Source organism: Acidicapsa acidisoli (genome assembly GCF_025685625.1).
In the GTDB taxonomy this organism is placed as follows: domain Bacteria; phylum Acidobacteriota; class Terriglobia; order Terriglobales; family Acidobacteriaceae; genus Acidicapsa; species Acidicapsa acidisoli.
The window spans coordinates 863,442-920,382 of the sequence record NZ_JAGSYI010000003.1; the positions used below are offsets into that span (position 1 = coordinate 863,442).

At 58.1% G+C, this 56,941-nt stretch carries 55 protein-coding genes and 1 pseudogene (2 of these 56 only partly in view); 14 read left to right on the top strand and 42 right to left on the bottom strand.

The genetic code is table 11. The features are described from left to right. Positions 1-975, bottom strand: the 5' end (the start) of a protein-coding gene (locus OHL23_RS21440) for a TonB-dependent receptor (protein ID WP_263354008.1). The gene continues 1,794 nt to the left of window position 1, outside the view; only the first 975 of its 2,769 coding nucleotides appear in the window; its start codon is at positions 973-975; the stop codon falls past the left edge of the window. Positions 976-1,188: 213 nt separating this feature from the next. Continuing rightward, positions 1,189-1,482, bottom strand: a complete 294-nt coding sequence (locus tag OHL23_RS21445; protein ID WP_263354009.1) for a hypothetical protein — start codon at positions 1,480-1,482, stop codon at positions 1,189-1,191. A 227-nt stretch (positions 1,483-1,709) separates the two neighbouring features. On the opposite strand from OHL23_RS21445, the gene OHL23_RS21450 reads away from it, so the two are divergent. Then, positions 1,710-2,768, top strand: a complete 1,059-nt coding sequence (locus tag OHL23_RS21450; protein WP_263354010.1) for a hypothetical protein — start codon at positions 1,710-1,712, stop codon at positions 2,766-2,768. A 30-nt stretch (positions 2,769-2,798) separates the two neighbouring features. Here the strand turns inward: OHL23_RS21450 and OHL23_RS21455 are convergent, their stop codons facing one another. Beyond that, positions 2,799-6,008 (bottom strand): FG-GAP-like repeat-containing protein, encoded by a 3,210-nt coding sequence (locus tag OHL23_RS21455; protein ID WP_263354011.1) that lies wholly within the window; start codon positions 6,006-6,008, stop codon positions 2,799-2,801. A 422-nt stretch (positions 6,009-6,430) separates the two neighbouring features. Between OHL23_RS21455 and OHL23_RS21460 the strand changes: the two genes are divergently transcribed. Both OHL23_RS21460 and OHL23_RS21465 read left to right on the top strand, forming a co-directional pair. Beyond that, positions 6,431-9,148, top strand: coding sequence for a glycoside hydrolase family 3 C-terminal domain-containing protein (locus OHL23_RS21460; protein ID WP_263354012.1), 2,718 nt, complete (start codon positions 6,431-6,433; stop codon positions 9,146-9,148). A gap of 155 nt (positions 9,149-9,303) precedes the next feature. Continuing rightward, positions 9,304-9,936 carry a toxin-antitoxin system YwqK family antitoxin gene (locus OHL23_RS21465; protein ID WP_263354013.1) on the top strand — a complete coding sequence of 211 codons (633 nt, stop codon included), beginning with the start codon at positions 9,304-9,306 and terminating at the stop codon, positions 9,934-9,936. 3 nt (positions 9,937-9,939) lie between these two features. On the opposite strand, the gene OHL23_RS21470 is transcribed toward OHL23_RS21465, so the two are convergent. After that, positions 9,940-11,331, bottom strand: coding sequence for a sigma-54-dependent transcriptional regulator (locus OHL23_RS21470; protein WP_263354014.1), 1,392 nt, complete (start codon positions 11,329-11,331; stop codon positions 9,940-9,942). Positions 11,332-11,474: 143 nt separating this feature from the next. Between OHL23_RS21470 and OHL23_RS21475 the strand changes: the two genes are divergently transcribed. Next, positions 11,475-12,440 (top strand): MBL fold metallo-hydrolase, encoded by a 966-nt coding sequence (locus OHL23_RS21475; RefSeq protein WP_263354015.1) that lies wholly within the window; start codon positions 11,475-11,477, stop codon positions 12,438-12,440. 26 nt (positions 12,441-12,466) lie between these two features. Here OHL23_RS21475 and OHL23_RS21480 read toward each other — a convergent pair whose 3' ends face one another. After that, a complete protein-coding gene (locus OHL23_RS21480) occupies positions 12,467-14,785 on the bottom strand; it encodes a sensor histidine kinase (RefSeq protein WP_263354016.1) in 2,319 nt (772 codons plus the stop codon). Positions 14,786-14,946: 161 nt separating this feature from the next. On the opposite strand from OHL23_RS21480, the gene OHL23_RS21485 reads away from it, so the two are divergent. Further along, positions 14,947-15,447 (top strand): DinB family protein, encoded by a 501-nt coding sequence (locus OHL23_RS21485; RefSeq protein WP_263354017.1) that lies wholly within the window; start codon positions 14,947-14,949, stop codon positions 15,445-15,447. Positions 15,448-15,460: 13 nt separating this feature from the next. Here OHL23_RS21485 and OHL23_RS21490 read toward each other — a convergent pair whose 3' ends face one another. The 4 genes from OHL23_RS21490 to OHL23_RS21505 all read right to left on the bottom strand — a co-directional run bounded on the left by OHL23_RS21490 (position 15,461) and on the right by OHL23_RS21505 (position 20,052). Beyond that, the gene (locus OHL23_RS21490; RefSeq protein ID WP_263354018.1) at positions 15,461-16,255 is read right to left on the bottom strand and encodes an NIPSNAP family protein; all 795 of its coding nucleotides are present in this window, start codon (positions 16,253-16,255) and stop codon (positions 15,461-15,463) included. 44 nt (positions 16,256-16,299) lie between these two features. Further along, on the bottom strand, positions 16,300-17,415 hold the full coding sequence (gene ald / locus OHL23_RS21495) for an alanine dehydrogenase (RefSeq protein WP_263354019.1): 1,116 nt from the start codon (positions 17,413-17,415) through the stop codon (positions 16,300-16,302). Between the two features lie 216 nt (positions 17,416-17,631). After that, positions 17,632-18,027 carry a hypothetical protein gene (locus OHL23_RS21500; protein ID WP_263354020.1) on the bottom strand — a complete coding sequence of 132 codons (396 nt, stop codon included), beginning with the start codon at positions 18,025-18,027 and terminating at the stop codon, positions 17,632-17,634. Positions 18,028-18,315: 288 nt separating this feature from the next. Beyond that, complete coding sequence (locus OHL23_RS21505) at positions 18,316-20,052, bottom strand: peptide-N4-asparagine amidase (protein ID WP_263354021.1); 1,737 nt, start codon at positions 20,050-20,052, stop codon at positions 18,316-18,318. 213 nt (positions 20,053-20,265) lie between these two features. Between OHL23_RS21505 and OHL23_RS21510 the strand changes: the two genes are divergently transcribed. Continuing rightward, a complete protein-coding gene (locus OHL23_RS21510) occupies positions 20,266-21,609 on the top strand; it encodes an Hsp70 family protein (RefSeq protein ID WP_263354022.1) in 1,344 nt (447 codons plus the stop codon). Here the strand turns inward: OHL23_RS21510 and OHL23_RS21515 are convergent. Next, positions 21,606-23,111: a glucuronyl esterase domain-containing protein gene (locus OHL23_RS21515; RefSeq protein WP_263354023.1), complete on the bottom strand. Its 1,506-nt coding sequence runs from the start codon at positions 23,109-23,111 to the stop codon at positions 21,606-21,608. The genes OHL23_RS21510 and OHL23_RS21515 overlap by 4 nt on opposite strands. 281 nt (positions 23,112-23,392) lie before the next feature. Here OHL23_RS21515 and OHL23_RS21520 point away from each other — a divergent pair, with 281 nt between their 5' ends. Further along, on the top strand, positions 23,393-23,914 hold the full coding sequence (locus tag OHL23_RS21520; protein WP_263354024.1) for a hypothetical protein: 522 nt from the start codon (positions 23,393-23,395) through the stop codon (positions 23,912-23,914). Positions 23,915-23,949: 35 nt separating this feature from the next. Here the strand turns inward: OHL23_RS21520 and OHL23_RS21525 are convergent, their stop codons facing one another. The 5 genes from OHL23_RS21525 to OHL23_RS21545 all read right to left on the bottom strand — a co-directional run bounded on the left by OHL23_RS21525 (position 23,950) and on the right by OHL23_RS21545 (position 31,806). Further along, on the bottom strand, positions 23,950-24,840 hold the full coding sequence (locus tag OHL23_RS21525) for an aldo/keto reductase (RefSeq protein WP_263354025.1): 891 nt from the start codon (positions 24,838-24,840) through the stop codon (positions 23,950-23,952). Between the two features lie 137 nt (positions 24,841-24,977). Beyond that, entirely contained in the window at positions 24,978-28,487 is a 3,510-nt protein-coding gene (gene infB, locus OHL23_RS21530; RefSeq protein ID WP_263354026.1) for a translation initiation factor IF-2, read from the bottom strand. Positions 28,488-28,604: 117 nt separating this feature from the next. Then, positions 28,605-30,197, bottom strand: a complete 1,593-nt coding sequence (gene nusA, locus OHL23_RS21535; protein WP_263354027.1) for a transcription termination factor NusA — start codon at positions 30,195-30,197, stop codon at positions 28,605-28,607. Between the two features lie 142 nt (positions 30,198-30,339). Further along, positions 30,340-30,960 carry a ribosome maturation factor RimP gene (locus OHL23_RS21540; RefSeq protein ID WP_263354028.1) on the bottom strand — a complete coding sequence of 207 codons (621 nt, stop codon included), beginning with the start codon at positions 30,958-30,960 and terminating at the stop codon, positions 30,340-30,342. A gap of 231 nt (positions 30,961-31,191) precedes the next feature. Next, positions 31,192-31,806, bottom strand: a complete 615-nt coding sequence (locus OHL23_RS21545; protein ID WP_263354029.1) for a hypothetical protein — start codon at positions 31,804-31,806, stop codon at positions 31,192-31,194. A 120-nt stretch (positions 31,807-31,926) separates the two neighbouring features. Here OHL23_RS21545 and guaB point away from each other — a divergent pair, with 120 nt between their 5' ends. The 7 genes and pseudogenes from guaB to OHL23_RS21580 all read left to right on the top strand — a co-directional run bounded on the left by guaB (position 31,927) and on the right by OHL23_RS21580 (position 42,063). Further along, positions 31,927-33,450, top strand: coding sequence for an IMP dehydrogenase (gene guaB / locus OHL23_RS21550; RefSeq protein WP_263354030.1), 1,524 nt, complete (start codon positions 31,927-31,929; stop codon positions 33,448-33,450). A 5-nt stretch (positions 33,451-33,455) separates the two neighbouring features. Beyond that, on the top strand, positions 33,456-33,977 hold the full coding sequence (locus tag OHL23_RS21555; RefSeq protein WP_263354031.1) for a VanZ family protein: 522 nt from the start codon (positions 33,456-33,458) through the stop codon (positions 33,975-33,977). A gap of 185 nt (positions 33,978-34,162) precedes the next feature. Continuing rightward, positions 34,163-35,869, top strand: coding sequence for a DHA2 family efflux MFS transporter permease subunit (locus tag OHL23_RS21560; protein WP_263354032.1), 1,707 nt, complete (start codon positions 34,163-34,165; stop codon positions 35,867-35,869). 66 nt (positions 35,870-35,935) lie between these two features. Next, positions 35,936-36,946 (top strand): glycosyltransferase family 47 protein, encoded by a 1,011-nt coding sequence (locus OHL23_RS21565; RefSeq protein WP_263354033.1) that lies wholly within the window; start codon positions 35,936-35,938, stop codon positions 36,944-36,946. 150 nt (positions 36,947-37,096) lie between these two features. Next, positions 37,097-37,291: a hypothetical protein gene (locus OHL23_RS21570; protein WP_263354034.1), complete on the top strand. Its 195-nt coding sequence runs from the start codon at positions 37,097-37,099 to the stop codon at positions 37,289-37,291. Between the two features lie 15 nt (positions 37,292-37,306). Beyond that, a pseudogene (locus OHL23_RS21575) lies at positions 37,307-38,272 on the top strand (hypothetical protein); the annotation flags it as partial. Positions 38,273-38,778: 506 nt separating this feature from the next. Beyond that, the gene (locus OHL23_RS21580) at positions 38,779-42,063 is read left to right on the top strand and encodes a chitobiase/beta-hexosaminidase C-terminal domain-containing protein (RefSeq protein ID WP_263354035.1); all 3,285 of its coding nucleotides are present in this window, start codon (positions 38,779-38,781) and stop codon (positions 42,061-42,063) included. A 76-nt stretch (positions 42,064-42,139) separates the two neighbouring features. On the opposite strand, the gene rplQ is transcribed toward OHL23_RS21580, so the two are convergent. From rplQ to rpsS, 27 genes are all read right to left on the bottom strand, one after another. Beyond that, complete coding sequence (gene rplQ, locus OHL23_RS21585) at positions 42,140-42,613, bottom strand: 50S ribosomal protein L17 (protein ID WP_317891714.1); 474 nt, start codon at positions 42,611-42,613, stop codon at positions 42,140-42,142. Positions 42,614-42,699: 86 nt separating this feature from the next. Then, on the bottom strand, positions 42,700-43,794 hold the full coding sequence (locus OHL23_RS21590; protein ID WP_263354036.1) for a DNA-directed RNA polymerase subunit alpha: 1,095 nt from the start codon (positions 43,792-43,794) through the stop codon (positions 42,700-42,702). 177 nt (positions 43,795-43,971) lie between these two features. Next, a complete protein-coding gene (gene rpsD / locus OHL23_RS21595; protein ID WP_263354037.1) occupies positions 43,972-44,601 on the bottom strand; it encodes a 30S ribosomal protein S4 in 630 nt (209 codons plus the stop codon). Between the two features lie 73 nt (positions 44,602-44,674). Next, positions 44,675-44,854, bottom strand: a complete 180-nt coding sequence (locus tag OHL23_RS28975; protein WP_396127393.1) for a DUF1272 domain-containing protein — start codon at positions 44,852-44,854, stop codon at positions 44,675-44,677. After that, positions 44,854-45,270: a 30S ribosomal protein S11 gene (rpsK, locus tag OHL23_RS21600; protein ID WP_263354038.1), complete on the bottom strand. Its 417-nt coding sequence runs from the start codon at positions 45,268-45,270 to the stop codon at positions 44,854-44,856. The genes OHL23_RS28975 and rpsK overlap by 1 nt, the downstream gene beginning before the upstream one ends. After that, on the bottom strand, positions 45,270-45,653 hold the full coding sequence (gene rpsM / locus OHL23_RS21605) for a 30S ribosomal protein S13 (RefSeq protein ID WP_263354039.1): 384 nt from the start codon (positions 45,651-45,653) through the stop codon (positions 45,270-45,272). Before rpsM ends, rpsK begins: the two co-directional genes overlap by 1 nt. A 169-nt stretch (positions 45,654-45,822) precedes the next feature. Beyond that, positions 45,823-45,936: a 50S ribosomal protein L36 gene (rpmJ, locus tag OHL23_RS21610; protein ID WP_013581269.1), complete on the bottom strand. Its 114-nt coding sequence runs from the start codon at positions 45,934-45,936 to the stop codon at positions 45,823-45,825. Positions 45,937-46,004: 68 nt separating this feature from the next. After that, on the bottom strand, positions 46,005-46,223 hold the full coding sequence (gene infA, locus OHL23_RS21615) for a translation initiation factor IF-1 (protein ID WP_263354040.1): 219 nt from the start codon (positions 46,221-46,223) through the stop codon (positions 46,005-46,007). A 100-nt stretch (positions 46,224-46,323) separates the two neighbouring features. Next, positions 46,324-47,076, bottom strand: coding sequence for a type I methionyl aminopeptidase (gene map / locus OHL23_RS21620; protein ID WP_263354041.1), 753 nt, complete (start codon positions 47,074-47,076; stop codon positions 46,324-46,326). 83 nt (positions 47,077-47,159) lie between these two features. Further along, positions 47,160-47,897, bottom strand: a complete 738-nt coding sequence (locus OHL23_RS21625) for an adenylate kinase (RefSeq protein WP_263354042.1) — start codon at positions 47,895-47,897, stop codon at positions 47,160-47,162. Next, entirely contained in the window at positions 47,897-49,282 is a 1,386-nt protein-coding gene (gene secY, locus OHL23_RS21630; RefSeq protein WP_263354043.1) for a preprotein translocase subunit SecY, read from the bottom strand. The genes OHL23_RS21625 and secY overlap by 1 nt, the downstream gene beginning before the upstream one ends. 160 nt (positions 49,283-49,442) lie before the next feature. Then, a complete protein-coding gene (gene rplO, locus OHL23_RS21635; protein WP_263354044.1) occupies positions 49,443-49,922 on the bottom strand; it encodes a 50S ribosomal protein L15 in 480 nt (159 codons plus the stop codon). A gap of 125 nt (positions 49,923-50,047) precedes the next feature. Beyond that, positions 50,048-50,233: a 50S ribosomal protein L30 gene (gene rpmD, locus OHL23_RS21640; protein ID WP_263354045.1), complete on the bottom strand. Its 186-nt coding sequence runs from the start codon at positions 50,231-50,233 to the stop codon at positions 50,048-50,050. A 2-nt stretch (positions 50,234-50,235) separates the two neighbouring features. Further along, on the bottom strand, positions 50,236-50,742 hold the full coding sequence (gene rpsE / locus OHL23_RS21645) for a 30S ribosomal protein S5 (protein ID WP_263354046.1): 507 nt from the start codon (positions 50,740-50,742) through the stop codon (positions 50,236-50,238). A 71-nt stretch (positions 50,743-50,813) separates the two neighbouring features. Further along, positions 50,814-51,170, bottom strand: a complete 357-nt coding sequence (gene rplR, locus OHL23_RS21650; protein WP_263354047.1) for a 50S ribosomal protein L18 — start codon at positions 51,168-51,170, stop codon at positions 50,814-50,816. A 100-nt stretch (positions 51,171-51,270) separates the two neighbouring features. Continuing rightward, positions 51,271-51,810: a 50S ribosomal protein L6 gene (gene rplF, locus OHL23_RS21655; RefSeq protein ID WP_263354048.1), complete on the bottom strand. Its 540-nt coding sequence runs from the start codon at positions 51,808-51,810 to the stop codon at positions 51,271-51,273. A gap of 137 nt (positions 51,811-51,947) precedes the next feature. Next, positions 51,948-52,346, bottom strand: coding sequence for a 30S ribosomal protein S8 (rpsH, locus tag OHL23_RS21660; RefSeq protein WP_263354049.1), 399 nt, complete (start codon positions 52,344-52,346; stop codon positions 51,948-51,950). 102 nt (positions 52,347-52,448) lie between these two features. Next, a complete protein-coding gene (locus tag OHL23_RS21665) occupies positions 52,449-52,634 on the bottom strand; it encodes a type Z 30S ribosomal protein S14 (protein ID WP_263354050.1) in 186 nt (61 codons plus the stop codon). A gap of 21 nt (positions 52,635-52,655) precedes the next feature. Continuing rightward, a complete protein-coding gene (gene rplE / locus OHL23_RS21670; RefSeq protein ID WP_263354051.1) occupies positions 52,656-53,204 on the bottom strand; it encodes a 50S ribosomal protein L5 in 549 nt (182 codons plus the stop codon). 124 nt (positions 53,205-53,328) lie between these two features. After that, positions 53,329-53,661 carry a 50S ribosomal protein L24 gene (gene rplX, locus OHL23_RS21675; protein WP_263354052.1) on the bottom strand — a complete coding sequence of 111 codons (333 nt, stop codon included), beginning with the start codon at positions 53,659-53,661 and terminating at the stop codon, positions 53,329-53,331. Between the two features lie 75 nt (positions 53,662-53,736). Next, positions 53,737-54,108, bottom strand: a complete 372-nt coding sequence (rplN, locus tag OHL23_RS21680) for a 50S ribosomal protein L14 (RefSeq protein ID WP_263354053.1) — start codon at positions 54,106-54,108, stop codon at positions 53,737-53,739. Positions 54,109-54,176: 68 nt separating this feature from the next. Continuing rightward, positions 54,177-54,524: a 30S ribosomal protein S17 gene (gene rpsQ / locus OHL23_RS21685; protein WP_263354054.1), complete on the bottom strand. Its 348-nt coding sequence runs from the start codon at positions 54,522-54,524 to the stop codon at positions 54,177-54,179. A 2-nt stretch (positions 54,525-54,526) separates the two neighbouring features. Next, a complete protein-coding gene (rpmC, locus tag OHL23_RS21690; RefSeq protein WP_263354055.1) occupies positions 54,527-54,790 on the bottom strand; it encodes a 50S ribosomal protein L29 in 264 nt (87 codons plus the stop codon). Positions 54,791-54,838: 48 nt separating this feature from the next. Next, positions 54,839-55,288 carry a 50S ribosomal protein L16 gene (rplP, locus tag OHL23_RS21695; RefSeq protein ID WP_263354056.1) on the bottom strand — a complete coding sequence of 150 codons (450 nt, stop codon included), beginning with the start codon at positions 55,286-55,288 and terminating at the stop codon, positions 54,839-54,841. 63 nt (positions 55,289-55,351) lie between these two features. Further along, positions 55,352-56,026: a 30S ribosomal protein S3 gene (rpsC, locus tag OHL23_RS21700; RefSeq protein WP_263354057.1), complete on the bottom strand. Its 675-nt coding sequence runs from the start codon at positions 56,024-56,026 to the stop codon at positions 55,352-55,354. Positions 56,027-56,106: 80 nt separating this feature from the next. Then, complete coding sequence (rplV, locus tag OHL23_RS21705) at positions 56,107-56,601, bottom strand: 50S ribosomal protein L22 (protein WP_263354058.1); 495 nt, start codon at positions 56,599-56,601, stop codon at positions 56,107-56,109. Between the two features lie 79 nt (positions 56,602-56,680). After that, positions 56,681-56,941 carry the 3' portion of a 30S ribosomal protein S19 gene (gene rpsS, locus OHL23_RS21710; RefSeq protein WP_263354059.1) on the bottom strand. 27 nt of this gene lie beyond the right edge of the window, so 261 of the gene's 288 nt are visible here — the last part of the coding sequence; its start codon lies beyond the right edge, outside the window; its stop codon occupies positions 56,681-56,683.

Here is a 56,941-nt window from a genome sequence, read left to right on the forward strand (position 1 = left end):
GTAATTAAAGTTCAGATGGATTGAATCCTTCTGGTTAAAGTTCCAATCAATGCGGTCAAATGCGTTTTGTTCGTTGCCCTTGTCATGAAACACCTTGAACTCGGGGGGATCAAGGAATCGCCCCGTGTTCAGGCCATCGATTTCGATAAAATTGCCCCAGTTCTTGCCTCCGTAACCCAGGTCAATTCCACCGCTCGCCGACCCGAAAGACCCGTACGACGTGGTGACGCTACCTGTCGGCTTTGTCTCGCCCTGGCCCGAACGCGTTGTCACCTGGATAACAAGGCTGGTTTTGCCGCCAAACTCAGCGGGCGGCGCTCCCGAAATTACCTCGATCGACTGCACTGAGTTCGACGGAATCTGGTTGGAGAAGACTTTGCTCTGCTGATCGGTGATCGGCTGGCCATCGATCGAGAATGAATTGGAGGCATGATCGCCAAGCCCGTGGAAAAGGCCGTTGGAGTCAGCCGCAACGCCGGGAGACGAAAGCGTCACGAGAGAACTCAGAGAAGAGGACTGGCTTTCCAGTGGCAGTTTGTCAAAGAGTCCCCGATCCAGATCGGTATGAAAGGTCGCATCAGGCGAAAGAAGATCGCCGGCATCTACAGTCACGGAGGTCGTCGCCGTTCCGATCTTGAGTGAATCCGTGAGGCTCACGGCAACTGTCGAGCGCACATCCACATCGCGGGTGTACGCGTTGAACCCCGGAGCGGAAATGACCATGTGATAGGAGTCAAATGGGACGTTGGCGAATCTGTATACACCGGTCGTATCGGTAACGGCTTCCCTGTTGTAGCCGCTGACCGGATTCATCATGGAGACCTTTGCACCAGTCACCACAGCTCCAGTCCCATCGGTCACAGTTCCAGACACAGTTCCGGAACGGCCTCCGGACTGGGACAACAAAGGCAAAGCGGCGGCAAAAATAAGGAATAAGGCGAAGAGTCGAAATAGGGAGCCGCGAGTGTACGGCATAGGAATTACCTCCACATGAGTAGGAATGCGTCGTGCTGGTTTGTTTCCTGAATGGCTGCGGGCGTCTTGTTCTACCTGTACGACCCATCCTCAACCCCGATTCGCTGTACGCGTTTCAGATTGGCTGTGGTGGGTTTGGCCGGCGCCTTCTTCAGGAAACGCGATCGCCGCAGTTATAAGTTGCTAAAACTGCGTACGCGTCGTCCTGGCATCTTAGGCTTCCGTGGGAGGGGGGCGATTGAACAACGTGTAGTGCCATCGCCTAACGACTACGTGCTCTACCGGCACTGGAACCGGCGAAGAGCTTCGTACGAAAACAATGACGGCCGCAACGGCCACAACTGGCGCGGCCGAATGCATCACCACGCAGATTGGGCAACGATCGGCATCCGAGGTTGTGGGATGGAAGTGAGTCGCCTGAACAAAAGTCAGGAGGGTCAGCAGCACCAGGCAGATAAGAGAAGTTGCGCGCACAGTCCAGGGACTGCGATCGCCAGTTCTGCTCACTTGTCGCTCGACGCCGGTTTCCATTAGAGTGGGCCTACTCTACTAAGGATACACAGATTTGAGGCGCACGGAGTGGAATTGGCTGTACGAAAATGACCCGGTTTTGTCTAAATAAAATCGCAAAGACCAACTTAGCGCGGTTTCGTCTAAACTTGCGTTCAATGGTTCGCCCTATGCTTCGCGACTCCGGATCTCGCGTTTCAGGAACAACGTTCACGGGCGTGGTCGTGTCTTTTTGCCTTGGCGGAGTACTGTGCGGGACATTCCTGGCTGTGTTCGGCGGTTCGGCGGCGATGGCTCAGAGCAGTGACGCCAAGCAGAACAAGACGCCTCTTCCACTAAAGCCGGAGGTTCCGGGAGTGCAGGTCAACCACCGGCTCATTCTCAAGGATGGAACCTATCAGATCGTTCGCAAATACGAGGTAATCGGAGACCGCGTCCGGTATATCTCCGTCGAGCGCGGCGGAGACTGGGAGGAGCTTCCGAATGATCTCGTCGACTGGCCGGCCACGCACAAATGGGAACAGCAAGCCGAGCAGGCTGCGACTGAGGCCCAATCGCCTGCCATGGAGGAAGCCGCGGCGATTGACAAGGAAGAGGCTGCCGAGCGGCTGGCGCAGAAAGACCGCATGCCCGAGGTCGCGCGCGGCCTCACTCTGCCGGATCAGGACGGCGTCTTTATCCTCGACGAGTTCCAGGGCACTCCGCAATTGATTGAACTGGTTCCTTCCACCGGCGATTTGCAAATGGCCCGCCAGCACGGCATCCGGTCGGTTCTGCCGCTCCAGGGCCAAACCGCGCATGTCGAACTCGAAGGCCCGGCGGCAAAGGTACATCTGCACGTCAACGAACCGACTCTCTACTTGTCTCTGGATTCGCCGGACGACGCCCGGGTGGCGGGAGATCAGGTCACCGCACACTCGCTGACAGTCGATACACACGGCGCGTCGTCGGTGGCGCATCCCAAGCGCGGAGCAACCTCGGCCAAATCCGGCTTCGCCATCGTCCGCGTCGACATGCGCAAGTCCGTCCGCATTGTCGGTACGGTCCACGTCAGTCCAACTGGCGACGTCACCCAGGACGAGAACGTGATTCCTGCGACCGCCGAAGTCCTGCCCGGCAAACACTGGCTCAAACTCACGCCGAAAGAACCGTTGCTCATCGGCGAATACGCGCTGGTCGAGATACTCTCCTCGAAAGATATGAACGCCAGTGTGTGGGATTTTCAGGTCAATCCGCGCGCCGGGTTGAATGAATCCGCCATCGGGCCTATCGATGCGAAGTAACTGGGATTTCCGACTATCTATCCGCTGAATTCACTGAATCATGACGGTAAAGGTCAGTATTTGCGATGGGCCACCGGCAGAGTCTTTTGCTGACACAGTGATGGTTTGCGTGCCTGTAGGTGTGCCGGGAATCGTGGTCGGAGGCGGCGATGATGAACCGGAACCACACGCTGAGAACGAAATGAAGCAGCCGGCGATGAGCAGCAACATCGTCCCGCACATCATCCGACGGTGTATCGTCCAGATGCGTCTCGGAGAGAATGCAAGGCCGAGGATACCGGCGAGGGCAATGCCCTGCAGCGGTCCGGCGATTCTCCGCATCATGGAAGTTGAAGTTGTGGAGGCTGTCGTGGAAACTGTCAGCAGAGTCGCGGCTGTGGCTCCGCCAGTGGGAGTGGCAGAAACTGGCGCAAAGGTGCAGGAGGCTTTAGCCGGTAGTGTGCCGCATGAAAAGTCGACTGTTCCGCTGTAGCCGCCCGTGGGAGTAATGGTGATAGTGGTGGTTGCAGACTGCCCGTCCGTAATGGTGGCTGAAGTGGGCGAGGCTGATGCGGTGAAGCCTGGCGGAATGATTGTGACCGTAACCGGGCCTGAGGAACTGGCTGAGTTATTGGCGTCGCCCGAATAACTCGCGATTACGGGGTAACTTCCCGCAGTGGAAAACGAAGCGGAAAGCGTCGCGACTCCGTTGCTGAGGTTCGCGGTTCCGAGTGTGGTGCTTCCTGAAGCGAACGTGACAGTACCGGTCGGATTGTAGGCCATGACGGCCGCAGTTAATGTGAGCGATTGCCCCTCGTCGTCGGCGCTGGTTGGCGAGACCGTGAGATTAGTCGAGGAAGGCAGGAGAGTTGGGCCAGTGGGCGCTGAATTTGTCTGGTTAAGGAGGACTGTTGACCCCCCGTTTGTGAATGCCACAAAATCCAGTGCCGGGTCACCTGGCAGAACGGGCGCCTTGCTGTTAAATCGCCCCAGGGCCGCAGTCGTAAATTGAATGGAATCCGTGAGAAAGCCGATGTAGTAGGTATTGCTGTCAGCGGTAAAGTTACCCTTACCGTCTCCCAACAATACGAATACGCTCGAAGGCCCGACTCCGCCGTTGGAAATCACAGTCAAAAGATCCGGATGTCCATCCCCGTTGACGTCCCCGATAAGTACGGGATCGGCTCCGGATACAGGAATTGTGTAGAACGGGGTGGCCGAAAACGTCCCGTCCCCCTTCCCCGCATAGACGCCAGATGCGTCAACCAGGTCCGGGATCCCGTCGCCATTCAGGTCCCCAATAGCCAATACGGGGTTCGGCCCAATCGAGCTATTGAGTGGCACAACGTTAAATATCCCGTCGCCGTTACTCAGGTAGGCATTCCCATTCCAGACCAGGTCCGTTTTGCCGTCCATATTGAGATCCGCGGCATTGAGATCAGCGGCGTAAACCGGAGTTCCAGCTGTAACCGAGAATGCATTAACGGTGATGGGCGAACCAAACGTTCCGTCTCCGTTTCCGAGGAGGATAACGAGACCGTAACTGAGAGCTGCATCGACTTCAGCCGACCAGGAAAAGGCAAAATCGAGCTTTCCGTCTCCATTGAAATCGCCAGTGACCGCGTTTGAAACGAGAAACTCAACTTCCGAAGACCCTAGGTCAAATGCCGGTCCGGGCGGCTGAAACGTACCATTGCCGTTCCCTTGAAGGAAGTAGGCCAGTGCGCCTTCCAGAGGGGCCGGGTTGCTGTTGATTACCACAGCATCAATCTTCCCGTCCCCATTGAAATCTCCAGCCAACACGATATTCGCGCCGTTTGGGATCGCAGTTCCCGGTTCCAGAGCCAAGAACGTTCCATCGCCTCGGCTTATGGCCCCAATCAGGATGGTTCCATCGAACTCAAGTGGATCCGTATTGAGTTCAAGCACATCTGTGAGACCATCTCCGTTTAAGTCCGCTGTTACCGTAGAACCGCCAGGCAGAGTCGGAAGCGCGTTGAAAGTGCCATCTCCATTCCCGGTCACTATCGTCATGAAAGAAGAGCCTGCCATCCAATCGCCGCCGGAGAAGAGGAGATTCGTCTTACCGCCAGCGGCAGGAACAGGAGACACGGGGCCGCTTAGAGCGTAGGAGGGGCCGAAAGTGAAACCGCCGTTACCGTCTCCGAGCAGAATTGTGGCCTGATCGTTCGTTACCACCAGGTCGAGGTCATTACCACTGCCTGTTGCGCCGGCAAATGCAAGCCCTGTGCCACCAGCCCCGAAATCATACCAACTCAATGGAATGTTGGCGCCCAAATCAAATTGTCCACTCGAATTACCCAACAGAACCTGCACTGCCGCCGGACCGGGCGTTGTCGAAAACGCAGGCGAAGTCACGTACACCAGGTCGGTTATGCCGTCGTGATTCAAGTCGGCTGCGAGCATGGGAGAGCCAAAGCCAAGCGCTACCGGAGCACTAACCGCTACCGGGACTGCATTCTGGAGTGTTCCGTCTCCGTTGCCGATGTAGAGGAAAAATGAAGACAGCACAGGCTCCTCATCTACGGGATCTATGGAAATGAGGACGTCCTGCTTGCCGTCTCCATTGAAGTCTCCGATAACCACAGAATCGGTGACCAAAGGAGCACTATAGGTCGCTGGAGGCAGAAGCGCTCCACCACTCCCGCTGCCCTTGTTCAGGAAAACAGCAACCACGCTCTCCGTAGGTGAGGGTATCGGTCCCCCTATTAATTCGTTTGCGACAAGATCTGGGTATCCGTCTCCATTCAGATCCACCGGCTGCGCGATTTGGATTATTCCAATTGCTGCAGTAATCGTTGGGGCGCCAAAGCTGCCATCGCCCTTGCCGAGCATCACTGCTACGTTTCCGTTACATGCGAAAACGACATCGAGAATCTTGTCGTTATTCATGTCAACGGCATAGAGAGAGGCGACGGAAGTACAATTCAAGCCGTTAGTGGTAACAGTCTTTGGCGGGTTCCCATCCCCCTGATTCAGCAGAACCGTGATCCCTTGCACCAGGTTTGCCGTGCCAGTTGTCAGGGTCCCAAGATAGGCAATATCCGGTAACCCATCGCCGTTGAAATCTCCTGTCACAGTTTGCCGCGGCGCAACATTGGCGGGGAATGGCACCGTGGGTAAAACAGGAAATAACGGCTTTGAAGCTGCGGCAATGGCGACGGGAGTCAGCGAGAAGGCAACGAAGGAAAGAGTCAGGAGATACTCAAAGCCGATCAATGCTCTCAGTTTGGTCTTCATATAAAGGCGCACTCCTATCGACGCCCGTTACATTAGCCCGTGCCGGAGTATAGCATTGGTTTTGGATAGGGAAACATAAATCGCAAATTTAGCTCAGATAACATATATCTGCTTCTTATGATTCAAGGATTACTTTGACTCGTGGCCTGGTCAAATATCCGACGTATAAAAAGTACTCGATAGGCTTCGACTTCGGTTATAAATTCGCCCGTGATGTCGTGGTATCAATCCCATAACCAAATCCGTGTGAGATACCCGGTCTCGCAGCGAAATCCCCAGCATCTTCGTCTCCCCGCAGAAGTGACTGCGTTCCGCTCGATTACAAATCTTTACAGGATTACCATTTACAACCGATAGCCGCGACGCGTAGCTTTGAGCCCATTCGCATTTCAGTTCGATAAATCGATTTAAGCGGAGGGAACATGTCGATCGGTCCTTCAAGGAAAAGACTGCTCTGGCTGGCAGCGGCTCTTACAGTTTCGGGATTCCTGGCCACTCCGAAAGCGAGGACGCAACAGCCTGCTGCCTCCGCATCGCAGCCCATGGAGGACGCATCCAATCTGCCCTACATGAATCCCGCGCTGCCCATCGAGCAGCGTGTTGACGACCTGATTCATCGCATGACCCTCGAAGAAAAAGCGACCCAGTTGGTAAACCAGGCGCGCGCCGTTCCGCGGCTCGGCGTGCCCGCTTATGACTGGTGGAGCGAAAGCCTGCACGGCGTTGCGGTCAATGGCACGACGGAGTTTCCGGAGCCGATCGGCCTTGGCGCGACCTTCGATCCAGAGACGATCCACCAGATGGCCATCGCCATCAGCACCGAGGGCCGCATCAAGCATGCGCAGGATGTGCGCGCCGGGCACAGCAATATCTTTGAAGGGCTCGATTTCTGGGCTCCGAACATCAACATCTTTCGCGATCCGCGCTGGGGCCGAGGCCAGGAAACCTATGGCGAAGATCCATTCCTGACAGGCCGCATGGGCGTCGCCTTTGTAACGGGAATGCAGGGTGATGATCCGAAGTACTATCGCGTCATTTCAACGCCCAAGCACTTTGCAGTGCATAGCGGACCGGAGCCGACGCGGCACTTTGCCGATGTGGATGTGAGCAAGCACGACGAGGTGGATACTTATCTGCCGGCCTTCCGCGCCGCGGTAACCGAGGGCAAGGCGGGTTCCGTCATGTGCTCCTATAACTCGATCAACGGCCAGCCCGGATGCGCCAACGAGTTCCTGCTTCAGCGCGAGTTGCGAGGCTTTTGGGGCTTTAACGGATATGTCGTTTCGGACTGCGGCGCGGTAATAGACATCTTCAACGGACACCACTTCCGGCCTACTCAGGCGCAGGCCTCTGCTATCTCGTTGCGAAGAGGCATGGACAACGAGTGCGCCGACTTCTTCGCCAAGGTAACAGACGACCATGATTACAAACCCTACGTGGACGCGGTGAAGCAGGGCTATTTGAACGAAAGCGAGATCGATACCACGCTGCGACGGCTCTTCACGGCGCGCATCAGGCTGGGCATGTTCGATCCACCTGACATGGTGCCGTACACGAAGATCGATGAGAAGGAGATGGACTCGGCGGAGCATCGTGCGCTGGCGCGCAAGCTGGCTAACGAGTCCATGGTGTTGCTCAAGAACGATGGCGTGCTGCCGCTGAAGACAGGGGCTCTGAAAATTGCCGTTGTTGGACCGCTGGCCGACCAGACCAAAGTGCTGCTTGGCAACTACAACGGCGTGCCAACGCATACCGTAAGCGTGATGGAAGGGCTCAAAGCCGAGTTCCCTTCCGCCACCATCAACTACGTCCCAGGAACGCAGTTTCTGCGCGCCGAGGGTGTTCCTGTACCTGCCGCGCTGCTGACCACCCCTGACGGCAAGCCTGGTCTAAAGGAGGATTTCTCGACAGGGGACTTGATGGGCGGCAAACCAACGCCTCTCGCCAGCCGCGTGATCGCAAAGGCCGATTACACGGGCGAGTCTCTTCCCAAAGAAACCGACGGTAAGGTGCCCCTGCTAGTCGGCTGGTCCGGCTTTCTCACTCCCAGCGAAACCGGTGAATACAATCTCGGGTTCCTCGCCGACGGCTTTGCCTCGCTGACCGCCGACGGCAAGCAGGTCGCGCAGGAATATCAGACCGCAGGTGCCGAAGCCAAGACGGGCCGTATCCATCTGGAAAAGGGCAAGAAGGTTGAAATCAAGGTTCAATATGCGGCGATGAGCTTTGGAGGCGGAGCGGCGTCCAAGCCCAAACTCCAACTCATCTGGTCCCCGGTCGACATGAAGCCCTCACCGGCTGCGGCCGCGGCGGCTAAGAACGCGGATGTGGTCGTAGCCGTTGTCGGAATTACAAGCCAGCTTGAGGGCGAAGAGATGCCCGTCAGCGAGGAGGGATTTCTGGGCGGCGACCGCACTAGCCTCGATCTTCCGCATCCGGAGGAAGAACTGCTCGAATCAGTCGCTGCCACGGGCAAGCCGCTTGTCGTGGTGCTGATGAATGGCAGCGCGCTCGGCGTCAACTGGGCCAATCAACATGCGAACGCGATCCTTGAAGCCTGGTACTCCGGCGAAGAAGGCGGCGGTGCGGTTGCGGAAACGTTGAGCGGCAAGAACAATCCAGCGGGAAGGCTGCCGCTAACCTTCTACAAGGATGTAAGTCAACTGCCGCATTTCGAAGACTACTCGATGCATGGGCGAACTTATCGCTACTTCGAGGGCACGCCGCTTTATCCCTTCGGATATGGGCTGAGTTATTCGACCTTCAGTTATAGCAACCTGAAGCTGCCTACAACGCCTCTGAAGGCTGGCGACCCGCTTACTGCGGAGGTTACGGTCACCAACTCCGGCTCGAAGGCCGGCGACGAGGTGGCGCAGCTTTATCTCAGCTTCCCGGATGTCAAAGGCGCGCCAATCCGGGCCTTGCGCGGATTCAAGCGAGTGCATCTGGACGCAGGCGCGAGCCAGACTGTCAAGTTCGAACTGCGTCCGCGCGAGTTGAACATGGTCACGGAGGACGGCGATCCGATCATCGCCGCCGGTAAATACACCGTGTCGGTCGGCGGAGGCCAGCCGAAGACCAGTGCTGCAACTGTAAGTGGAGAGTTTTCGGTGGACGGAACTTTGAAGCTTTCGGAATAACTCAGTAAGGATCATGGGTTGAAGGTGCTCGCCTGATTTGAGATCGATGGGGTCGGCAATAAATGAAGCACTATCGTTCCTCAATTCCGAAAGCAGCCCTGGAGCGCGTAGTTTCCACTCATCAATCTACTGGGAAGAAGCAAAAGGTAGAGTATGTGCTCGGCGATGAAGTGGTTGGCGTTCGTTGGTTCGCTCAAGATGGCTTAATGGGCTCCGAGACCCCGTGGAAGAATGGCGTGCCTCACGGGACCATGTATTACTTCGACGACAGGTTCGACGGATTATTGAGAGTCACCTTCGCTGAGCCCTATCGAAACGGCCTTTCTCATGGCGTCGCGAAGCAATGGTCTGGGTACAATGGAAGACTGATTGGCACCTATTCCATGAAACGCGGTACCGGAATCGACCTTTGGCGGTGTGAAACCTATTCCGGTAAGTCTGTATATCTCCACGAGGCCCGATACATCCAAGGCGGCAAGTGGCATGGCTTTGAATGGTGGCTTGAAGATGACCAGAAATCCGTTCATCAGGAAGCACACTTCTGGGACAACCTTCAGCACGGCATTCGGCGACTGTGGAATAGCGAAGGCAGGCTGAGACGCGGCTATCCCCAATATTGGGTCAAGAACGAACGCGTTTCCAAGCGGCAATACCTCCGCGCCTGTACCCAAGACCCTAATCTGCCGTTGTTCCGTGAGATCGACAACCTTCCGCAAAGAAAATTCCCGTCAGAAGTTCGAGTCGCAATCAAACAAACCGCCAGCCTCCAGCTAGCGGCTAGGGGCTGAAAGCTACTCTCTAACTGAGATTCCCAGTGCTTTCATCTTGCGGTAGAGATGGCTGCGCTCCAGGCCGAGCAGCTCTGCCGCGCGGCTCACGTTGCTTTTGGCCTCTTCCATTTTTTTTAGGATGTAATCGCGCTCGTAGGCGTCCCGCGCCTGTTGCAGCGTCGAGAACTCCTCGCTGATGCGCGCGCTGGATCGCTGCGTCAGCGGCGGCAGGTGCTTTCGTTCTATGCGCAAAGCTCGCGGATTGAGGATCAGCACCCGCTCGACCAGATTTTTGAGCTCCCGCACGTTGCCGGGCCAGCTATGCTGCGCCAGCACCTCCAGCGCTTCTTCGCTGACCTCCATGCGTGGGCGGCCGTATTGCCGACCGAACTCGCGCAGAAACTCGCGCACGAGCGGCGGAATATCCTGCTTACGCTCGCGAAGCGGAGGAACGGAGAACGGGACAACATTGAGCCGGTAAAAAAGGTCTTCGCGGAAGTTTCCCTTGAGGATTTCTTCTTCCAAATTCTTATTGGTCGCTGCGATCACGCGTACATCCACGCGAATCGGCTGCGTTCCGCCAACTGGCGTAAAAAGCTGCTCGTCTAAGGCTGACAGAACCTTGGCCTGCGTCTTGAGACTCATGTCGCCGACTTCATCGAGAAACAGCGTGCCCCCATCGGCGCGCTCCAGCGTTCCGCGCTTCTCGGGACTCGCCGTTGGCGGACCCAGGTTGCTGCCCGATCCCGCCGCCAGCGGATAAGCGCCATGCCGCACGCCAAACAACTCGGCCTCGATGTGCGCCTCCGGAATTGCCGCGCAGTTCAACTCGACGAAGACGCTGTCCCGGCGCAGGCTTTCGGCGTGAATGGCGCGCGCAATCAGCTCCTTGCCGGTTCCCGATTCGCCGTAGATCAGCACTCGCCCATTGGTAGGAGCCATGAGCCGGATCTGCTGGCGCAGGGCCTTCGACGGAACGCTTTCTCCGGTTAAAACGCTTTGCACGGAAAACTGCCGCTTGAACTCCTGATTGTCCCGCCGAAGTCGCCGGGCCTCGACTGCGTTCTTGAGCACGATCAGCGTCCGCTCCAGCGACAGCGGCTTTTCGAGGAAGTCGTAGGCCCCGAGCTTGGTTGCTCTTACCGCCGTCTCAATCGTTCCGTGGCCCGAGATGATGACGACTTCTGGGCGCGCCTCGATTGCCAATGCGTGGACATCGCCGAGGACGTCGAGGCCGTCCCGATCTGGGAGCCAGATATCGAGCAGCACAACGTCATAGGGAGCATCCTGCAGCAGCGTGATCGCTTCCGCCGCAGTGGCCGCCGTTGCAACGCCATATCCCTCTTCGCGAAGGATTTCTTCGAGCGAGGTACGAATCTCCGTCTCGTCATCGACGATCAGAATGTGGTTCATTTCCGTCCGGTCTCACAGGATTTCCGGTGCACTTCGATTGTATTCTGGAGCGTTGCCGCAGAGCGACGAGTGGCGGAATCACCCGGACGTGGGAAAATAGGGTTTGTGCGTGGTTTCCGCATTCCTAACTCAATGGGCCGATCATGTTGAAACGAACCAGGCGAACGAAATTTCACAATCTTCATCCTCACTCCGCCCATGACTTCGCCGGGATTGTACGATGGAAGCTCGGTTTGGCCTCCGAAAACTCTGAAACACCCGCAATCAAGGCTCCCGGCAAGAGTTGGGCGCTCCACACGCCTCCGCAAAAGCCGGCTGCCGGGTCGCCAGAGAAGACGCAGATTCGCCTTACATGGATCGGTCACTCCAGCTTTCTGATCCAGCATCAGGGCCTCAATATCCTGACGGACCCGATCTTCGGAGACTGCCAGCCGATTCCGGTCGGGCGCATGCGCCGCTCAACGCCACCCGGAATTCGGTTTGCCGATCTGCCTCCGATCGACCACGTGCTGATCAGCCACTCTCATTACGACCATCTTGATCTGCCTACGATTCGCAAGCTGGGCAACGGGGTTCGCTACTGGACGCCCGAAGGGCTTTCCCGCTGGTTTCGCAGGCGCGGCATTACTTCCTGCCGCGAGCTTGCCTGGGGCCAGTCCGCGCAGCTTTCCGAGGAGCTTACGATTCATTGCGTCCCGGCGCAGCACGGCTCCGCCCGCACGCTATTTGATCGAAATCGCACCCACTGGTGCGGCTGGGTGATCAAGAGCGCCGATCGGACGGCTTATTTTGCAGGGGACACGGGCTACTCGCCGATCTTTCGCGAAATAGGGGAAGAGTTTGGCGGCTTCGATCTGGCCATGATCCCGATTGGGGCCTACACCCCTCGATGGCTGATGCACCCGGTGCATCTCAACCCCGCGGACGCGGTTCAGGTGCATCTCGATGTCCGGTCCCGGCTGTCGATTGCGTGTCACTGGGGCACATTTCGCCTGGCGGATGAACCACCTGAGGAGCCGCCGGCTCTGCTGGCGCACGAACTGGCGGAGGCTCATGTCGATCCGAGCAAGTTTCTCGCGATTCAGCCGGGGGATGCTGTCGAGGTTTGAGATCGGCTCGATCCAAGTAGCAAATGTTATCCCAAACCATCGGCGGCCAATGCTGACGTTTCAACTTCGGAGTTGCCGTCGATGGTGGCGGAAACGGAGTTCTCCATCACGGGCAGACACAGCAGGAAGCGGGCGCCCTTTGGCGTATTCGCCTCGGCGCGGATCGATCCGTGATGCTCCTGCGCAATCTTCGCGGCAATGGACAGACCCAGTCCCGTGCCCCGCTGCTTGGTGGAGTAGAACGGCAGAAACAGGCGCTCGCGAATGTCATCCGTAAGCCCGTGACCGGTGTCGCAGACGGCGACCTCGACCGACATTCCGTCTTCGCTCAATCCTGTCGTCACGGTCAATTCGCGCAGCAGGCTGGTCTGCATCGCTTCGGCTGCGTTGTCTATGAGGTTGGCGAGCGCACGCTTGACGGCGTCTGGATCGGCCATTACCTGCGGCAGGGCAGGTTCCATCCTCTTGCGGGTTGTAATTCCGTCGAGACGCCCGGAAAACAGCAGCAGTGCGTCGTCGACAATCTGATTCATGTCGCAAGGGCGCGGCTGCGGCGCCGGAAACTGGGCCAAGGCGGCGAACTGATCCACCAGCGAACGCAGTGTGCCGACACAGCCGAGAATCACCTCGCTGCACTTGCGAATCACGCTCGGCGACTCTTCCGTGGCGCGATCGAGATGCCTGCGAATCCGCTCGGCGGAGAGCGCAATCGGCGTCAACGGATTCTTGATCTCATGTGCGACGCGTTGCGCCACTTCCTTCCAGGCCAATTGCCGCTGCGCGCGCAACAGTTCGGTGGTGTCTTCCACGACCAGCACCGAACCTTGTTTATCCTGGCCGAGTTCGAGGCGCGCGCTGGTGACTGCCAGATGCATCACGCGCCCGAGGGCACGCGTTTCCACTTCGATGGACGCTGCGCCCATGCGGTGGCTGCGGCGAATGACCCGGGACAGGTCGTCGCTGCAATCGGCGGGAAAAAGCGTCTCAATCTGCCGACCGCTCAGGTCGCTCTCTTCGCGATGCCCGGTGAGCGCAGAAAATGCCCGGTTGGCGAGCAGAATCGCTCCGGTTCGATCCAACGTGACGACGCCGCTGGGAATCGTCTCAAGAATCGTCTCCAGTTCCCGGCGGCGCTCTTCAAGAGCCTGATTGGCAGCGGAAAGCTGCTCCCGCGAACTCTCGGCCATGTGCCGGCTGCTCTCCAGATCCTGAGCCATGTGGTTGAAGGCACGGACCAGTTCGGCCATTTCGCCGCCTGACTCGACGGCGACCCGCCGGCCGAGCTTGCCATCGGCGATCTCGTCCATGGCATCGGCCAGTGCTTCGACGGGCCGCGTGATCTGTTTCGACAAGAACAGCGCCAGCCACATGCTGCTGAAAAAGACAAGCGTGGTGATCAGGAGCAGCATGAAGATGTAGGTCCAGCGAATGCTGTTGCGGGAGCGAAACAAAGCCCAGTACTGGCTGGCTCCGATACGGATCTGGCTGGCCGTCTCGCTGAGCCCCTGCGGCATCGGCAACCCGACCACCACCAGCCTTCCGCCGGGGGTGACGGCGATGCCGGAGGCGAACTCCCGCTTTTGCTGCCCGTCGTCGACGATCAAAATCGGCTCGTCGCTGCGCTGCGCCACGGCCAGGAGATCGGAGTAAACGGGCCCTTGCAGCGGGGTTGCGTCCGATTTGCCATCATCGAGCCAGGGCAACAGGCTGCGCTTGCTGCTCTCGGCGGGCAGTTGGTAGCCGAGCACTCCCTGCCGAACTCCCTGCAAGCCCTGCCCATAGACGGCGACATAACCGCCCTCAAGCGTAATCCGGCGGGAGTGAATCTCGGCGTTGGCGGCTTCGACGTCTTTGTCCAGCGCTCCTGAGGTTGCAATTGCCTCGGCCTCCAACCGTGCATTCGAAGAGGCATAATGCGCTAATTCCAATACGACGCGCGTCGAGTCCTCGCGCAGCTCCGAGGTAGGCTGCGAGAACCACCGGTCTACCGAGCGATTCAGCAATTGAAAGCTGAAGAGATACATGAAGGCCGCCGGAGCCAGCGCAATGAGCGCCGCGCCCAGAACCATGCGGGTGCGCAGGCGCGAGCCGAGCGCACGGCTTCGCTGATCGACAAAGAGCTTGAGGATGTTGCGGATGAGGAGAACCAGAAGCAACAGCAGCAGCAGAAAGACGATCACCGACATTGCGGTGAAGACGAGAATATCGCTTGTGGTCTGCGGAGTCAGAAAGGGATATTTGCTTGTGTTGAAGGCTTGCAGAGCCACCAGAGCCGCGAAAATGACAAATGCCCCCGCCGCCAGCCAGGCGATTGTTCTACGACGTGAGCTGCCGAAAAGGGACATGGCGAGATTATAGGCTGACGGGCGTCGTAAACGTCCGGAATCGATGCGAGTCAGATCGTGTCGATTTTAGTCTGCCGCACTTATTCGACGCTGGCGCGATCCTAAAGTCTCTCCGGTACAATCGGCGGGAGAGACTCCAGGAGCCAGCGAGGAAATTTCCCGTGAACGAATTAGCCCGAGCACTCATCGGAAGCAGCGCATTTGCCCCGGCCGCAAACATTCTTCAGGCAATTCCCGAAAGCGCAGCACAGGAAAAGCCTGGCGCCGCGCTCGGCGCCTCTCCGCGATCCATCTACGAAGAGGTCTGGCATATGGCTTTCTGGCAAGAGATCAGTTTGGATTGGGTACAAGGAAAGCCCACGCCCTACCCGGCCCACGCTACTGAGGGATTTCCGGCGAATTTCGATGAGCCGTGGGAAAGTCTTCGCGGACGGTTTCTTGCCGGGACACAAAACGCCGCCGCGATCGCCAACGACACGGATAGGCTGGAAATTCTTGTCGCCTGTCCCACCAATCCGGAGCGCAACCGGCCCACGGACATGACGGTTCGTGAGCAACTGGAAAGCCTCGCCGCTCACAACGCCTATCACCTGGGCCGCGTCGTGCTGTTGCGCCAGTTGCTTGGAAGCTGGCCCCCGCCTGACGGCGGGGACTCGTGGTAGCTAGATTGGCAAACTAGATCTGTGACGATCCCATCGGGGTCAGGATTAGGTTGGTGATGTTACTTACCGTTGGTTCGAAGCCATAACGCGGATCGGCCGAGAGTTTCTTCCACTCCGGATTGCTCCCGAAGGCTTCCCACTTGGTATTCAGCTCTTCGAGGTTATCGAGGCCAAGCATGTAGGTCAGCGCAGGCAGCCGCGAACCGATGAGCGCGTCGCCGTAAAATACCGAGTGCAAACCGGCGGATTTGAAGAAATCGAACTCGCCGTGGTGGAACATCTCCACCTTGCGGACATGATCGCGATAGCTCGGGCTCTCGTAGGTTCGCAGTTGGAATATTCGCTTGGCCTTGGTCGTCGAGCTGGCTGGCAGGGTCAGCTTTGGCCAGCCCTCAAAAGCGATATAGAGCGAGCTTTCGACGCGGATAAATGCAGGATCGCTTGCCGGTGCATTCCAGAATGGGTCAGCAGCCTTCTGGAATTCCGCGTCTTCCGCCAGATGCAGATCGGCGGTCACGAGCGCTTCTACCGATGAGCCTGGAATCAGCAGATAATACGTCGGAGTTTCCGGCCCGATGTTTACCGAAAACGCGCCAATCGGCCCGAATCCCATCCGGCCCAGCGCCGGAATCAGAGCTTGGGAAAAGTAATTTCCAGTCAGCTTCGTCTGCGGACCGTTTTGCATCTTGTATTGCCGAATCTGGTAGAACTCACGAGCGGTAGAGGCGGAACTCTGCGCCTTGGCGTCACGCGCCAAGGCCAGAGCTGAGGTTGCAAGAGAAGCAGCTAGAAACTGACGACGTTGCACAGAAACCCCCGTAGATAATTTTTAAGAACAGGGATAATTATGCACTACGCCAGCACCTCCGCGGGCGCGGTCCATGCGCGGCCCTGTGACTCGGCAACTCCGCGATGAGTCAGAGTTCCCTTCCAGACATTCAACCCTTCGGCGAGGCCCGCATCGGCGCGCAGCGCCTCGGCTGCACCCTGGTTGGCAAGGCGCAACAGATAGGGGAAGGTAGCGTTGGTCAGCGCCAGCGTCGAGGTATGCGGCACCGCTCCCGGCATATTGGTCACGCAGTAATGAACCACGCCGTCCACAACATACGACGGATCGGAGTGAGACGTTGGACGCGCCGTTTCCACGCAGCCGCCCTGGTCGATAGCCACGTCCACAATGACTGCGCCCTTCTTCATCTTGCTCACCATTGCCTTGGTCACGATTTTTGGAGCTGTAGCGCCCGGAATGAGCACTCCGCCGATCACCAGATCCGCTTCGCGGGTTGCGCGGCCGACGTTATAGCTGTTCGAAGCGAGCGTGTGCAGCCGCCCGACAAAAATATCATCCAGCTCGCGCAGGCGGTTCAGGCTGACATCCACCAGCGTCACATGCGCGCCCATGCCCACTGCAATTTTAGCCGCATTGGTGCCGACGATTCCGCCGCCGATGATGCAGACGTTCGCGGGAGGCACACCCGGTACGCCGCCGAGCAGAATACCGCGTCCGCCCTTTTCTTTTTCGAGATAGGATGCGCCTACCTGCACACTCATCCGGCCAGCGACTTCGCTCATGGGAGTCAGCAATGGCAGCGTGTTCGCGCGGTCTCGCACTGTTTCATAGGCAATTCCGATCACCTTGGACGCAAGTAGAGCATCGGTGAGGCCAGGCAGCGGAGCAAGGTGGAGATAGGTGAACAGCACGAGCCCTTCGCGGAAGAAGACGTATTCGCTTTCGACCGGCTCCTTCACCTTTACGATCGTCTCGGCATTGGCCCAGACGTGCCCGGCTTCGCCTACGATCTCCGCCCCGGCTTCCTGATATTCATGGTCCGGAAAACCCGATTGCGCACCCGCATGTGTCTCGACCAGCACAGTATGCCCCGCTTCGACAAGCGCCTTTGCGCCTGCCGGAGTTACGCCTACGCGTGCTTCGTGATCCTTAATTTCTTTCGGTACTCCAATAATCATCCAACAATCTCCATATTCCAGGTCCTGCGTTTTTCTCGCACTGGCTACCATTGTAGATGCCGGACCACTCTTCTAGGTGCGACTCCAACCCCACCATCGGTTTGCCGCTGCCTCCGACAAAAAATCGGGCAGTAGGTCAGTTTAGAATTCACAGACCGAACCAGCGTTGAAGTAACGCGTCAATTTCGGTGAAACCGACCACACGACCGCGAGTCGCTATGTTTCGAGACGTTCAGCGCATTCGAGTAGCTGCTCAGGAAGACAGCCGAAGTTGCTGGCAACGTCAGGGCTGGTAACCGTATCGTGCAAAGCCTCGCCCATCTTCGCCAGTACGTCATGGAAATCATCAGGCAAGTCTTGATCTGACCAATGATGCTCCCCGTCGTCGGAACAGAAGAATAGGTCAGCCGCCCAACAGTTTGCGCTCGTCCGCCCTTCGCCGCTGAGGTATTGAAGCAGTTCCACAAGGCTGTTCTTCAAGGCTAGCAAGTTGACAGGACTCGTGCCCACGTCGTTGTGGACGCGGAGCACGAGGGGCTTCAACTCTTGCAACACTGCTTCCCCACCACGAGTCCTAGCGACGGAACTCCAAACCTGCTCAAAGTCCTTCATCTTCTCTCTCTGGAGCTATCTGAAACATATCAAGAAAAGAGTTCTGAGAGGATGACCGGCTATCCGAAAGCTACTGATCCAACCGTGTGGATTCAAACTGCCCCATGACCGAAAATCGCGGAAGGGCGATGCCGATCCTCAACCCGAGAAATACTGGGAAAAACGGCAATCGACCAAATCCCTGCATTCGTAAGCCATAGCATCCGCGATCAGGATCGACTTCGGCACCGCCAACGAATCTGTCGCGCTGGCCGATCGCGGCCAGCGCGAGCTGGTTTCTTTCACCCTCTAGAAGAAATGCGGCTTGCACTCCTTCTGGTCGGCGACTCCGGTAAGTTCATTGTTGGCCGCGGTAAGTGTACGGCTGTAGCACCCGCCCAGCGAGTCCTGATAGATATACGTCTGCTTGCTGGTTTGGCCGGAGTTAGGCCCGAGCGAGAAGCCGGTAGGCGAGGCCACGAACGTAGCCGTATCGCCCGAAGTCAGCACATTGCTGACATTCGAATGGAAGATAGGAAATCCCTCCAGTGTCTCGGTCTCATCCCGCAGAAAATTCTGCCCGACGGTAGTGACCTGGCCGATATTGCCATTCGACTCCACTGTCTCGAGAAAGTTGATGTTGAAGGGATACGAGACATGCGTCTCCTTGGCCGTAACCAGGAAACCTGCCTGCGTCGTTGTCTTCGCATTCACGGTCGAGGTTTGCACCACGCCCTGACCGAATGTCGTGGCGGAGGAGGTGACGGTCTGCGCATTGCTGAAGTTCACCTTCTCATCGATCTTCGTGCTCACCCGTCCATGCGAAGTATTCACCCAGCCGGAGATGGTAAAGTCTTGTGCGCTGGTCACAGTCACTTCGCCCCCGCCATTGCCGCTGGCATCGAAGACAACGTTATTCACCACCACCGGATTCGGGGCGGTCAGCGTGTTTTCCGTCACCTCGCCCGTTACCTTCTTGCTTCCGTGATCCTCATACAACACCAAGGTAGCCACGGTGCTGAAGAATTGGAAAGCGTTGTAGACGGTTACGCCGATCGTATGCGGTTGCCCATTGCTCAAGAGACCCGCGAAAGGCGTCAGATCCACGCGATAGGGCAGCAGGTTGAGCGTCTGCACGCCGGGAATCGGAATCCACAGGCCTGGGTCCACTCCGCCGGTGTAGATCCAGGGAAAGACCGGCGCAACTCCAGCGGGCGTGCCGTCGATGCTTATATTCACCTGGCGAAAATCCGTGTTGCCGCAGTCGCCCACATCGCTCGCAACACTGTTCGGCAAGCAGAGAAACCACTGCTCTTCCTGATTCTGGCTCTGCGCGATCACGTCAAGATAGGCGCTCTCAACATTGGTCGGCAGGGTAAAGGTCTCGGTGTACTCGGGGTTCGCGTTGTTGAGGATGACGCTGTCATTTCCATCCTGCGTCACAGGTAGCACCACGTCGGCTGTGCGCGGCACCGGGTTGATAAAGTTTGCCGGGTAGAACTCCAGCTTGAAGGTGCCGAAGATAATCGAGTTCAGCCCATCTTCCCCGATGATGTTGCCCAGGCTCGCGAAGCCGGCTTGCGGAGTCTTGAAGAGTGCGCTGTAGTCTGTCAGATCGCGCTCGACGTGCCAGGTATCCGTTAACTTCGCAAGGGGCTCGGCGGTTGTTCCGAAGTAGATATTCACATTGCCAAGGAAAAGCTGCCCGGTGCGGTCAAATTGCACGCCAGGCTGAATGGAAAAGTCTCCTGTGAAGACAACCTTCGCCCAGGGACCGGGGCATGCGGCCGGCGGCGTGTATGTGTAGGTTGGGTTATTGAAATTCTCGAAAGCCTGGTTGGCCAGCAGAGTCACGACACAAGGCTTGGTGTTGGGCCGGGGCACGGCCGGATCGGCTGTGGCCTCAAGCGACGAGCCTAGCTGGAACTGGCTCGACGAGCTGGCTGCATTGTTGGTTTGAGAGTGAAGCGTGCTGGCCACAGCAAGGACTGAGATTGCAACAAGCAGGCGTCTCCGGGAGGGAGCCGTCTGGAGTCTTGATCGCATAGTGATTTCCCTTCTGGTTGAATTTCGAGTGAGCCCCTTCGAACGTCGGGAAGAATAACTCGCCGCACGGAGCGCAGTCTATCTTTTTGAAAAAAACGCGCAACTCTGAATGCACAGATTGAAGTTCATCGTCATAATTCCGCGAGAAACGATCAAACATTGTCAGAATCGATTCGCGCGACAGTCGATCACAAATTGGGAAATAATGGGGAAATGCGGCAATCGACCAAATCCCTCCATGCTCAAGCCATCGCATCGCCTATCGGGATCGACTTCGGCACCACGAACAGCTCCGTGGCGCTCGCCCGTGGCGGCCAGATTGAGCTTGTCCGCTTCGCTCGGCGGAGTGGTGAAACCGAGTCCTTCCGCTCCGTCCTTTACCTCGAACGCGTCCGCCAGGACGGCCATTTGCGCATCGGGAGCTGGACAGGACCCACGGCAATCGAACACTACCTGGATGCCGAGAAAAAGGGCCGGCTGATCCAGTCGCTGAAGAGCTACCTGAGCAGCAGCAACCTCACCGGCACCGAAATTCTTGGCCGGCACTTCAGCTTTGAGAACCTGATCTCGCGCATCCTGACAGATCTTCGCTTGAACGCGGAGCGCCAATTCGGAAGGGATATTCGTTACGCCATGGTCGGCCGCCCCGTGCGCTTCGTTGGCGCGGAATCCGCAGAGGACGATGCCTTTGCCGTCGGACGCCTGCAACGCGCTTTTGAGTTTGCTGGTTTCGAAAAGGTCGAGTTCGCCATGGAGCCGGTCGCGGCGGCTTATGCCTACGAGTCGACGCTGGACCACGATGAGCTGATCCTGATTGGCGACTTCGGCGGTGGTACGAGTGACTTTTCGCTGCTTCGTGTCGGCCCCGGAATTCGCAAGCGTGGCCGCAGTCCGCAGGATCTGCTGGGCAACAGCGGACTCGGACTCGCTGGAGACGCCTTTGATGCGCGTATCGTACGCAAGCTGGTTTCTCCGGCGCTTGGCGCGGGAACGCTGCTGCATCCGGCGAGCAAGATGCTCCCCGCTGTTCCGGCGTGGATTTACCTGAATCTGGAGCGATGGCACTATCTGTCCTTCCTGCGCACGCGCAATGTCACCGAGATCCTGAAGAGCGCCCGCGTCCGGGCGATGGAGCCGGATAAGATCGAGGCGCTGATTACGCTGGTGGATGAGGATCTTGGATTTCAGTTGCATCAGGCTGTGCAGCGACTCAAGTTCGAATTATCGAGCGCAGAGACGGCGGAGTTTCGGTTTGTCGACGGCACGCTGGAGTTGCGCAAGGCAGTGACTCGCGCCGAGTTTGAAAGCTGGATAGCCGATGACCTGGCTGCGATTGAAGGCTGCGTGGATTCGCTCTTCGACAGCTCCAGCGTTGGTTATGCGGACGTCGACCGAGTCTTTCTTACCGGCGGGACTTCGTTTGTGCCTGCTGTGCGCGGTATCTTTGAGCGGCGGTTTGGCGTGGACCGCGTTCGCAGCGGGAATGAGTTTACGTCTGTAGCTCGCGGACTGGCTTTGCGGGCGGAAGAGTCTCTGTCCGACGCACGCCATAGTTAGTGACGCATGCTATTGCCCGCTGAATGCTGAGTGCCCGGGGCGGTCAGGTAGCGGCTCGCGAAAGTGATGAACGTCGGCCAGTTCGGCGCGGGCGTGTGACCGCCGGAGTGCTGGCGAAAGGCCAGGTCTCCATCAATGAGCGGGGTTTCGATAGGTGGGAAGGTCGTCGTGCCCATATCTTTTTTGCCGAGAAGTTTGTAGACAGGGCCCGCCGCCGCAGCAGCCATGAACATGCCTCTAGCGTCGATCCAGCCGTCGCCATCGCTGGGATGACCGCTCACGCCATTCGTCGCTCCGCCGCTGATAAAGACAGGACGCGGTGCGCAGAGAGCGATCAGTTCATGAGAATCGACGGGCAGATCGTTGGGGTGGAGCGGACCGGCGTATTTGAGAAAGTTACCCGCCATCCAGTGATATTCCTGCGTTCCGGCTACGTTTTCCAGCATCTCGCCCCAGTGCCTGCGATAGAGCGCTGCTCCACCTGCGCCGGACGAGCTGATGTAGCCGATGGCGAAGCGCTGGTCGTAGGCCATGGTGACTAGGGCAGCCTTGCCGTAGCGCGAATGACCCGTGATTCCAACCTCCTTGGCGTTTACGGCTTTGTCGGTTTCGAGGTAATCGAGAGCACGGCTGGCTCCCCACGCCCAGGCTCGCAGCGCGCCCCAGTCGTCGGGCTTGCGGTACTGGCCTTTGTTGCACAACCCGATGATTCCCTCCCGCAGACCAGCGCCGTTGTCAGCCTGGATTGTCGTGGGAATCAATTCCGCGTAGCCCCATCCCTTGGCCAGAACCTGCTGCTGCCACGTTGGGCCAACCTGCGACGGTAGGGCGAAGTTGGGGAAACGCTTGCGCATGGCCGCCAGGAAGGCTGGATCGAGGCCAAATTCAATAATGACCGGCACCGGACCTTTCGCATCGGCCGGCGTAGAGACAGAGAAGTCGATATTGACGGTGATCGCGGGGTCCGCCGAGTTGTCGACGTGGCCGATCAGCTTCTTCGTTACGACGCTGAAGTCGCCGTTCTTTTCGGTGGTTGTGCTCACCATCTCCCACGTAACCTTCGGAGTGTGCGCGGGAACGCGGCCGTAGATTTCGCGGTCGAAATCCTCAACGATCTCGGGACGGCGCTGCTTCCACCACTCCTTCGCGGATGTTACTTTCTTGCCGTCCTTGAGGGTCAGCAGATCCGGCAGATCAGGAAAGGGATTAGCCTTCGATTCGTCGTAATTGGCGAAGTTGGGGGCACTGGGGTCAGTTCCGTTCGCGCCGCCGCGAAGTGAGGCGATATGGAGCTGATCCATCATTTGCTGATGATCGGCTTCCGAGGCTGCCTGCTGTGCGAGTTGTTCTGGAGTGGGCGCGAGACGGGTGGGCGGAGTTGCAGGAGCGGCTGGCGTCGCAGATGCAGCCTGTCCAATTGCCTGGGACACAAATGGCGCTGCGTAGGCGAAAAGAGCGGAGAGGAACAGCAGGCGGGACAGCTTCCATTTCGGAGTGGGCACGTGATCGCTCCTTGGGATTTACTACGGGACGCGAAGGAATGACGCACGAAGGATATCGATTCTGTAGGGCTTTGACAAACTTTGACAAATTGGGCCGAAAACCAACACGGCAGACTCTCAAGTCAGGAATGAAAGCCGCGACTTCGACATTCGCTGCGAACTCATTTATTTCCATTGATACCTGCGAAGTTCCGGGAACAACTGGCATGTTCGCGGCGTAGAAGAGATTGACGTGATCAAGCTTCCATATCGTCGCCCCACTGATTTCAAAGGAGAATCCGATGCGTAAGCCCTTCGGCGTTATCGCTCTGTTCATCCTGCTTTGTCTCGCGGTTCCCGGCAGTTTTGCAAAGACTCCGTCGACTCCCAAGAGCGGAACAGGCACGATCGTCATTGTCTTCAAGGATGGCCACCGGCAGAGCTTCAATCTGGGCGATATTGAGCGGGTGGAGTTTCCGGTCGGCTCAGATGCGACCGGTTCGACTGGTAGCACTAGTTCCGTGACGCCGACCCGCGAGCATTTCCTGGGCAAGTGGGAGGTCGGTGAGGGCAACGGCAGCGGCAACTACTTCTTCATCACGCTCAAGGAAAGCGGAGATGCGGAGCGATCCCTGGGCGACATTCATGGAAAGTGGGTCTATGTGGATGGCGAAGCACGCGTGACCTGGGACGACGGCGCGCAGGACGCAATCCGCAAGGTCGGGACAAAGCATGAGAAATTCGCCTACAGAGCCGGCAAATCCTTCACGGATACACCGGATAACGTAACCGCTGCGCGCAATACAACTCCGCATCCCATTTAGGGAGTTCTCTTCCTTCCGCTGACAGCTCGATCCGATCAGGCGAGGGCCAGATTCAGGTTATCGATGGCTTCGTCGACCTCTGCCGTGCTCTTGTAACCAACGGTAACGCAGTCGACGCCGGCAGTTTTGAACGCGAAGCGCATGGCCTTCTGTCGGTCTTCGTGATTGAAGACACCTTCGCCGACAAGCTTCATGCTGATGACGCCCATGCCTTCTTTGCGCGCCTGATGGACGTGGGTGACGACTTCGCTGACATTGCCGAGCATCGGGGCGTCGGGAACCTCGGCATCCATGCGGGTGCCGTTGTGATTGACGCGAATCATGGCGACCTTGAGCCACTCGTTGCCGGGAACGAGGCGCAGCGCCGGAAGCCCGTGAACCGATGCGCCATGGCTGACGATGACTTTTCTGGATTCCGCTTCGAGGATTGCGTCCTGCCACTTGCGTGTGTCAGTGGGCCAGGTGGGCGTGTGCTGGTAGTGCAGCAGCATGATATCGAAGTAGTCGGTCTTGGCTAGGGTGCGGAGTTCGTCGAATTTCTGCTGCGGATCGACCTCGTGATACGTCGTGACCTTGGACATGATGCGATAGCTCTCGCGGGGCAGTCCCTGAAGGGCGATGCCGAGCATCTTGTGCATTTCGCCGTAGGACTCAGAGGTTTCGAAGAATCGGATGCCGCGATCATAGGCGTGGCGCACCAGCCGCGTGAACTGCTCCTGGCCGAGATCCCGCTGAACCTGTCCGCTCATGCTGCCGGTGCCGAAGGCGAGGCGCGTTACTTTCACATCAGACCGGCCAAGCGTAACCCAGTCCGTCGCCGTCTGCCGTTCCGCATTCAGAGAAAGGCTGCCTGCGCCTGCAATGGCGCCGGCTGCGAGCGAAGTTTTGAGGAAATCACGCCGGGAGAATTGGGAAGTTTGAGCCATGGGAACGAGCCTCCGATGGGCCGAATCTTACCACAGCTTATGAATCCCATGGATAAACCTTTGAAATCGTAGAAAATCGATTGGCCCGCCTCCCATAATGAGAGGCGGGCCATTTTGTTGCTGTTGGATTGTGGCTGTTAGCTGCGGTTTGCGGTTTCGGCGGCTGCGGCCTGTTCCTTGGCTTCTTTGGCTTCCTTGGCGGCAGCCGCTACGGTTGTAGCCAACTGGCCGAGGTCGCTGGCCATGCGCTCTGTGGTGAAGGCTTCGATCACGTCGCCTTCCTTCAGATCGTTGAAGCTGCCTGCGATACCGACGCCGCACTCCATGCCGTTGGTGACTTCCTTGACGTCGTCCTTGAAACGGCGCAGGGAGCCGATCTTGCCCTTGTGCACCATTTCGGCTCCACGCAGGATGCGAACTTCTGCATCGCGGCGGAGGATTCCGTCGGTCACGCGGCAACCGGCAATGGTGCCCACCTTGGGAATGCGGATGACGTTGATGATCTCCGCACGGCCAATGTAGTTTTCGCGGAAGGTCGGGTCGAGCAGGCCAAGCATGGCTTTGCGGATCTCATCCTGCAACTCGTAAATGATCGAGTGCAGGCGGATTTCCACGTTTTCCTGCTGGGCGAGTTCGGCAGACTTCCTTTCTGGCCGGACATTGAAGCCGATGATGATGGCGTTCGAAGCCGAGGCGAGGAGAATGTCGCTTTCGGTGATCGCGCCGACACCGGAGTGGATGACCTTGATGCGCACCTTCTCGGTCGACATACGGACCAGCGAGTCGGCAATGACCTCGACGGAGCCGGTGACGTCGCCCTTGATGATGAGCGGCAGATCTTTGACGCCTGCGGTGCGGATCTGCTCGGCCAGGCCTTCCAGAGACACGCGGCTGCTCTTAGCGAGCTGCGCCTCGCGTTCCTTCATCTTGCGGTACTGGGCGATGCCCTTAGCCTTATCGCGATCCGCCACGACCAGGAAGGTATCGCCGGAATCCGGCATGCCTTCGAGGCCGAGAACTTCGACTGGAGTGGACGGGCCGGCTTCAGTGATGGCCCGGCCGCGGTCATCGAACATCGCACGGACCTTGCCGAAGGTGTTGCCGACGATGTAGCTCTCGTTGACGCGCAGGGTTCCGTTCTGGACGAGAACCGTTGCGACTGCGCCGCGGCCGCGGTCCAGCTTGGCCTCAAGCACCGTTCCCACAGCCTTGCGGCCGGGGGTGGACTTGAGGTTTTGCACGTCGGAGACGAGGCAGATCATTTCAAGCAGCGCATCGAGACCGATTCGCTTCTTGGCTGAAACCGGAACGTAGACAGTGTCGCCGCCCCACTCTTCGGGGACGAGACCACGATCCGCAAGCTGCTTTTGCACTTTTTCCGGGTTGGCTTCGGGACGGTCGATCTTGTTGATGGCCACAATCATCGGGACACCCGCTGCCTTGGCGTGGTCGATGGCTTCGAGCGTCTGAGGCATCGGACCATCGTCTGCGGCTACCACGATCACGACGAGATCGGTGACCTTGGCTCCGCGGGCTCTCATGCGGGTGAAGGCTTCATGGCCCGGGGTGTCGAGGAAGACGATCTCGCGGCCTGAGGCCGGAGAGCCTTCCTTGGTGAACTTCACCTTGTAGGCGCCTATGTGCTGGGTGATGCCGCCGGCTTCGCCGGAAGCGACGTCGGTTTCGCGGATGGCGTCGAGCAGCGAGGTCTTGCCGTGATCGACGTGGCCCATGACGGTAACGACGGGCGAACGCGACACTTCGAGCTCGTCGATGTTGTTGCTCTCCAGGATCTCTTCGATGGCCTGGTTGGCGATTTCATCTTCATAGCTGATAACGGTCGCGCCAGCGCCAAAGCGCGCGGCTACGTCCTTCACCATTTCGGCGTCGAGCGACTGGTTCACGGTGACGAAAACGCCACGCATAAGCAGGGTCGCGATCAGGTCTTTGGCGCGGATTTCGAGCTTCTCGGCCAGATCCTTGACGCTGATGCCTTCGGTTACGGTGATTTCACGGGTGATCGGCGGCGGCTCATTGCCCATGTACGCGCCACCAAAACGCGGCGGCGGCACAAAGCCCTTCATCGGGCCTTCTTTGGTCTTCGGATACTGCTGACGGCCACGGCCTCTTGGCGGTCCCGAAGGACGCGGAGCACGCGGAGCTTCACCAGGAGGTGGTGGACCGCCCGGAGCCGCGCCAAAGCCACCGGGACGCGGAGCGCCGAATCCAGGACGTGGGCCGCCGAATCCAGGACGCCCGCCTGGGCCACCCGGACCACCGGGGCCGGAACCGGCGAAACCGGGGCGAGTGGGATGCTTGGGACGCGGCCCGCCGGGGAATTGTCCCGGTGCGCCCTGATTCTGGAATCCGCCGGGGCCACCACCCTGAGGACGAGGCGTAAAGCTGCCGGGTCCGCTCTGCGGACGGCGGTCGAAGATTGGCTTGCCGCGTTGAATGCCTGCAGCATTGGCGTTGGCGGCAGGAGCTGCCGACGGCGGTGGCGGCGGCGGAGCCTTGTAGACGGGACGAGGTCCGGTCTGGGGCATAACCACCTTGCGCACCTGAACGACAGGAGCTGGCGGAGGAGTTGCGACAGGTGCTTCCGGGGCCGGGCTGCTGGCTGCGACCGGAGCCGGCTCACTGGCGGGGGCTGATCCGTTGTTCGCCGGAAGAGAGGGAGCGGAAATAACCGGGGCGTCCACCGAGGACGCAGCCAGTGGGGTCGTCGCCGGAGCGGAGATTGGCGCTACCTCCGAAGTCGTTGCTGCGGTAGCCTGAGGCGCGGGAGGAGTCGAGACTGGTTCCTGGATGGTCACGGACGGCGTAACCGCCGCTTCGGGCTCCTGAACTGCGGTTGCCGTTTTCGTGGGCGGAGGCGCAACCACAACGACTGGAGGCGCCGGCGTTGCCGAAGGAACGCTTGCCGAGGCCGTCGGCGACGTTGGCGGTTTGACGACGACCGCAACCGGCGGAGGCACAACCGCGACTGCCGGGCGCGACGCTGAAGTTCCCGATACAGGGCCAGCCTGCGGACGGGCTACAACCGGTCCACTCGGCGGGCGCGTTCCAATTGCCCCGGAAGCGGGAGTCTGCGGTGGATGAATGATTGGCGGGGCCTGACGCGGCTGCGGAACGATCTTGCGCGGCTCCGGCCTGGCTGCAACGGGAGGCACCGTTACGGGGCGAGCCGGTGGCGGAACAGGAGGACGGACATTTCCCGAATGGACCGCGCTGGTGCCGGTTGCAGTGGAGGCTTGCACGCCGGAACCCGTCACGCCAGACCCGGAACCAGCCCCGGAGGCAGGAGGACGCACCACCACCGCCGGAGCACCAGTCCGCTGCGGATACTGAGCTTGCCGTTCGGCTTCCTGCTTCCGCGCCAGAATCGCCTTCATCACATCGCCGGGCTTGGAGATGTTGGAAAGATCAATCTTGGGACGATTGTCCTGCTCGCTTCTTGCGCTCGCCGAAGGCGCTGGCCGCGAACCGCGTTCAAAATGAACGCGAACCTTCTCAGCCTCATGCGCTTCAATGGAACTCGAGTGAGTCTTGCCCTCAGCCAGACCCATAAATTCCAGAGCATCGAGAATCTGCTTACTCTTGACTTCCAGCTCACGCGCCAGATCGTTAATTCGAACCTTACTCATCCGCCTCTTTTCGTGGTGTTACCCAATGCCGGTTAACCGTTCATAGCAACCTCGTGGCAACAAAAACTCTGCCAATTGCTATTATCCTCTGAAACTATCTTTGCGGGGCGGCACATACTACTCGCCGCCCTGCCTTTCCCCGGAATCAATCACTGCTTCTTCTGCCTTTTCTGTCTCTTCCAGCACTGCTTCCGCTGAAACATGCACGACATCTCCGCTTGCAACCGGATGCGTGCGCTCAGGATCGGCAGCATTTTCGACTTCCATGATCTCGGTGGCTGCGTCTTCCTGATTGGAATCAGGCGTCAGCTCCGCGGTTGCTTCCTCAACTGGCTCATCCGGGGTTCCGGGCTCATCAACTTCCTCCGCGGCGTCTTCGTTGGCCTTGGCTGCTCCTGCGGCTGCGGCATTCGGATTCGACTCGCCCGATTCGTACTCGCCGAAGTAGTGCCGAACGGCGACACTGATGCGTTCCAGCGTCTTTTCGCCGATGCCGGGGATTTCTTCAAGCTGCTCCGGCGTCATATCCGCCAGACCTTCGACGGTCGTGATGCCAGCAGCAACCAGCTTCTGGATAATGGTCTCGCCCAGCTCGGCAACCTGCTCGATCGGTGTCGAAGGACCGCTGGAGAAGCCGGTCATCTGCTGCTCGACTTCCTGGCGCTTCTCTTCCTCGCTCTTGATGTCGATCTTCCAGCCGAGAAGCTTGGCCGCGAGGCGAACATTCTGCCCTTTTTTGCCGATTGCGAGCGACAGTTGCGTGTCGTCTACGATGACCTCAAGCTGCTTATCGGCCAGGTCCACAATCGACACCCGGCTGACCTTGGCCGGCTGCAATGCCTTTTCGGCAAAGGTCGTAATTTCCTCGTTGTACTCGATGATGTCGATCTTCTCGCCGCGCAGTTCGCGAATGATCGACTGCACGCGCATCCCCTTCATGCCAACGCACGCGCCGACCGGGTCAACGTCCTTGTCGCGGGACATAACAGCGATTTTGGTGCGCTCGCCGGCTTCGCGCGCGATGGCGCGGATCACAACCGTGTTGTCGTAAATCTCGGGAACCTCGGACTGGAAGAGGTTCGAGACCAGCTCCGGAGCCGCGCGCGAGACGACGACCTGAGGGCCCTTGGCGGCGCGATCCACCTTCAGCAGAACCACGCGAATCCGCTCGCCCACGCTGAACTGCTCCAGCCGCGACTGCTCGCGCTTGGGCATGCGGGCTTCCGCCTTGCCCAGATCGATAATGATGTCCTGGCCCTCAATGCGCTTGACGGCGGCCGACAGGACTTCCTTCTCGCGATGAGCATACTCGTTGAAAACCGTGTCGCGCTCGGCTTCGCGCACCTTCTGAAAGATGACCTGCTTGGCCAATTGCGCGGCAATGCGGCCGAGTGGGCGCGTGTCCTTGTAGAGGCGAATCTCACTGCCCGGCTCAAGCTCGGCTCCGGCCGCCATGGCCTGCGCCTCTTCCAGCGTGATTTGATTGACGGGATCTTCAATCTCGTCCTCGCCGTTCATGACTGTCTTGTAGGCGTAAACCGTGATCTCGCCGGTCTCCTTGTTCAGCTCACCGCGCATGTTTTCCTGGGTTTTGTAATACTTGCGGGTGGCGAGGGCAATAGCCTCCTCGACGGCGGAAACGACAATCCCCGGGTCAATGCTCTTTTCGCGGCTGAGTGCCTCAATGCTTTGATACAACGCGCTGGACATAGCTTGTGCTTTCCTGCCTTGTCTTACTGAGAATCTCCCGGACAGGCCCTGATTCATGGCCGCCAGGGGAGTGGCTTGCTGAGCTTCGCGTCAATTTCGACAGCCGCAAGCGAGGTGAACGACTTCCGGAAAAATCCGGCGATCAAAATTCCGGGACAAGTTGCGCCTTCTCGATGTTGCCGAGGGCGATTTCGACCGTGCTAACGCCTGTCTTGCGGGACTTGCTGTTTTGCCGCGTTGCAGTCAGGTCGACCGTAATCGACTCTGCTGAACATTGTGTCAACCTCCCCTGCCAATGGCGGTTGTTGGCGATCGGTTCCTGGGTCTGGAGCTTCAACAGACACCCTTGAAACCTTTCAAAATCTTCCCGCCGGGTCAGCTTGCGATCAAGCCCTGGAGAACTCGCTTCCAGAGTGTACTCCCCGTCAGGAATCAAATCTTCCACGTCGAGCAGCGTTCCAAAATCGCGGCTGAACTCGGCGCAATCTTCGTGCGTCAGCCAGGAAAGCTGGTCTGGATTCAACTCGCCCTTGGCAAGCCGCTCGGGAACAACGACTTCGGCATCAGCGCCTGCTTCCGGATCGGCAACAGCCGCAGCGGCGATGGCAGCCTGCGCCGCGCGCCCCTCGGCATTCTTCTCCAGATAGATGCACAAAATGCGGCTTTTCGCTGTACCGGTAAACTCAACATCCACCACGTCCAGCCCAAGCGACGCCGCCACCCGATCTGCGGCTTTGCGAATTTCGTCCAGCTTTACCGCCATCTTCTCCAGCTTTTGCGGCCTAAACTCCAGCCAATTCCGCCCAAATTCAATCCCAGCGCCGGCGAATATTTGCACCAAAGAAAAAGTGGGCTGTGAGCCCACTCCTCTCTCCGCCACCCGGATTGCACACAGCGCGGCGGACAAATTCGTCTGCACATATAGAATACGGCCAAACTGCGGGAAATTCAATGTGTAATGGCTGCGTTCGGGGAGTAGGCTTCATTGAAGCCGCTATTTCTCTGGTCTACGGAGAACATCTCCCGGTTGAGTGGTGTATACGCCGAGGTTGCCATCAATGGACTTGAGGAGATTGTCGAATATTTCTTGCATGCCCGAATCGTATTGAGGCGAATTTTTCGACAAATGGGGCCACGCAACTCTAACCGCTACAATCACATCCGCAATGCTTTTCTTGGCATCCAGAACCGCGTACTCTGTTTCCTTCTGATGGGCCTTCTGAGAGTACAAGTCCCATCCCAGGCGCGAACTCGCAGTAACTGAGCCCTCGTAGCTCTTACCAATCTTGATTAGAGCGCGCTCCCCTTCTTCGGTACCGGGCTGAATCAGACTGATGACAACATTCGTTGCATCGGACGTGTGCTTATCTGCCTGATTCACCAGTTGAAATCCAGCTACTGCAACCGGAGGTTTACTCTGCATCGTGATTACTCTCCAATCCTTGGAGACTGAAAAGCTGACATAGCCATTGGCAGTAAGGACTGTGAATCGAAAGCTTGGAACGTTACTCGGCTGGGACACGATGACATCCCCGACAGTGGGGGTGGTATATCCAAGGGAGGGCAAACTGGCAAGAAACAGGGCCGCCACGATCAGGAGTTTTCGCATTTAAATAGCCTCGAAGGGATCGCACCATCTTAAGGTTCAGCATGGCTCCGCTACAATACACAGAAGCTCCTGCGCCGCCCGAGCTTGAAGCGCGCGTCGCGCCAGGAGCATCTAAGCCCTATGTTGACCCATCCACTGCCCGAAGCTTTGACCTTTGACGATGTCCTGCTGGTGCCTGCCTTGTCCGATGTGGTGCCAACGCTGGTGAGTACGCAGACGCAGCTCACCAAGGACATCACCCTGAATACGCCACTGATCTCCGCCGCCATGGACACCGTGACCGAATCGCGCATGGCCATCGCCATGGCGCAGCAAGGCGGAATCGGCATCGTTCACCGCAATCTGCCGATTCAGGATCAGGCTGGCGAAATAGACAAGGTCAAGCGATCCGAGAGCGGCATGATCGTCGATCCGGTGACGATTGAGCCGGATCAGCCGATCTCCGCCGCGCTGGACGTGATGCGGCGCTATAAGATTTCCGGCGTCCCGGTCACGCGCGGCAAGCGACTGGTGGGCATTCTCACCAATCGCGATCTGCGTTTCGAGACCCGCTCAGACATTCCAATCGGCGATGTGATGACCAAGAACGACCTGATCACGGTGCCGGTCGGGACGACGCTGGAAGAGGCAGAGCTGATTCTGCACAAGCACCGCGTCGAAAAGCTGCTCGTGGTCGACGACCAGTACCAGCTCAAGGGCCTGATTACGGTCAAGGACATCCAGAAAAAACTGAAATATCCCAATGCCTCGAAGGATTCGAAGGGCCGGCTGCGCGTGGGCGGAGCGATTGGCGCTACCGGCGATTTTCTGGAGCGCGCTGCTGAAATGGTGCGCGCACGGGCCGATGTGCTGGCCATTGATTCGGCGCATGGGCACTCCACGCGTGTTCTTGAAGCTGTTCGCGAGGTGAAAAAAGCCTTCCCAAATGTCGGCTTGCTGGCCGGAAACGTGGCCACGTACGAGGGCGCGTTGGCGCTGATCGACGCGGGCGCGGACGCGATCAAGGTCGGTTTTGGACCGGGCTCGATCTGCACTACGCGCATGGTCACGGGCGCGGGAATGCCACAGATTACAGCGGTCGCCGAAGCCTACAGGGCCGCGAAAGAACGCAATATCCCGGTGATCGCCGACGGCGGCATCAAGTACTCCGGCGAAGTGACGAAGGCAATAGCGGCGGGAGCCAGTTCGGTAATGATCGGATCGCTCTTTGCGGGCGTGGATGAGAGCCCCGGCGAGACGATCCTCTATCAAGGCCGGTCTTTCAAATCGTATCGAGGCATGGGATCTCTGACCGCCATGGCGCTCGGTTCGAGCGAACGCTACTTCCAAAGCAGCGATGACGCCGGGGCAGCCTCGGAGAGCGTGGAAAATGTTGTGCAGCGGGAACGGTCCAGCCAGAACCGGCTGGCAAAGTTCGTCCCCGAGGGCATCGAAGGGCGTGTCCCATATCGTGGACCGCTCGAAGGCATGGTCTTGCAACTGGTCGGCGGACTTCGCTCCGGCATGGGCTACCTGGGCTGTGGGACGATTGCCGAGCTTCAGGAAAATGCGAAATTCGTCCGCATTACCGGAGCCGGGTTGCGCGAGAGCCACGTTCATGACGTGATCATCACCCGCGAGGCGCCAAATTATCATGTCGAGTAAAGCGCATGCCGAGTAGCGTAGCCTCACCACCGGTTTCCCCCGACCGCGGCAGTCTGCGCCACCAGGTGAGCGCCTGGACTCCGGTGGTTTTGTGTGTCCTGGTCATTGCGATGGAGTCGACCGTTTACTTCGGAGCGGACCACACGACCGGCCCGCTCCAGCGGTTTTGCGAATTCCTCCTGCACCGGCATTTCTCTCAGCCCCAGTGGTGGCGGCTTCACATCATCATTCGCAAATGCGGGCATTTCACGGGATACGGCATTCTCTCGCTCGCATGGTTTCGCGCCTTCTGGATGACGCTGCCCCAGCCTCTGGAACGGAATCGCCTGCGAATCACCGCACACGCTCTTGCCATGCTCGGAACGCTCCTGGTCGCGTCTTGCGACGAAACGCATCAGCTATTCCTGCCCAACCGCAGCGGTTCCTTCCGGGACGTCATGATCGACTGCACCGGCGGTCTGATTATGCAGATGCTGGTATGGTTCTGGATGCGCTTCGGTCACTCGAAACAGTCCAAAATCGCCTAGCCGCCTGTCCCTGCTTCGGGTAGATTTGCTGGTACGGTTCCGATTTGTGCATCCCCGAAGGGTTTGCCGCCATCTGCATAGGGAACACTCGTTGCCTGTCCAAATGTCGTTTACTCAAGTCTGAGCCTCACAGAGATTCTTGGTCAATCTCGTTCAAAAGGCTCAGCTCGAAAAGGGGAAAGCCGATGGGAAGTACAGCTGGGGCTCTAACTGGCGGCGAAGCATTTCCCGATTCCCCCGCGCAAAGCAAGCCCGCTGAGCCGGCTACGGCTCCCTCCAGCGGAGAAAAGACCATCAAGAACCCGTCCATCTCGGCCAATGATCATGCGCATTGGAAGCCGCGCGTCAATCCCTGGCTGATCGCCATGACGGTGGCGCTCGCCGCCTTTATGGAGGTGCTCGACACCTCCATCGCCAACGTTGCCCTGCCCCACATCGCCGGAGACCTCGGCGTCAGCACCGACGAGGGAACATGGGTACTGACCAGCTACCTGGTCGCCAACGCTATTGTGCTGCCGTTGGGCGGCTGGGCCTCGAACCTCATTGGCCGCAAGAACTTCTTCCTTCTCTGCATCACCATCTTCACCGTCTCCAGCTTTGCCTGCGGGATCGCTCCCTCCCTCCCGATTCTGCTGCTCTGCCGGGTGCTTCAGGGCGCGGGCGGCGGCGGATTGCAACCGATGGCTCAGGCAATCATGGCGGACAGTTTTGACGAGCGCAAACGCGGTCAGGCCTTTGCGCTGTACGGCCTGGTCGCCGTGCTCGCCCCCTCGATTGGACCGTCGCTGGGCGGCTGGATCACGGACAGCTACTCCTGGCGTTGGATCTTCTACATCAATATCCCGGTCGGCATCCTTGCCTACGTTCTGGTGACGCGCATGGTCGAAGATCCACCATGGATCAAGCCGGACCGCTCCAAACTCTTCAACATGGACTTCATGGGCCTGACCTTCCTCACCCTGGCCATGGGCGGCTTGCAGATCATGCTGGACAAGGGCGAAGAAAACGACTGGTTCGCTTCCAATTTCATCCGCTTCTTCGCCGTCACATTCGTGGTAGGAATCGTCGGGCTGATCGTCTGGGAACTGCGTCAGAAAGATCCTCTGATCAATCTGCGGCTCTTCAAGTTCAAAAACTTCGCCATCTGCTGTTTTCTGATGATGCTGGTCGGCGGAGTTCTCAACGCGAGCACCGTTTTGCAGCCGCAGTTCCTGCAGCAACTGCTCGGCTATACCGCGACCAACGCCGGACTGGCCCTGACCGCCGGCGGTGTCTCGCTGCTGGTCGTCATGCCATTTGCCGGTTGGGCGACCGGCAAGTTCCCTGCCCGCAACGTCGCTGCCTGCGGATTCATCATCTTCGCATTCTCGTTCTGGTATTCGACCACTCAGCTCAGCCTCGACATGAGCTTCGCCAACGCATCCTGGCTGCGCGTCATCCAACTCGCACCGATTCCGTTTGCCTTCATCTCGATCACGACAGCGGCTTACGTAGGCATGCCCAAGGAAGCCAGCAACCAGGTCGCGGGATTGATCAATTTCGTCCGCAACATCGGCGGCAGCGTATTCATCGCAATCACAGGCGCGGAAGTCACCAATCGGTCGCTCTACCACGAGGCGCACCTGCAGCAGAACATGACCTCGTTGAATATTCCCTACAAGCAGTACTCCCAAGGCTTGGGAGCTGTCATGGGGCAGGATTTTGGAAGTGCGAACAGTCAGGCCAAAGCTTCCGGCAACATCTACCAGATGTTGCAGCAGCAGGCTGCCATGTTGGGCTATCAGGATGTGTACAAGATGCTCTTCTGGATGGCCCTGGGGATGGTCTTCCTGGCCTTCATGCTGAACAAGAACCGCCCCGGCGGCGGAAGCAGCGACATCGCGATGCACTAGGGCCAATCACAGCGATGAAACGCGGTCCCTCGATGCTATGATTGGGAAAAGATTGAGGAGGATTGGTTGGCGAAGGTCTTGCTGCATTCAGTTGCGCTCACGGACGCAAAAATCGATCCATGGTACCAAGGCGGATACAAACTATTTCGAAAGAGCGCTGAAGAGGATGTATTCGGCGTTCATCAGCTCACAGACAATCCCTCGGAAGCTGATGTTATTCTGTTTGCCGAGTTAGGCGGGCACGGGCTGTTTTCCGAGTTAGTTCGCCGTGATCCTTATGTAAAACAATACCGCGAGAAATGCTTCCTGTTCGATCCGGGAGATTACGCACTCCCATTCCTTCCGGGCATTTATGCATCCCTGCGGAAGCAGTACCACGATCCCACCCGTACACGCACCGGCTACTATCTCCGGCTCGACGAGAATCCTTATATTGAGTTCCGCGCACCGCATACCAATCCCAAGTATCTCGGGTGCTTCATCGGTTCCCTGGAAAATCACCCCGTTCGGGCTGCGTTAGGCAATTTGCCTGCTGACCGCTTCCTCATCGAAGACACATCCAAGTTCGCGTTGAAGATGCTCGTCGGAGGCGAAGAGCAGGACCGCCATCAGTTCTGGTCTCACTACGCCGACGCCATCGATATAGGAGCATTCTCTCTGTGTCCGCGCGGCCGTGGGCCCGGAAGCATTCGATTATTCGAATCGATGCGCATGGGACGATGCCCTGTCATCCTGGCCGATGAATGGGTCTATCCCGAGCGCGTTGACTGGCCGAGTTGCAGCATCATCGTCGCGGAAAAGGACGTTGCAAACCTGCCTCAGATCCTGGAAGCGAATCTGCACCGAGCGACCGAAATGGGGCTGCGCGCCCGGCAGGAATGGGAGCGCATCTATGCCTCCAATGTCCGCTTTCACTGGCTGGCCGAGGACTGCCTTGCGATGTTGCACGCACGGAGCACAAGCGAAGCTATCGCCGGGCGTCGGGTCTGGCGTCATCTCTTCGATGACGGAAATCTTCGCCGATATCTGACCTCGAAGAAGCATCTGTACAAGCAGTTCGGACGCATCCTCCTTTAGAGCGTCGTATCTTTCCGCTGAACGTTGGCCAGATCCGCCTCGGCCCGAAATGCGAAGTATCTCCGCGACAAACTGCTCGCTTACTCCCTGCAACGCAGCGTAGGATGGCGTCCAGGTTTGTAGAGTCTCAGGATCGGCTGCGGAGTGCGGATGAAAGCAGGAAGGCCAGGTTGCCCGGTCCAGGTATTCGGCTTGTGGCTGCTGCTCTCTTGCTTCCGTTCCGCAGCGCCGCAAGAGAGCCCATCTCAGGACACCCCATTCAAGATCGAGGTAAACGTCAACCGGGTATTGGTCCAGGTAGTGGCCCGTGATGCGCAAGGCCAGGTCGTTCGCGACTTGAAGTAGGGAGACTTTCAGGTCTTCGATAACGACAAGCCGCGCCCTGTGTCTGGATTTGTAATCGAAAGCCACGGCATCAGCGAAGAGGTGGCAGCGAGCACCGGTCCCGCCTTATCCGGCGCCATCACAACCACTCAGCCTCCTGTCGTGGCCCAGCGTTTCATTATTTTCCTGTTTGATGACCTGCACTTGAGCAACGAAGACCTCGCACACGCACAGAAGGCAAGCGCCAAGGTAATCGATGCGGCATTGACAGGCTCGAATATGGCCGCTGTCGTCTCTATTTCCGGAACCACGAATACCGGACTGATCCGTGACCGCGCCAAGTTACGGGACGCAATCATGAGCCTGCGATCCCGCAGCCTCTACCGCTCCGACAACGCCGAGTGTCCGAAGCTCGATTACTACCAGGCTGATCAAATCGAAAACAAACATGACGAAACGGCGCTTCAGGACGCGATGCGGCAGTTGTTCGACTGTTCGCCAGGCCTGAATCCCCAGCGCGACGCGAACATGGCCGAAAGGATTGCGGATTCAACGGCAATGCGTGTCCTGAATCTGAACCATCAGGATATTCAAGCGACCTATAAGTCGATGGCTGAATACATCCGTCGCGTTGCGACCCTGCCCGGAGAACGCATCATGATCCTTGTATCGCCAGGCTTCCTATCCTATGAAGCAGAAGCCCTGACGATGGAATCCCGGCTGATCGACATGGCCGCGCAATCGAATGTCACGATCAGCGCCCTCGATGCGCGCGGGGTGTTTACGACAGAACTCAACGCCAGCGAGCGCAGTCCAGGGTTCAGCGCGGGGGGGAAGCTTGCAGTCGCAGGGCGAGTATCGCCGGACAAGCATGACACTTGCCGAAAACGTGATGGCCGAGTTAGCCGATGGGACAGGCGGAACGTTCTTTCACGGCAGCAACGATCTCGGTGCAGGATTCAAGAGCCTGGCACAGACGCCGGAATGCACGTACTTGCTTGAGCTTCCACTGGACGGCGTGAAGCAGGATGGCTCCTACCACCGATTGAAAGTCAAAGTCGATCGCGACGGGCTTCAATTGCAGGCACGTCGCGGCTACTTTGTACCGAAACCCGCAAAAACCAGGAAATAGTGATTCGTGCCATCGCACCAGCAATAGAACTTACTGCTGTGTCGGCGCATCAGCGAGGACCTGCACCGTCGAGGCGAAGCGACGATGATCGATAAAAAGTGGCTCGGTCAACCAAAGAGTCGGCCCCTCTCCGTGCTATTTCTCGATATAACTTCGGATTTTCCGTAACATCGCAGAGATTCTTAATAAGTGTGTAGGAATAATTTCACGGAACTTCGGATTTTGATAGCTAGTCCGACAGTTCTTCGAGTAGAGTCATTGAAATTGGTATCTCCCCAGGCGCTGTACGCAAGCCTTTTGCGGATCTGAAAATTGGACCTCTCCAATTTTCAGTCGTCATGACCTATCTTTCCGCAATCGCCAAGGAGCCCTAGCCATGCCTAAGCTGTCTCTTCCGCTCCTATTTGTCGCAGTCGTGGTCGTCCTTTCCGGATGCTCTTCTTCCAATCACCCTTCCAGTCCAATGCCCCCAACTCTCCCATCGGCGTCCGCGCCAACGTTCTTGCCTATGGCGGGTTCCTATAACTCGGCCCAGTCCGTACAAATCATGGACGCAACTTCGGGAGCAAAGATCTATTACACAACCGACGGAAGTACGCCGACGGCAAGTTCCACTCAGTACACTGCATCCATTCAAGTAAGCGCAACAGAGACGCTCAAAGCGATCGCCGTGGCTACGAACTATGACCCGTCGGCTGAAACGGACGCCGCCTACACAATCAACCATCCTGTGATGTACACGATCGCCGGGACTACCCAGTCCGGAGACTGCGGATCGCCAGCGGTGGGCCCCATGTTGGCAACCGCGTCGGAACTGGGCGTTCCGGGCGGGATCGCGGTAGATCCGGCGGGGGACGTTTACATTGCGGATTCCGGAGACAATTGCGTTCGTGAGATTTCGAAGGCTTCCGGAGTTCTCACGGCCATTGTGAACACTGCGAACGGTCTGACATTCCCAATGGGAATGTCTCTGGACAACTCAGGCAATCTCTACATTGCGGACTATTTCAACAACCTCATTCGAGAAGTCTCGGTTTCGAATGGCAGTCTCACCGTCGTGGCTGGCGGTGGCAGCGGTGACGATGGAGGTCCGGCAACCGGCGCACGGCTATCTTCTCCAGAAGATGTGGGAGTCGACGCTGCCGGCAACCTCTATATCGCTGACTCAGGGGATAACCTGGTTCGCAAGGTAACAGCAGCCACTGGAATCATCACAACAGTTGCCGGAACCGGAACAAGCGGCTACTCCGGCGACGGCGGAGCAGCCACAAATGCCGAACTGAATTACCCGGCGGGAGTTGCGTTGGATAGTGCCGGCGATATTTTTATTGCCGACTACAACAACAACGTCGTCCGCGAGGTTTCCGCGAAGACTGGATTGATCAGCACCGTGGCCGGAAATGGATTTGGAGCCGGAAGCGGCAAGAAGGGATCAGGGACAGGCGGCTACGCGGGCGACGGTGGAGCGGCCACCAGCGCCGAACTCTTCAACCCAGAGGGCGTTGCCGTTGATTCGGCGGGCAACCTCTACATCGCGGATCACGGAAACGGTGCGATCCGTGAAGTATCCACGGCAGGAATTATCACAACCATCGCAGGGAATGGCACGAACGGATACAACGGATCAGGAGGATCAGATGGAAAGAATGAACTTAGCGGTCCGGAGAAAATTACCTTTGACAAGACAGGCAATCTATATATCGCAGATGCCGGAAACAATCTGGTTCGAGAAGTCATCTTTTATCCTTCTCTTCCCGGAAATGCTACGCCAACGCCCGTCATAACCCAGCCGTCGGGCACATTTTCCACAGTCGAAGGGACTGGAATTACCGATTCAAATGCAGCAGCGCAGATCTATTACACAACGGATGGCTCGATACCTACATCGACATCCACCGTTTACTCAGGTGGTATCTTGATCGACTCAAGTGCGACCCTGCAAGCGATTGCGCTGGCTCCTGGTTATTCCCAGAGTCAGATAGCTTCGGCGGTTTACACGAGTACTGTACCTCCCAACGCGACCCCGACCTTTTCGCCACCTGGCGGAACCTATGCCTCGCCGCAGACGGTCACTATTTGTTGCGCAGATAATCGGTTCACCGTTCTTTTCTACACAATCGACGGCTCACCACCGTCATCTTCGACCACTTCCGCGCGCTATGACGACGCCATTATCGTGGGGGCCAATGAGACTTTGAGTGCCCAAGTGGGCTCCGCGAATGCCCCTCCCAGCGCGGTGGCCACGGCTTCCTACATCATCACAACGCCAGCCAGTCAGCTGATTTATACCGTCGCAGGCAATAGGGCGGAGGGCTATAGCGGAGACGGAGGCAATCCGCTCGCCGCAACTTTCAACAACCCGGGATCCGTCGCATTGGATGGAGCGGGCAATCTTTACGTCGCGGATAGCGGAAATAATGTGATCCGGGAGATTTCCGCCAGCACGGGCCTGATTACCACCATCGCAGGAAGCGGCCATTCAGGCTATACCGGAGACGGAGGGCCGGCGATCGATGCGACACTCTCTACGCCTTTGGACATTGCAATCGACAGCGCCGGCGACATTTACATTGCAGACTCCGGAAACAACGTCATTCGACGCATTTCCGCAAGCAACGGCATGATCTCTACAGTCGCGGGCACAGGTCACGCCGGTTTCTCTGGCGATGGCGCTGCCGCAACCTTGGCTGAACTCAATTCCCCGACAGGTATTGCGCTAGACAAGGTAGGAAACCTTTTTATCGCCGATAGCTCCAACTTGAGGGTCCGCGAAGTATCCGCGACGACAGGGGTGATTAAAACAGTGGCTGGAGGCGGGTCAGGAGGCGATGGCGGACTGGCGACCGCTGCCAGCCTCACCGCTGCCAGTCGAGTCGCATTCGACAGCACCGGAAATCTGTATATCGCGTGCGCCTTCACGATCGAGCAGGTCTCCGCAAAGACTGGCGTAATCAATGCAGTGGCGGGATTCAATCCACCCGAAAACGCTATGTACTTTTTCCCGGTTCTCGGCGACGGCGGTCCAGCCACGTCGGGCTTTCTAGCAACTCCGGTGGGAATGCTATTCGACTCCATGGACAATTTGTACATCGCCAACGCTGGAAACAACCGCATTCGAGAGGTTTTTGCAACGACGGGCATCATCACAACAATTGCGGGCTCGGACCTGGTCGGCGCAAGCGGAGACGGAGGACCGGCAACGAATGCGGCACTCAACGGCCCCACCGGCATCGTCATGGACAAGCACGGAAGTCTTTACATTGCCGACGTCGGGAATATGGTGGTCCGCGAAGTGGTGGGCTATGCCAAACCCTCAACAGCGCTCACAGCAACGCCTGAAATCACACCTGCGGGAGGGACTTTTGCCACCCCACCGATTGTTACCATCAGCGACAGCACACCAGGCTCGGCCATTTACTTCACGCTCGACGGGACTGCTCCTGGTACTTCTTCGCCAATGTACAGCGGTCCAGTGCAAGTGCCCTCAACAGCGTCGCTGCGAGCGATTGCGATAGCACCGGGCTACCTATGGAGTTCAGAAGCATCGGCCGCGTTCACCGTGACTTCCGCGCCGTCGGCCAGTTCGCCAATCACTGGCACGGTGTCCAACGGGTACAAGGGGGCTGATTCAATCGGACAAGCCCAGCAAAAACGAGAGTAGCGGCTGCCGAAAAAAAACGGATACATCCAATCAGGAGTGTATCCGTTTTACTACCGAAGCGAGACGACGAGCCTGACTAAGCAGCCTCTTCGCCACCTTCGGCAGCCTTCGACTCTTCAAGCTGCTTTTCGAGTTCAGCGCGCTTCTTGGCTTTGGCATCGGTCCGCTTCTGGCGCTTCTCGTCCAGCTGCTTTTCAGCACCGAGGAGTTCGATGAAGGCCTTTTCGGCGCCATCGCCCTTCTGGAAGCCGGTCTTGACGATGCGCAGATAGCCGCCGTTGCGGTCACCGTAGCGCGGAGCCACAGTCTCGAACAAGCGGGTCACGGAGTCATCGGTCATCAGGAACGCGAGTGCCTGACGGCGCGAATGCAGATCGCCCTTCTTGCCCAGCGTAATCATTTTTTCCACGAGAGGACGCACGGCCTTCGCCTTGGCCACAGTCGTCTCGACGCGGTCTTCGATAATGACGGACGTGACCAGGTTGCGCAGAAGCGCGCGGCGATGGCTGGTGTTGCGTCCGAGTTTAAATCCTGCATTGCGATGGCGCATGATGTTGCTCTCTTTCAATAAGTGTGAAGTGTGAGTGTGAAGTGTGGATGCCTTGCACACCCCACACTCCGCACTTCACACTCGTACTAAAAGTTTTCCGTCTCGGTCGGCAGAAGCATATCCACGGAGTCGAGCAGTTCGTCCTCGTCGTCGAAGCGGCTGAAGCCAGCGGCCAGGGCGGCAGAGGGGAGAATGCTGGTCGGTCCGGGGACGGCGTTGCCGTTCTCGTCGATCTTCATACCCAGGGAGAGCCCCATCTGAGCCAGGATCTCCTTGATTTCGTTCAGGCTCTTGCGACCGAAGTTCTTGGTCTTAAGCATCTCGGCTTCGGTCTTCTGCACCAGTTCGCCGATGGTCTGAATGTTGGCGTTCTTAAGGCAGTTGTAGCTGCGAACCGAAAGCTCCAACTCTTCAACGGAGCGATTCAGATTGTCATTACGCAGCGTTCCAAAGCCTGTGTCATGATGACCTTCCGCCTCGATTTCCTCCTCGAAGTTGATGAAGATGTTCATGTGGTCCTTGAGGAGCTTGGCAGCCAGACCGACTGCATCGGCTGGCAGAACAGCGCCGTTGGTCCACACTTCGAGGGTCAGCTTGTCGTAGTCGGTGATCTGTCCGAGCCGGGCCGCTTCGACGAGATAGTTCACGCGGCGGACCGGCGAGTGGACCGAATCCACAGGGATAAAACCAATGCCAAGATCGGCATCGAAATTCTTGTCGGCGGAGACATAACCGCGCCCACGCTTGAGGCGCATCTCCATGTCCAGACGGCCACCTTCGGAGACAGTCGCGATGTACACATCCTTGTCGAGAATCTCGACGTCGCCATCGGCCTCGATCATACCCGAAGTCACAACGCCGGGCTGGTCAGCGCGAAGATACAACGCCTTTGGGCCGTCGCCATTGAGCTTGAACGGAATCTGCTTCAGATTCAGGATGATATCGGTTGCATCTTCTACCACGCCGCCAATCGACTGAAATTCGTGCAGCACTTCCTCGATGCGGACGGCGGTGACTGCGGCTCCCTCGATCGAGCTGAGCAGGGTGCGGCGAAGGGCGTTGCCAATCGTCGTACCAAACCCGCGCTCAAAGGGCTGCGCGCTGAACTTGCCAAACTTTTCGGTTAACGTCTCAGCATCGACTGCCAAACGCTTCGGCTTTTGAAATCCTCGCCACAACATTGCTTATTTCCTTTTCCTGTGTGCCCTCTCCGGCGCGAAGCATTTTGCGCCGGTCACACTGGCTATCCTTCGTTTGGATTGACCGGACAGCGTGTTAGTCCGGGGTGGTTCAAGTACGAGTGTGAATGCGAAGTGTGGCGTGTGAAAAATACACTAACCACACTTCACGCTCCAGACTTACTTGGAGTAAAGTTCGACGATCAACTGCTCGTTGACCGGCAGCGAAACCTCGTCGCGCTTCGGAAGCGAGATCACCTTGCCTGTAAAGTTCGGGAAGTCGATCTGGAGCCACGAGGGCGAATGGTTCTGCGCCGCGTATGCGCTGGCAGCTTCCACGATTCCGAGTTTCTTGGCGTTCTCACGGATGGCGATGGTGTCACCCACGCTCACCTGATACGAAGGAATGTTCACCTTGCGGCCATTCACTTCGACGTGCCCGTGACGAACAACCTGGCGTGCCTGACGGCGGCTGATAGCAAATCCGAGACGGAATGCCACGTTGTCGAGACGGCGCTCCAACTGCTGGATGAGCAGGTCGCCCGTGACGCCAGTGGCGCGGTTCGCCTTCTCGTAATAAGCGCGGAACTGGGTCTCGAGGGTGAAGTAGATGCGCTTGGCCTTCTGCTTCTCACGCAGTTGCAGACCGTAACCCACGATCTTGGCCTTGCGGCTCTGGCCGTGCTGGCCAGGAGCGAAGTTGCGCTTTTCCAGCGGGCAACGGTCGCTCATGCATTTGGTGCCCTTCAAAAAGAGCTTTGTGCCTTCGCGACGGCAAAGGCGGCATACGGGGCCGGTGTAACGTGCCATGAATTCTCCTGACTTCGGATGTCGGCCGGTTTACGGTGTCGCAAGCGACAGCTTCTTCCCGGCCCTTAGTTTGCTAGCTCGTGACCCGTGTGGGCCGGCGAACCAATTCCCCGCGGCAGTTGGGGCAAATACCCTCAAGCTCCGCGAAACACTGCTCGCAAAACGTGCATTCGTAACTGCAAATGAACGCTTTGCCGTCCAGCGCGAGCAGCGTATTGCACCGCTCGCAGACCGGACGCATTTCGAGCGTCATTAGACGCGACGACGCTTGGGCGGACGGCAGCCGTTATGTGGAACCGGCGTAACGTCCCGAATCGAGCGAACGTCGATGCCGGCCGCAGCCAGCGCACGAATCGCCGACTCACGACCCGAACCCGGTCCGGAGACGCGCACGTCAACGGCACGAAGGCCGTGATCCCGCGCGGCGTTTGCCGCGTTCTGAGCTGCCTGCTGCGCCGCGAAGGGAGTTCCCTTACGCGAACCGCGGAAGCCAAGTGACCCGGAGCTCTTCCAGCTCAGCGTGTTGCCCATCGGATCGGTGATGGTCACAATGGTGTTGTTGAACGTAGCCTGAATGTAGACCAAGCCAAATGGAACATTCTTTCGCTCACGCTTTTTGAACTTCTTATTTTTGCCCGGCTTGGCCGCGGCGCTCTGCTGCTTTGCCATTAGGTCTTGGTCGCTTTCTTCTTGCCGGCAACGGTGCCCTTACGGGGTCCCTTGCGGGTGCGAGCGTTGGTGCGGGTGCGCTGGCCGTTGACGGGCAGCGAGCGCTTGTGGCGCGTTCCGCGATAGCTTTGGATGTCCATCAGGCGCTTGATGTGCATCGAGACGTCCTTGCGCAGGTCGCCTTCGATGTTTCCTTCATCTTCAATCACCTGACGAATGCGGTTGACCTCGTCTTCGCCCAGATCCTGGATCTTCTTGAAGGCGTCGACATTCGCCTTCTCCAGAATCCTGAGCGCACGCGGGTTACCGATCCCGAAAATGTACGTGAGCGCGATTCGTGCCTGCTTGTTGCGGGGCAGATCGACGCCAGCAATACGTGCCATGTGCTTCCTTCGTTGTTACTCAGGCTGTGTGCTTCCGGCTTCCATCCGGCCTGCACAGGTTACTACGGCGTTCCTCCGGGGTTCCTCGCAAGCCTTGACTTCGGCTAACTAGCCCCTGGGCCTGAATACATCTACCCGATGGAGGTTTCCGCAAATACCAGGGCGGAACTTATCCCTGACGCTGCTTATGCTTTGCGTTTTCGCAGATCACCCGCACCACACCGCGGCGATGAATGACCTTGCACTTATCGCAAATCTTCTTGACTGATGCACGAACCTTCATTTTGCTGCTTCCTCTCGGGCCTTATCAGCCCGGCCTTCCAACCTTACGGCTGAATGCTGTTAACAATCCTATTTATAGCGGTATACAATCCGCCCGCGATTCAGGTCATACGGACTTAATTCGACCGCGACCCGGTCTCCGGGGAGAATGCGAATGAAGTTCTTCCGCATGCGGCCGGAAACATGAGCCAGCACCTGATGCTCATTCTCCAGCTTGACCTTGAACATGGCGTTGGGCAGCGTCTCTACAACCACTGCCATTACCTCAATCGCGTCTTCCTTCGACAAACTCAGTTTCCGCTTCCGCCGGATTCGCCCTCAGTTCCCCTAAGGCCCAGCCTGTTGTACCGAACGGCATAATCGCAATCCGGTTAAAACCATAGATTCGTTACTCGGTCAGAATCATAGCGCCCGTCGCGGTGACTGCCACCGTGTGCTCAAAATGGGCGCTCATGCTGCCGTCTTCCGTAACTGCCGTCCATCCATCTTTCAAAACTTCCACACCCGGCTTGCCGGCATTCACCATCGGCTCAATCGCCAACACCATGCCCTCGCGTAACTTCATACCGCGCCCACGCTCGCCGTAGTTGGGAACCTGCGGGTCTTCGTGCATCCGCGTCCCGATTCCGTGGCCGACAAAATCGCGCACCACAGAAAAACCTTCCGCCTCGACCACCGCCTGAACCGCAGCTCCTATATCGCCCAGCGTAGCCCCAGGCTTGACCGTCTCGATCGCCGCCCGAAGCGATGCCTGAGTCGCGTCGAGCAATCGCTGCGTCTTGTGGTCGATCTTTTCGCCTACCGGCACGGTGATCGCCGCGTCGCCATAGAAGCCGTCGACAATCGCCCCGCAATCGATGGAAACGATGTCGCCTTCCTTCAGAATCCGGGCCTTTGACGGAATACCATGCACCACCTCACTGTTGACCGAGGTGCAGAGAACGCAGGGGAAACCGTGATAGCCCTTGAACGCCGCCTTCGCGCCCAAATCCTTGAGCATCGCCTCGGCGGCATTTTCAAGATCCTGCGTCGTGGCGCCCGGACGGACCTGATCGCGCACATGATCCAGCACCTGGCGGACGACTTTGCCGGCGCGCCTCATGTGTTCAACTTCCCGTGCTGACTTTAAAATGACCGCCACAGTACCACTTACCCTTCAAAATTCCGCTGCTCTTTCACACAAAAACCCGCCGAAACGATCCGAGATAGAAGCCAGAAATCGCTCTAACCTCGTAAACGCTCGACAGAAGACACAATGCCAGCAGCCACTTCGGCCACCGGCTGATCTCCATTGACCTCGGCAAACCTGCTCAGCGCGCGATAATGCTCAATAACGGGCGCGGTCAGGCTTTCGTAGGTTTTCATCCGCCCTGCAAAGCATTCTTCTGTATCGTCGCTTCGCTGTACCAGGGTCGCACCCTCTACGTCGCAAATACCCTCATGCCTGGGCGGTTGCAGGTAGACGTTATAGATCGTCTGGCAGACAGGACAATTCCTGCGCCCAGTGATACGGCGCAATAACTGAGTATAGTCCACCTGAATGTTCACTGCAACTACGGGTAGACAACAGCAGTTGCTTCCCGGTTGCCCCGCCTGCTCCTTCAGATAATTGTCGAGCCAATCCGCCTGCGGCAGTGTACGCGGAAAACCATCGAGAATGAATCCGCGCGAGGTGTCGGGCTCTAGCAGTCGCGCCGCGACCATATCGTTGACCAGCGAATCGGGCACCAGCTTGCCCTGCTTCATCAACTCATCGGCCAGCTTGCCAAGCTCGGTTCCGCGATCCCGATGCGCACGGAGCAGATCGCCCGTTGAAATCTGGGGAATGCCCCAGAGCTTCACAAGTTCTTTAGCCTGTGTTCCCTTACCCACCCCAGGCGCACCTAGCAGCAAAATCGGCCCTGGAACGACCTGCTTAGGCTGCTTGTCCGCTCCCGTAACCATTGACGCCGCCGTAGCCATTACCACGTCTTCCTTCCGCGAATGCGGCCGGAACGCGGCGAGAAGCCGTCATAATGACGCATAATCAGCTGCGACTCGATCTGGTTGGCTGTATCCATCGCCACACCCACAACGATCAGGAGCGAAGTTCCGCCGAAGTAGAAATTCAGGCCGAGACCGTTGGTAACCCATGTCGGCAGATGTTCGAAGAAACCGCCGACCAGCCAGAGATGGTTTAGGTGGAAGCCCGAGATCAGGAATGTCGGTACCAGAGAAATCAGAATCAGGTAAACCGCGCCGACCAGCGTGATGCGAGTCAGGATGTCATTGATGTAATCCGACGTGCGCCGCCCGGGACGGATGCCTGGAATGAACGATCCGCTCTTGCGCATATTGTCCGCGATGTCATCGGGACGGAAGACAATCGAGATATAGAAATAGGCGAAGAAGATGATCGCCGCAATGAACAGGACCAAGTACCAGGGCTCGCCTGTTTGAAGATTGGCCAGCACATTGGACAGGAACTTGTTCGACTGAACGAACCCGATCTGGCCGAAAAGCAATGGTGCCGAGAGAATCGAGGCTGCGAAGATCACCGGCATTACGCCGCCGGAGTTCACCTTCAGCGGCAGGTGCGAGCTGAGGCCGCCCATCTGACGCCGTCCAACGATTCGCCGCGCGGACTGCACCGGAATCCGCCGCTCCGAGCGCTCGACGTAGACGATAAAGGCCACCAGCGCCACCATTGCCGCCAGCAGAATCAGGACCGCCAGCACCGTGAAAGCGCCCCAGGCGTTGGTGCGAATCTTGTCCGCAATTCCGGCCATGCCGCGCGGCAATCCTACGACGATACCTGTAAAGATCAGCAGGCTCATGCCGTTGCCGATGCCGCGATCTGTAATCTGCTCACCCAGCCACATGATGAATGCCGTGCCGGTGGTCAGTGTCAGGACCGTCAACAGGATGAAGGACGGACCGGAAATAATGGTCATTCCCTGGCTGTTCAAGCCAAAGGCGATGGCAATCGACTGGAATGCGGCGAGAACCACAGTGAGATAGCGGGTCCACTGGGTAATCTTGCGGCGTCCCAGTTCACCTTCCTTCTGAAGCCGGGCTAGCGGCTCGTATACGACAGTCAGGAGCTGGAAGATAATCGACGCCGTAATGTACGGCATGATGCCCAGCGCAAAGATCGTGAACTTGCGCAGGTTACCGCCGGAAAACATGTCCAGGAGGCCAAGCGCCGAACCGCCCTGCGTATGGAAGAACTGGTCGAGCAGCTTGCTGTTGACCCCTGGCGTAGGCAGCCACGCGCCCAGACGATAGATGGCCAGCATACCCAGCGTGAAGAGGACGCGCTTGCGGAGATCCGGAATACGAAAGATATTGAGGAATTTTTCGAACATAGCTGGGAAATCCACTCCGCGGAAAACCTGATCTTCAGGATCCGCCTTCCAACGATTCGCCTACCCTAACACCCAGACGTTGGCTGTATCTATCATCCTACCCCCGGCAGCCCTCGCCTGTCCTCGCGAACGGCTTAGAAACTGCCGGAGATGGATTGAACTACGCCTTCGCGACAGCTTCCCCGCCGGCAACGAGCGCCTTACCGCCAGCCTTTTCGATCTTTTCCTGAGCAGACTTGGAGAACTTATGCGCGCTGATGGTGATCGCCGAGGTCAATTCCCCATTGCCGAGGATCTTGATCAGCTCTTTCTTGCTGCTGCAGAGACCGAGCTTCTTATAGTCGTCTAGGCCAATCTCGGAGACACCCTTTTCAGCAGCAACGGAAGCGATGCGGGTGAGGTTGATGACCGTGTACTCCACGCGGAAGATATTCGTGAAGCCGCGCTTGGGTAGACGACGGTGCAGCGGCATCTGGCCACCCTCAAAGCCGCGCATCAGGCTGGAGCCGGAGCGCGATCCCTGGCCCTTGTGGCCGCGGGTTGAGGTCTTGCCCATGCCGGAGCCCATACCGCGGCCGACACGCTTGCGCCCGATGTTTGCCTTCTTGGGGGCGCGCAGATTCGATAGATTCTTTGCCATGTTTTCCTCGCTCATGCGCCGACACTGGCGTGCTGCCGACTCGCGTTAGTGCGAGTGTGAAGTGTGAAATGTGAAGTGCGAAAACAGCTCACACTCCACATTTCACACTTCACACTCGAGGTAACTTAGTCCAGGATGCGGACCAGGTGCGGAACAGTCTTGACCATGCCGCGAACCGACTCATTGTCCACGCGCTCTACAACCTGATTGAGGCGCGTAAAGCCCAGGCCCACGATCACTCTCTTGTGCTTAACCGGGGTCGAGATAGCCGAACGATAGTACTGAATGCGAATTTTCTTGGCTTCGGTCATGATTAAAGCTCCTCAACCGTTTTGCCGCGCATCAGGGCGACTTCGGCCTTGTCGCGCAGTTGCGTCAGTGCGTCAAAGGTAGCCTTGATCACGTTGTGCGGATTGGCCGTACCCAGGCTCTTGGTCAGCACGTTCTGCACGCCCGCCGAAGTCATCACAGCGCGCACCGCGCCACCGGCAATGACGCCTGTTCCTTCCGGAGCCGGCTTCAACAGCACGTGACCGGAGCCATAGCGACCCAGCACCTGGTGCGGAATCGTGGTCTCCGTCAGGTTGATCTTGACCAGATTCTTCTTGGCCGATTCAATTCCCTTGCGAATCGCCTGAGGAACTTCCTTGGCCTTGCCGGAACCATAGCCGACGACTCCGGCAGTCGCGTCGCCCACCACCACCAGCGCGGCAAAGGACATGTTCTTACCGCCTTTGACCACCTTGGTTACGCGGTTGATCGCCACGACTTGATCGGTCAGCTTGAAGCTGTTGGCGTCGAGTTTCTTCGTAAATGCCATTATTCTTCCGTGTCCTTCCCGGGGGCCTTCCAGGCCCTTGATCCTTTTGCTTCGAAATCCAGACCTGCGACTTAGAAGTCCAAACCAGCTTCGCGCGCGGCATCGGCCAGCGCCTTGATGCGTCCGTGGTAGAGATAGCCGCCACGGTCAAACACGACCTTCTTCACACCCTTGGCAATAGCCTGCTCAGCCACCAGCTTGCCGATTTCCTTGGCCGCAGCAACATTGCCGCCGGTAGAAATCTTGGCTGCGAGCGTCGAGGCGGAAGCCAGAGTCTCGCCCTTCGTGTCGTCGATGACCTGCGCGTAGATATGGTTGAGCGAACGGTAAACGTTCAGGCGCGGTCGCTCGGGCGTGCCGGAGATCTTCTCGCGAATGCGGAAATGCACCCGGCTGCGAATCTGATTTCGTTCTGTCTTTGCAATCATTGTCGTTTCTTCCTATCAGCGAAACTGCTTCACAGTCTCGTTCGGTCGTAGTGGGACCAGTTCGGAATATTTATTCCCTAATCCCTGGTCCCTATTCCTGTTATTTACTGCCCGACTTGCCGGCCTTCTTCTTCAGCTTCTCGCCGGTGTAGCGAACACCCTTGTTCTTGTACGGATCGGGCTTGCGCAGTGACCGCATATCCGCGGCAACCTGGCCGACCTTCTGTCGGTCGATACCGGAGATGGTCAGGTGTGTCTGCTTCGGATCGATCGTCACTTCAATGCCTGTGGGCAGCGGAAACTCGATGGGGTGCGAATAGCCCAGGGTGAATACCACCATCCCCTTGCCCTTCATTTCCGCACGGTATCCGATACCGACGATGTCCAGATCCTTGGTCCAGCCTTGGGTCACACCGTGAACTGCGTTGTAGACCAATGCACGGGTAAGACCATGGAACGCGGCAGCCTTGTCGCTCTCGCGGTTCACATGGAGCACTCCGTCGGTCTTTTCCAGCGTGATGCCGGGGGCAATCAACGCAGAGACTTTACCCTTGGGTCCTTCAACGAGAACAGTGTTGCCGTCGACGGTGTACTTCACGCCTGCCGGCAACGGAATCGGTTTCTTGCCAATACGCGACATTTCTTAATCCTTAAGTGGCTTGCGAGTCCTTTGACAGCTTTCGCTCTCAAATTCCACTGCAGCCCAAGAGCATAGCTCTTGTAAATCTCAACAACGGCCAGCTAGGTCACGCGAAGCGACCGCCTGGACGGCCAGTCCTACCAGACTTCGCAGAGGATCTCGCCGCCTACGCCTTCGCGGCGCGCCTGACGACCGGTCATGACACCCTTCGGGGTGGTCATGATCGAGATACCCAATCCACCCTGTACTCGCTTAATCTCGTCGCGGCCGATATAAACGCGGCAGCCAGGACGAGAGATGCGGGCCAGATCGCGGATCGCAGCTTCAGAACCCGCACCGTACTTCAAATACACGCGCAGAATCGCTTTGCCGTCTTCTTCCTGGGTCTTGTAGTTCGAGATGTAGCCCTCTTCCTTGAGAATGCGGGCAATCTCGGCCTTCAACTTCGAAGCTGGCACATCCAGCTTCTGGTGGCGTGCACGGATTGCGTTCCGGATGCGCGCCAGAAAATCTGCAACAGGGTCGGTCAGACTCATTCCTTCTCCTTCATCCCCCGTTCGCTCCACTTATCCAGTAGAGAACCTGCGGGGATGTTCACTAGCTTCGTTGCTAGATGCTTCGTTTCAACTCGCTACTGCTTACCAGCTCGATTTGACAACGCCGGGGATTTCTCCCTTATGCGCCAGGCTACGGAAGCACAGACGGCAGATCCCAAACTTGCGAAGGAACGCACGCGGACGTCCGCAGAGCTGGCATCGATTGTGTTTGCGGGAGCTGAACTTCGGCTTGCGCGCGTCTTTCACTCGTTTTGCGGTGGTTGCCATATTTCCTCTTGATCCTCTCGCTTACGCGCCCTGGCGAAACGGCATCCCGAACTGGCGCAGCAAAGCGCGAGCCGAGTTGTCATCCGTGGCTGTAGTCACGATGGTGATATTCATGCCCTTCAGCTTCTCCACCTTGGAGTAATCGATCTCCGGAAAGATCAGCTGATCGCGCAGGCCAAGCGTGTAGTTGCCACGCCCGTCAAAACTCTTGGTGGACACGCCGCGAAAATCGCGAACCCGAGGCAAAGCCGTCGAGATCAGGCGGTCCAGAAACTCGTACATCGCATCGCTGCGCAGCGTCACCATGGCGCCGATTGACATACCGGCCCGCACCTTGAAGGCCGCAATCGACTTCTTCGCCTTCGTGGTCACCGGCTTCTGTCCGGTCACGGCAGCCAGATCCGCAACCAGCGGATCGAGCAGCTTGGTGTTCTGGGTGGCTTCGCCAAGACCCATGTTCACGACAATCTTTTCAATTCGCGGGACGGCCATGATGTTGTCCAGGCCCAGCTCCTTCTGGAGCGCCGTGCGAATCTCACCTTGGTACTTCTCTTTCAAACGTGCTGCCATTTGCTCTATGCTCTCTTTCTTCCGGTCTGCGGAGTGGGTCTTAAGGAACCCGTATACCGTTACGGAAGTGATTGACTGGCGACGCCTCTCAACGAGGCACCCCAATCGGGATCAAATACAGAAACTACTTTGCCTTCGTCGGCAGTGCATTGCCGCACTTCCGGCAGACCCGGGTCTTAGTGTCGCCTTCAACCTTGTAGCCGACCCGCGTCGCCTTGCCGCAGCTCGAGCAGACGATCGCTACATTCGAAACATGCAGCGGCGACTCCTGTTCCGCGATGCCGCCCTTGGTGTTCTTGCCCGACTTCGAGCTGACAGTCTTCTTGACCACGCGAACGTGCTCAACCAGAACGCGATCCTTGTCCGGGAATACCCGCAGAACACGCCCGCGTTTGCCGGCGTCCGATCCCGCGATTACCTCGACCGTGTCGTTGCGATGAATATTCAATCCAGCCATTTCTCTCTCACCTGCCGCCTGGACCCGGATCACTCCGCCATGCAGCCCAATCTCATTTGTAAACACGCCCGGAAGTTAGATAACTTCGGGAGCCAGCGATACAATCTTCAAAAACTTCTTCTCGCGCAACTCACGGGCAACCGGCCCGAAGACGCGCGTACCCACGGGCTCGCCGGCCTCGTTAATCAGCACCGCCGCATTCTCGTCGAAGCGGATGTAGGTACCATCGCGGCGACGATACTCCTTGCGCGTGCGCACGATCACAGCCTTGACAACCTTGCCCTTCTTCACCGTTCCATCCGGCGAAGACTCCTTCACGGCGGCCGTCACCACATCGCCCAGACCAGCCTTCTTGCCGGAAGAACCACCCAGGGGAAGGATTACCTGCAACTTGCGAGCGCCCGAATTATCGGCGACTGCAAGCATCGTTCTCATCTGTACTGCCATATGCCTACTCCTTCTCCCGGCGTCCGACCGCGTCAAGCGCGAATCGGGCCTGGCTCAATCTGCTGCAACTAGCTGGCCGACGGGGCCGCGTCTTCAATCTGCGCCAGCGATGAACGCCGGACAATCTCTTCCAGAGCCCAGCGCTTCAGCTTACTCAGCGGACGGCTCTCGCGAATCCGAACCACATCGCCGACACGCGCCGAATTCTGCTCGTCATGGGCATAGAACTTCTTGTTGCTCTTGACGATGCGCTTGTACTTCGGATGCGCCTTGCGCATCTCGACCTCAACGACAATCGTCTTCTGCATCTTGGTCGAAACAACGTTGCCGACCTTCTCGTTACGCCGTCCGGCGGCGCTCGAAGTTACCGCGCCTTCCGTTGCCGCAACCTGCGGAGTTTCCTTAGTGGCCGTCATAATTACTTGGCCTCCTTCTTGGTCTTCTTGGCCTTGACAGGCGCAGCCGAGACGGCGACCGGCGCAGCGCCGTGAATGCCGATTGCTCGCTCGCGGGCAACCGTCTTGATGCGGGCAATATCCTTACGCAGTTCGCGCAGCTTCTTAACGCCCTCGTTCTGCCCCAGCTTGGCCTGGAAGCGAATGCGGAAGAGCTGCTCGGAGGCCTTGACCTCTTCGATCTTCAGTTCGTCATCGCTCCAGTTACGAATCTTCGTCAATTCCATATCTTCTCTCCAGCAAGCCCGATGCCGGGCCGCCTCAATTCCAACTTCTTACTGCGCCGCTTCCGTTTCAGCTGGAGCATTCTTGATCACCGCGGGACGCTGCACGAAGCGCGTCTTGAGGGGCAGCTTGTTCGCCGCCAGGCGCATCGCTTCCATCGCGATTTCGGGAGTAACTCCCTCCATCTCGAAGAGGATCTTGCCCGGACGAACCACCGCCGCCCAGTGATCCAGAGCACCCTTTCCCGAGCCCATTCGAACTTCGGCCGGCTTCTTGGTCACCGGCTTATCGGGGAACAGGCGAAGCCAGACCTTGCCGCCGCGCTTGATGAAGCGCGTCATCGCGATACGGCTGGCTTCGATCTGGCGGTCGGTAATATAGCCGCACTCCATGACCTTCAGACCGTATTCGCCAAAGCTCAGCGTGGAGCCGCGCCATGCCTTGCCGCGCATTTTGCCCTTCTGCTGCTTGCGAAACTTAACCTTCTTTGGCATCAACATAGCGAAATCCTCAGTACTTGCTTAGCGAAACTCAATCAAAACGTGACTCGTGGCGACAACAATCTAAAGCTGAAACGCTCCCGCACCAACCGCAACCGGCTGACGCCGCTTCTGCTCGTAGATATCGCCGCGATAGATCCATGTCTTCACGCCGATCACGCCGTAGGTCGTGCGCGCCTCGGAGAAACCATAGTCGATGTCGGCGCGCAACGTGTGCAGCGGCAGACGTCCCTGGAGATACCACTCGGAGCGCGCGATTTCGTTGCCGTTCAGACGGCCCGACACGCGAACCTTGATCCCCTTGCAGCCGAAACGCAGCGCCGAATCCACGCTCTTGCGCATTGCGCGGCGGAAACCGACGCGCTTTTCGAGCTGCAGCGCGATGTTTTCCGAGACCAGTTGAGCGTCAAGCTCCGGCTTGTTCACTTCGAGGATATCGATGAAGACGTCCCGGCCGGTGCGCTTGGCCAGTTCAGTCTTCAGCTTCTCGATTTCCGTACCCTTGCGGCCAATCACAATGCCAGGGCGTGCGGTGCGGATGATGAACCGCAGCTTGTTGCCCGGACGCTCGATCTCGACCGAGCTCACGCCAGCAGCCTTCAGCTTGTCCTTCAGCTCTTCCTTGAGCTTAACGTCTTCAACCAGCAGCTTCGCGTAGTCGCGAACGCTGAACCAGCGTGAGCGCCAGGGCTTGTTGATTCCGAGCCGAAATCCATAGGGGTGGACTTTCTGTCCCATACTTTGCCTCTCAAATCCTTCTTTGCGAACCGGTGTTACAAACCACTACAAAACTTTGAGCTACGCTAGCCGTTTAGAAGTTACGCAGCCGACTTGGCCTTGACCGTTGACTTCCGCGCCGTCTTGGTGGACGTCTTGCCTGCCGACTTTTTGGCTGGCTTTGACGCTTTGGCTTCCGCCGCAACGACCTTCGTCACCAGACCCTCGGCTTCAGGCCGCTCTGCCACAGAAACGATGATGTGGGTGAGACGCCGCTGGTAGCGGAAAGCCCGGCCCATCGGGGCGGGACGGATGCGCTTCATGCGCGGTCCTTCATTGGCCACGGCCGTCTTCACAAACAGGTTGTCTACATCCAGATCCAGACCGCGTTCATCGGACAGGTATTTCGCATTGTCCAGTGCCGAGGTCAGCACCTTGTGAATCACCGGAGCGATCCGCTTCTTGGTAAAAGCCAGCGTCTCCAGCGCCTTCTGAACTCCCTGGCCCTTGACCAGATTCAGCACCAGCCGCGCCTTTTGCGGCGATACGCGCTGGAACCTTGCTTCGGCCCGAAATTCCTTTGTTTCGACTGCCATAATCTGCCTTCCTCGGGGACTAGCCGTCCTGGCGGCGTGCCCAAATCACTGCTTTAGCCGGCTCAAACAGAGCCTGCAATTACCGCGCCTTCGCGCCCGACTCTGCCGACTTCTGGGTGTGCCCCTTGAAGGTGCGGGTCGGAGAGAACTCGCCGAACTTGTGCCCGACCATGTTCTCCGTCACGTAGACTGGAATGAACTTTCTGCCGTTATGCACGGCAACGGTGTGGCCGATGAACTCGGGGAAGATCGTGGAGCGCCGCGACCAGGTCTTGACGACCTTCTTGTCGTTGGCGGCATTCAGCACTTCCACCTTCTTGATCAGATGCTCGTCCACAAA

Excerpts from the sequence above, each read along its gene's own strand:
- rplX (WP_263354052.1), bottom strand. The coding sequence starts at position 53,661 with ATGGCTGGATTGAATATTCATCGCAACGACACGGTCGAGGTAATCGCG.
- OHL23_RS21500 (WP_263354020.1), bottom strand. The coding sequence starts at position 18,027 with ATGAAGGACTTTGAGCAGGTTTGGAGTTCCGTCGCTAGGACTCGTGGT.
- OHL23_RS21625 (WP_263354042.1), bottom strand. The coding sequence starts at position 47,897 with ATGGCTACGGCGGCGTCAATGGTTACGGGAGCGGACAAGCAGCCTAAG.
- rpmJ (WP_013581269.1), bottom strand. The coding sequence starts at position 45,936 with ATGAAGGTTCGTGCATCAGTCAAGAAGATTTGCGATAAGTGCAAGGTC.
- OHL23_RS21480 (WP_263354016.1), bottom strand. The coding sequence starts at position 14,785 with ATGTCCCTTTTCGGCAGCTCACGTCGTAGAACAATCGCCTGGCTGGCG.
- rpmC (WP_263354055.1), bottom strand. The coding sequence starts at position 54,790 with ATGGAATTGACGAAGATTCGTAACTGGAGCGATGACGAACTGAAGATC.
- rpsD (WP_263354037.1), bottom strand. The coding sequence starts at position 44,601 with ATGGCACGTTACACCGGCCCCGTATGCCGCCTTTGCCGTCGCGAAGGC.
- rpsH (WP_263354049.1), bottom strand. The coding sequence starts at position 52,346 with ATGAGTCTGACCGACCCTGTTGCAGATTTTCTGGCGCGCATCCGGAAC.
- rplF (WP_263354048.1), bottom strand. The coding sequence starts at position 51,810 with ATGTCGCGTATTGGCAAGAAACCGATTCCGTTGCCGGCAGGCGTGAAG.
- OHL23_RS21665 (WP_263354050.1), bottom strand. The coding sequence starts at position 52,634 with ATGGCAACCACCGCAAAACGAGTGAAAGACGCGCGCAAGCCGAAGTTC.
- nusA (WP_263354027.1), bottom strand. The coding sequence starts at position 30,197 with ATGTCCAGCGCGTTGTATCAAAGCATTGAGGCACTCAGCCGCGAAAAG.
- OHL23_RS21545 (WP_263354029.1), bottom strand. The coding sequence starts at position 31,806 with ATGCGAAAACTCCTGATCGTGGCGGCCCTGTTTCTTGCCAGTTTGCCC.
- rpsK (WP_263354038.1), bottom strand. The coding sequence starts at position 45,270 with ATGGCAAAGCAGCAGAGCGCCGCGGCCAAGCCGGGCAAAAATAAGAAG.
- OHL23_RS21505 (WP_263354021.1), bottom strand. The coding sequence starts at position 20,052 with ATGCGATCAAGACTCCAGACGGCTCCCTCCCGGAGACGCCTGCTTGTT.
- OHL23_RS21455 (WP_263354011.1), bottom strand. The coding sequence starts at position 6,008 with ATGAAGACCAAACTGAGAGCATTGATCGGCTTTGAGTATCTCCTGACT.
- rplR (WP_263354047.1), bottom strand. The coding sequence starts at position 51,170 with ATGATTGCAAAGACAGAACGAAATCAGATTCGCAGCCGGGTGCATTTC.
- OHL23_RS21580 (WP_263354035.1), top strand. The coding sequence starts at position 38,779 with ATGCCTAAGCTGTCTCTTCCGCTCCTATTTGTCGCAGTCGTGGTCGTC.
- rpsC (WP_263354057.1), bottom strand. The coding sequence starts at position 56,026 with ATGGGACAGAAAGTCCACCCCTATGGATTTCGGCTCGGAATCAACAAG.
- rpsM (WP_263354039.1), bottom strand. The coding sequence starts at position 45,653 with ATGGCACGTATTGCTGGCGTCGATCTGCCCCGCAACAAGCAGGCACGA.
- OHL23_RS21590 (WP_263354036.1), bottom strand. The coding sequence starts at position 43,794 with ATGTTGTGGCGAGGATTTCAAAAGCCGAAGCGTTTGGCAGTCGATGCT.
- OHL23_RS21570 (WP_263354034.1), top strand. The coding sequence starts at position 37,097 with ATGAAAGCAGGAAGGCCAGGTTGCCCGGTCCAGGTATTCGGCTTGTGG.
- rpmD (WP_263354045.1), bottom strand. The coding sequence starts at position 50,233 with ATGACCGAAGCCAAGAAAATTCGCATTCAGTACTATCGTTCGGCTATC.
- OHL23_RS21475 (WP_263354015.1), top strand. The coding sequence starts at position 11,475 with ATGTTGAAACGAACCAGGCGAACGAAATTTCACAATCTTCATCCTCAC.
- OHL23_RS21460 (WP_263354012.1), top strand. The coding sequence starts at position 6,431 with ATGTCGATCGGTCCTTCAAGGAAAAGACTGCTCTGGCTGGCAGCGGCT.
- rplP (WP_263354056.1), bottom strand. The coding sequence starts at position 55,288 with ATGTTGATGCCAAAGAAGGTTAAGTTTCGCAAGCAGCAGAAGGGCAAA.
- rplQ (WP_317891714.1), bottom strand. The coding sequence starts at position 42,613 with ATGCGCCATCGCAATGCAGGATTTAAACTCGGACGCAACACCAGCCAT.
- rplE (WP_263354051.1), bottom strand. The coding sequence starts at position 53,204 with ATGGCAGCACGTTTGAAAGAGAAGTACCAAGGTGAGATTCGCACGGCG.
- guaB (WP_263354030.1), top strand. The coding sequence starts at position 31,927 with ATGTTGACCCATCCACTGCCCGAAGCTTTGACCTTTGACGATGTCCTG.
- rplV (WP_263354058.1), bottom strand. The coding sequence starts at position 56,601 with ATGGCAGTCGAAACAAAGGAATTTCGGGCCGAAGCAAGGTTCCAGCGC.
- OHL23_RS21540 (WP_263354028.1), bottom strand. The coding sequence starts at position 30,960 with ATGGCGGTAAAGCTGGACGAAATTCGCAAAGCCGCAGATCGGGTGGCG.
- OHL23_RS21555 (WP_263354031.1), top strand. The coding sequence starts at position 33,456 with ATGCCGAGTAGCGTAGCCTCACCACCGGTTTCCCCCGACCGCGGCAGT.
- OHL23_RS21560 (WP_263354032.1), top strand. The coding sequence starts at position 34,163 with ATGGGAAGTACAGCTGGGGCTCTAACTGGCGGCGAAGCATTTCCCGAT.
- secY (WP_263354043.1), bottom strand. The coding sequence starts at position 49,282 with ATGTTCGAAAAATTCCTCAATATCTTTCGTATTCCGGATCTCCGCAAG.
- rpsE (WP_263354046.1), bottom strand. The coding sequence starts at position 50,742 with ATGGCATTTACGAAGAAACTCGACGCCAACAGCTTCAAGCTGACCGAT.
- rplN (WP_263354053.1), bottom strand. The coding sequence starts at position 54,108 with ATGGCAGTACAGATGAGAACGATGCTTGCAGTCGCCGATAATTCGGGC.
- OHL23_RS21520 (WP_263354024.1), top strand. The coding sequence starts at position 23,393 with ATGCGTAAGCCCTTCGGCGTTATCGCTCTGTTCATCCTGCTTTGTCTC.
- rplO (WP_263354044.1), bottom strand. The coding sequence starts at position 49,922 with ATGGCAAAGAATCTATCGAATCTGCGCGCCCCCAAGAAGGCAAACATC.
- OHL23_RS28975 (WP_396127393.1), bottom strand. The coding sequence starts at position 44,854 with ATGACGCTCGAAATGCGTCCGGTCTGCGAGCGGTGCAATACGCTGCTC.
- rpsQ (WP_263354054.1), bottom strand. The coding sequence starts at position 54,524 with ATGACGGCCACTAAGGAAACTCCGCAGGTTGCGGCAACGGAAGGCGCG.
- OHL23_RS21510 (WP_263354022.1), top strand. The coding sequence starts at position 20,266 with ATGCGGCAATCGACCAAATCCCTCCATGCTCAAGCCATCGCATCGCCT.
- OHL23_RS21525 (WP_263354025.1), bottom strand. The coding sequence starts at position 24,840 with ATGGCTCAAACTTCCCAATTCTCCCGGCGTGATTTCCTCAAAACTTCG.
- OHL23_RS21470 (WP_263354014.1), bottom strand. The coding sequence starts at position 11,331 with ATGAACCACATTCTGATCGTCGATGACGAGACGGAGATTCGTACCTCG.
- ald (WP_263354019.1), bottom strand. The coding sequence starts at position 17,415 with ATGATTATTGGAGTACCGAAAGAAATTAAGGATCACGAAGCACGCGTA.
- infB (WP_263354026.1), bottom strand. The coding sequence starts at position 28,487 with ATGAGTAAGGTTCGAATTAACGATCTGGCGCGTGAGCTGGAAGTCAAG.